This is a genomic window from Aeromonas sp. Y311-2 (assembly GCF_027706025.1).
GTDB classification, from domain to species: Bacteria; Pseudomonadota; Gammaproteobacteria; order Enterobacterales; family Aeromonadaceae; genus Aeromonas; species Aeromonas veronii.
Genome location: NZ_JAPDCL010000015.1, coordinates 1 through 54,935 on the forward strand (window position 1 = coordinate 1; position 54,935 = coordinate 54,935).

64 protein-coding genes and 1 pseudogene (1 of these 65 running past the window's edge) are annotated in these 54,935 nt (G+C 54.3%); 49 read left to right on the forward strand and 16 right to left on the reverse strand.

Features of this window, described 5'->3' with window-relative positions; all coding sequences use genetic code 11:
- The 3 genes from OKC42_RS14340 to OKC42_RS14350 form a co-directional block, all read left to right on the forward strand.
- Nucleotides 1-482, forward strand: a 482-nt coding sequence (locus OKC42_RS14340) for a hypothetical protein (protein WP_270820129.1), incomplete at its 5' end; no start/stop codon positions are given.
- Between the two features lie 16 nt (nt 483-498).
- Complete coding sequence (locus OKC42_RS14345) at nt 499-1,083, forward strand: hypothetical protein (RefSeq protein WP_107961336.1); 585 nt, start codon at nt 499-501, stop codon at nt 1,081-1,083.
- A gap of 8 nt (nt 1,084-1,091) precedes the next feature.
- The gene (locus OKC42_RS14350) at nt 1,092-1,232 is read left to right on the forward strand and encodes a hypothetical protein (RefSeq protein ID WP_162504483.1); all 141 of its coding nucleotides are present in this window, start codon (nt 1,092-1,094) and stop codon (nt 1,230-1,232) included.
- 958 nt (nt 1,233-2,190) lie between these two features.
- On the opposite strand, the gene OKC42_RS14355 is transcribed toward OKC42_RS14350, so the two are convergent.
- Entirely contained in the window at nt 2,191-2,316 is a 126-nt protein-coding gene (locus OKC42_RS14355) for a hypothetical protein (protein WP_270820132.1), read from the reverse strand.
- 938 nt (nt 2,317-3,254) lie between these two features.
- Between OKC42_RS14355 and OKC42_RS14360 the strand changes: the two genes are divergently transcribed.
- Together OKC42_RS14360 and OKC42_RS14365 are read left to right on the forward strand one after the other, a co-directional pair.
- Nucleotides 3,255-4,982 (forward strand): ribonucleoside-diphosphate reductase subunit alpha, encoded by a 1,728-nt coding sequence (locus OKC42_RS14360; protein WP_270820133.1) that lies wholly within the window; start codon nt 3,255-3,257, stop codon nt 4,980-4,982.
- A 10-nt stretch (nt 4,983-4,992) separates the two neighbouring features.
- Nucleotides 4,993-5,964, forward strand: a complete 972-nt coding sequence (locus OKC42_RS14365) for a ribonucleotide-diphosphate reductase subunit beta (RefSeq protein WP_270820134.1) — start codon at nt 4,993-4,995, stop codon at nt 5,962-5,964.
- 33 nt (nt 5,965-5,997) lie between these two features.
- On the opposite strand, the gene OKC42_RS14370 is transcribed toward OKC42_RS14365, so the two are convergent.
- Both OKC42_RS14370 and OKC42_RS14375 read right to left on the reverse strand, forming a co-directional pair.
- The gene (locus OKC42_RS14370) at nt 5,998-6,498 is read right to left on the reverse strand and encodes a GNAT family N-acetyltransferase (protein WP_270820135.1); all 501 of its coding nucleotides are present in this window, start codon (nt 6,496-6,498) and stop codon (nt 5,998-6,000) included.
- Entirely contained in the window at nt 6,449-6,784 is a 336-nt protein-coding gene (locus OKC42_RS14375; protein WP_270820136.1) for a type II toxin-antitoxin system TacA family antitoxin, read from the reverse strand. Before OKC42_RS14375 ends, OKC42_RS14370 begins: the two co-directional genes overlap by 50 nt.
- A gap of 416 nt (nt 6,785-7,200) precedes the next feature.
- On the opposite strand from OKC42_RS14375, the gene OKC42_RS14380 reads away from it, so the two are divergent.
- The 9 genes from OKC42_RS14380 (at nt 7,201) to OKC42_RS14420 (ending at nt 13,305) form a co-directional block, all read left to right on the forward strand.
- A complete protein-coding gene (locus OKC42_RS14380) occupies nt 7,201-8,037 on the forward strand; it encodes a thymidylate synthase (protein ID WP_270820138.1) in 837 nt (278 codons plus the stop codon).
- Entirely contained in the window at nt 8,034-8,522 is a 489-nt protein-coding gene (locus tag OKC42_RS14385; protein ID WP_270820139.1) for a dihydrofolate reductase, read from the forward strand. The genes OKC42_RS14380 and OKC42_RS14385 overlap by 4 nt, the downstream gene beginning before the upstream one ends.
- A gap of 2 nt (nt 8,523-8,524) precedes the next feature.
- On the forward strand, nt 8,525-9,208 hold the full coding sequence (locus OKC42_RS14390) for a nucleoside triphosphate pyrophosphohydrolase family protein (protein WP_213390084.1): 684 nt from the start codon (nt 8,525-8,527) through the stop codon (nt 9,206-9,208).
- Complete coding sequence (locus OKC42_RS14395; protein WP_107961346.1) at nt 9,205-9,777, forward strand: AAA family ATPase; 573 nt, start codon at nt 9,205-9,207, stop codon at nt 9,775-9,777. The genes OKC42_RS14390 and OKC42_RS14395 overlap by 4 nt, the downstream gene beginning before the upstream one ends.
- A 91-nt stretch (nt 9,778-9,868) precedes the next feature.
- Entirely contained in the window at nt 9,869-10,459 is a 591-nt protein-coding gene (locus OKC42_RS14400; RefSeq protein ID WP_202211963.1) for a hypothetical protein, read from the forward strand.
- On the forward strand, nt 10,459-10,890 hold the full coding sequence (locus OKC42_RS14405) for a hypothetical protein (protein WP_107961348.1): 432 nt from the start codon (nt 10,459-10,461) through the stop codon (nt 10,888-10,890). The genes OKC42_RS14400 and OKC42_RS14405 overlap by 1 nt, the downstream gene beginning before the upstream one ends.
- The gene (locus OKC42_RS14410) at nt 10,887-11,489 is read left to right on the forward strand and encodes a 3'-5' exonuclease (RefSeq protein ID WP_107961349.1); all 603 of its coding nucleotides are present in this window, start codon (nt 10,887-10,889) and stop codon (nt 11,487-11,489) included. Before OKC42_RS14405 ends, OKC42_RS14410 begins: the two co-directional genes overlap by 4 nt.
- Nucleotides 11,490-11,555: 66 nt before the next feature.
- Nucleotides 11,556-12,158: a hypothetical protein gene (locus tag OKC42_RS14415; protein ID WP_270820140.1), complete on the forward strand. Its 603-nt coding sequence runs from the start codon at nt 11,556-11,558 to the stop codon at nt 12,156-12,158.
- 241 nt (nt 12,159-12,399) lie between these two features.
- Entirely contained in the window at nt 12,400-13,305 is a 906-nt protein-coding gene (locus OKC42_RS14420) for a DNA adenine methylase (protein WP_270820141.1), read from the forward strand.
- Here OKC42_RS14420 and OKC42_RS14425 read toward each other — a convergent pair.
- Together OKC42_RS14425 and OKC42_RS22695 are read right to left on the reverse strand one after the other, a co-directional pair.
- On the reverse strand, nt 13,302-14,036 hold the full coding sequence (locus OKC42_RS14425; RefSeq protein ID WP_270820143.1) for a hypothetical protein: 735 nt from the start codon (nt 14,034-14,036) through the stop codon (nt 13,302-13,304). The genes OKC42_RS14420 and OKC42_RS14425 overlap by 4 nt on opposite strands.
- The gene (locus OKC42_RS22695; RefSeq protein WP_333563375.1) at nt 14,029-14,481 is read right to left on the reverse strand and encodes a helix-turn-helix domain-containing protein; all 453 of its coding nucleotides are present in this window, start codon (nt 14,479-14,481) and stop codon (nt 14,029-14,031) included. Before OKC42_RS22695 ends, OKC42_RS14425 begins: the two co-directional genes overlap by 8 nt.
- On the opposite strand from OKC42_RS22695, the gene OKC42_RS14435 reads away from it, so the two are divergent.
- Nucleotides 14,480-15,385, forward strand: a complete 906-nt coding sequence (locus OKC42_RS14435) for a hypothetical protein (protein WP_107961352.1) — start codon at nt 14,480-14,482, stop codon at nt 15,383-15,385. The genes OKC42_RS22695 and OKC42_RS14435 overlap by 2 nt on opposite strands.
- Nucleotides 15,386-16,573: 1,188 nt before the next feature.
- Nucleotides 16,574-16,804, forward strand: coding sequence for a hypothetical protein (locus tag OKC42_RS14440; RefSeq protein ID WP_107961353.1), 231 nt, complete (start codon nt 16,574-16,576; stop codon nt 16,802-16,804).
- Nucleotides 16,805-17,931: 1,127 nt separating this feature from the next.
- Here the strand turns inward: OKC42_RS14440 and OKC42_RS14445 are convergent.
- Nucleotides 17,932-18,732, reverse strand: a complete 801-nt coding sequence (locus tag OKC42_RS14445) for a RepB family plasmid replication initiator protein (protein ID WP_107961229.1) — start codon at nt 18,730-18,732, stop codon at nt 17,932-17,934.
- A gap of 842 nt (nt 18,733-19,574) precedes the next feature.
- Here OKC42_RS14445 and OKC42_RS14450 point away from each other — a divergent pair.
- The 8 genes from OKC42_RS14450 to OKC42_RS14485 all read left to right on the forward strand — a co-directional run bounded on the left by OKC42_RS14450 (nt 19,575) and on the right by OKC42_RS14485 (nt 25,378).
- A complete protein-coding gene (locus OKC42_RS14450; RefSeq protein WP_202211958.1) occupies nt 19,575-20,357 on the forward strand; it encodes a helix-turn-helix transcriptional regulator in 783 nt (260 codons plus the stop codon).
- Nucleotides 20,358-20,476: 119 nt separating this feature from the next.
- Nucleotides 20,477-20,734: a hypothetical protein gene (locus tag OKC42_RS14455; RefSeq protein WP_202211957.1), complete on the forward strand. Its 258-nt coding sequence runs from the start codon at nt 20,477-20,479 to the stop codon at nt 20,732-20,734.
- A complete protein-coding gene (locus OKC42_RS14460; RefSeq protein ID WP_107961232.1) occupies nt 20,734-20,979 on the forward strand; it encodes a hypothetical protein in 246 nt (81 codons plus the stop codon). Before OKC42_RS14455 ends, OKC42_RS14460 begins: the two co-directional genes overlap by 1 nt.
- Nucleotides 20,980-21,800: 821 nt before the next feature.
- A complete protein-coding gene (locus OKC42_RS14465) occupies nt 21,801-22,241 on the forward strand; it encodes a hypothetical protein (protein WP_270820147.1) in 441 nt (146 codons plus the stop codon).
- Nucleotides 22,242-22,620: 379 nt separating this feature from the next.
- Nucleotides 22,621-22,944, forward strand: a complete 324-nt coding sequence (locus OKC42_RS14470) for a hypothetical protein (protein ID WP_107961234.1) — start codon at nt 22,621-22,623, stop codon at nt 22,942-22,944.
- Between the two features lie 42 nt (nt 22,945-22,986).
- Nucleotides 22,987-23,298, forward strand: coding sequence for a DUF5983 family protein (locus OKC42_RS14475; protein ID WP_107961235.1), 312 nt, complete (start codon nt 22,987-22,989; stop codon nt 23,296-23,298).
- Nucleotides 23,299-24,401: 1,103 nt separating this feature from the next.
- The gene (locus tag OKC42_RS14480) at nt 24,402-25,100 is read left to right on the forward strand and encodes a hypothetical protein (protein ID WP_107961238.1); all 699 of its coding nucleotides are present in this window, start codon (nt 24,402-24,404) and stop codon (nt 25,098-25,100) included.
- Between the two features lie 56 nt (nt 25,101-25,156).
- The gene (locus OKC42_RS14485; protein WP_107961239.1) at nt 25,157-25,378 is read left to right on the forward strand and encodes a hypothetical protein; all 222 of its coding nucleotides are present in this window, start codon (nt 25,157-25,159) and stop codon (nt 25,376-25,378) included.
- A 235-nt stretch (nt 25,379-25,613) separates the two neighbouring features.
- Here OKC42_RS14485 and OKC42_RS14490 read toward each other — a convergent pair whose 3' ends face one another.
- Both OKC42_RS14490 and OKC42_RS14495 read right to left on the reverse strand, forming a co-directional pair.
- The gene (locus OKC42_RS14490) at nt 25,614-25,910 is read right to left on the reverse strand and encodes a hypothetical protein (RefSeq protein ID WP_202211954.1); all 297 of its coding nucleotides are present in this window, start codon (nt 25,908-25,910) and stop codon (nt 25,614-25,616) included.
- Between the two features lie 98 nt (nt 25,911-26,008).
- The gene (locus OKC42_RS14495; RefSeq protein WP_202211953.1) at nt 26,009-26,824 is read right to left on the reverse strand and encodes a hypothetical protein; all 816 of its coding nucleotides are present in this window, start codon (nt 26,822-26,824) and stop codon (nt 26,009-26,011) included.
- 258 nt (nt 26,825-27,082) lie between these two features.
- Here OKC42_RS14495 and OKC42_RS14500 point away from each other — a divergent pair, with 258 nt between their 5' ends.
- Complete coding sequence (locus OKC42_RS14500) at nt 27,083-27,895, forward strand: hypothetical protein (protein WP_139495349.1); 813 nt, start codon at nt 27,083-27,085, stop codon at nt 27,893-27,895.
- A 164-nt stretch (nt 27,896-28,059) separates the two neighbouring features.
- Complete coding sequence (locus OKC42_RS14505) at nt 28,060-29,574, forward strand: Fic family protein (RefSeq protein ID WP_139495348.1); 1,515 nt, start codon at nt 28,060-28,062, stop codon at nt 29,572-29,574.
- A 335-nt stretch (nt 29,575-29,909) separates the two neighbouring features.
- Here OKC42_RS14505 and OKC42_RS14510 read toward each other — a convergent pair whose 3' ends face one another.
- Nucleotides 29,910-30,536, reverse strand: coding sequence for a tyrosine-type recombinase/integrase (locus OKC42_RS14510; RefSeq protein ID WP_139495347.1), 627 nt, complete (start codon nt 30,534-30,536; stop codon nt 29,910-29,912).
- Between the two features lie 270 nt (nt 30,537-30,806).
- The gene (locus OKC42_RS14515) at nt 30,807-31,076 is read right to left on the reverse strand and encodes a hypothetical protein (RefSeq protein ID WP_139495346.1); all 270 of its coding nucleotides are present in this window, start codon (nt 31,074-31,076) and stop codon (nt 30,807-30,809) included.
- Between the two features lie 168 nt (nt 31,077-31,244).
- Here OKC42_RS14515 and OKC42_RS22700 point away from each other — a divergent pair.
- Nucleotides 31,245-31,403, forward strand: a pseudogene (locus OKC42_RS22700) (ATP-binding protein); the annotation flags it as partial.
- A gap of 480 nt (nt 31,404-31,883) precedes the next feature.
- Here the strand turns inward: OKC42_RS22700 and OKC42_RS14525 are convergent.
- The 6 genes from OKC42_RS14525 to OKC42_RS14550 form a co-directional block, all read right to left on the reverse strand.
- Nucleotides 31,884-32,578 (reverse strand): IS1 family transposase gene (locus OKC42_RS14525; RefSeq protein ID WP_443111669.1). Its coding sequence is split into 2 segments (ribosomal slippage): nt 31,884-32,335 and nt 32,335-32,578, totalling 696 coding nucleotides; the frame shifts between segments, so codons are not numbered across the junction.
- Between the two features lie 36 nt (nt 32,579-32,614).
- Nucleotides 32,615-32,809, reverse strand: a complete 195-nt coding sequence (locus tag OKC42_RS14530; protein WP_139495345.1) for a hypothetical protein — start codon at nt 32,807-32,809, stop codon at nt 32,615-32,617.
- Nucleotides 32,810-33,338: 529 nt separating this feature from the next.
- Nucleotides 33,339-33,815, reverse strand: a complete 477-nt coding sequence (locus OKC42_RS14535; RefSeq protein WP_270820148.1) for a hypothetical protein — start codon at nt 33,813-33,815, stop codon at nt 33,339-33,341.
- An 88-nt stretch (nt 33,816-33,903) separates the two neighbouring features.
- Entirely contained in the window at nt 33,904-34,866 is a 963-nt protein-coding gene (locus tag OKC42_RS14540; RefSeq protein ID WP_270820149.1) for a CHAP domain-containing protein, read from the reverse strand.
- Entirely contained in the window at nt 34,863-35,162 is a 300-nt protein-coding gene (locus tag OKC42_RS14545) for a hypothetical protein (RefSeq protein ID WP_107961251.1), read from the reverse strand. Before OKC42_RS14545 ends, OKC42_RS14540 begins: the two co-directional genes overlap by 4 nt.
- Nucleotides 35,163-36,848, reverse strand: a complete 1,686-nt coding sequence (locus OKC42_RS14550) for a DEAD/DEAH box helicase (RefSeq protein WP_139495342.1) — start codon at nt 36,846-36,848, stop codon at nt 35,163-35,165.
- A gap of 101 nt (nt 36,849-36,949) precedes the next feature.
- Here OKC42_RS14550 and OKC42_RS14555 point away from each other — a divergent pair, with 101 nt between their 5' ends.
- From OKC42_RS14555 to OKC42_RS14660, 22 genes are all read left to right on the forward strand, one after another.
- The gene (locus tag OKC42_RS14555; protein ID WP_270818120.1) at nt 36,950-37,714 is read left to right on the forward strand and encodes a ParB/RepB/Spo0J family partition protein; all 765 of its coding nucleotides are present in this window, start codon (nt 36,950-36,952) and stop codon (nt 37,712-37,714) included.
- A complete protein-coding gene (locus tag OKC42_RS14560) occupies nt 37,707-38,372 on the forward strand; it encodes a ParB/Srx family N-terminal domain-containing protein (protein ID WP_107961254.1) in 666 nt (221 codons plus the stop codon). The genes OKC42_RS14555 and OKC42_RS14560 overlap by 8 nt, the downstream gene beginning before the upstream one ends.
- Entirely contained in the window at nt 38,365-38,862 is a 498-nt protein-coding gene (locus tag OKC42_RS14565) for a hypothetical protein (protein ID WP_270820151.1), read from the forward strand. The genes OKC42_RS14560 and OKC42_RS14565 overlap by 8 nt, the downstream gene beginning before the upstream one ends.
- The gene (locus tag OKC42_RS14570; protein WP_204524150.1) at nt 38,831-39,505 is read left to right on the forward strand and encodes an ATP-binding cassette domain-containing protein; all 675 of its coding nucleotides are present in this window, start codon (nt 38,831-38,833) and stop codon (nt 39,503-39,505) included. The genes OKC42_RS14565 and OKC42_RS14570 overlap by 32 nt, the downstream gene beginning before the upstream one ends.
- Nucleotides 39,506-39,507: 2 nt before the next feature.
- Nucleotides 39,508-39,957 carry a hypothetical protein gene (locus OKC42_RS14575; protein WP_139495341.1) on the forward strand — a complete coding sequence of 150 codons (450 nt, stop codon included), beginning with the start codon at nt 39,508-39,510 and terminating at the stop codon, nt 39,955-39,957.
- Nucleotides 39,957-40,415, forward strand: a complete 459-nt coding sequence (locus tag OKC42_RS14580; RefSeq protein WP_107961257.1) for a 3TM-type holin — start codon at nt 39,957-39,959, stop codon at nt 40,413-40,415. The genes OKC42_RS14575 and OKC42_RS14580 overlap by 1 nt, the downstream gene beginning before the upstream one ends.
- Nucleotides 40,412-41,281, forward strand: coding sequence for a hypothetical protein (locus tag OKC42_RS14585; RefSeq protein WP_107961258.1), 870 nt, complete (start codon nt 40,412-40,414; stop codon nt 41,279-41,281). Before OKC42_RS14580 ends, OKC42_RS14585 begins: the two co-directional genes overlap by 4 nt.
- The gene (locus OKC42_RS14590) at nt 41,278-41,577 is read left to right on the forward strand and encodes a hypothetical protein (protein ID WP_107961259.1); all 300 of its coding nucleotides are present in this window, start codon (nt 41,278-41,280) and stop codon (nt 41,575-41,577) included. Before OKC42_RS14585 ends, OKC42_RS14590 begins: the two co-directional genes overlap by 4 nt.
- Before the next feature lie 671 nt (nt 41,578-42,248).
- Nucleotides 42,249-42,845 (forward strand): hypothetical protein, encoded by a 597-nt coding sequence (locus OKC42_RS14595; RefSeq protein ID WP_107961260.1) that lies wholly within the window; start codon nt 42,249-42,251, stop codon nt 42,843-42,845.
- Nucleotides 42,845-44,083, forward strand: a complete 1,239-nt coding sequence (locus OKC42_RS14600; RefSeq protein WP_204524149.1) for a terminase large subunit domain-containing protein — start codon at nt 42,845-42,847, stop codon at nt 44,081-44,083. The genes OKC42_RS14595 and OKC42_RS14600 overlap by 1 nt, the downstream gene beginning before the upstream one ends.
- A gap of 56 nt (nt 44,084-44,139) precedes the next feature.
- A complete protein-coding gene (locus OKC42_RS14605) occupies nt 44,140-45,687 on the forward strand; it encodes a hypothetical protein (protein WP_139495340.1) in 1,548 nt (515 codons plus the stop codon).
- Between the two features lie 47 nt (nt 45,688-45,734).
- Nucleotides 45,735-46,589: a DUF6651 domain-containing protein gene (locus OKC42_RS14610; protein ID WP_213390125.1), complete on the forward strand. Its 855-nt coding sequence runs from the start codon at nt 45,735-45,737 to the stop codon at nt 46,587-46,589.
- A gap of 67 nt (nt 46,590-46,656) precedes the next feature.
- Nucleotides 46,657-47,556, forward strand: a complete 900-nt coding sequence (locus tag OKC42_RS14615) for a major capsid protein (protein ID WP_213390124.1) — start codon at nt 46,657-46,659, stop codon at nt 47,554-47,556.
- Between the two features lie 50 nt (nt 47,557-47,606).
- Complete coding sequence (locus tag OKC42_RS14620; RefSeq protein WP_107961264.1) at nt 47,607-48,080, forward strand: hypothetical protein; 474 nt, start codon at nt 47,607-47,609, stop codon at nt 48,078-48,080.
- A 4-nt stretch (nt 48,081-48,084) separates the two neighbouring features.
- Entirely contained in the window at nt 48,085-48,858 is a 774-nt protein-coding gene (locus OKC42_RS14625) for a hypothetical protein (protein ID WP_270820153.1), read from the forward strand.
- Complete coding sequence (locus OKC42_RS14630; protein WP_270820155.1) at nt 48,851-49,552, forward strand: hypothetical protein; 702 nt, start codon at nt 48,851-48,853, stop codon at nt 49,550-49,552. Before OKC42_RS14625 ends, OKC42_RS14630 begins: the two co-directional genes overlap by 8 nt.
- Nucleotides 49,553-49,554: 2 nt before the next feature.
- The gene (locus tag OKC42_RS14635; RefSeq protein ID WP_107961267.1) at nt 49,555-49,902 is read left to right on the forward strand and encodes a hypothetical protein; all 348 of its coding nucleotides are present in this window, start codon (nt 49,555-49,557) and stop codon (nt 49,900-49,902) included.
- Complete coding sequence (locus tag OKC42_RS14640; RefSeq protein WP_107961268.1) at nt 49,892-50,419, forward strand: hypothetical protein; 528 nt, start codon at nt 49,892-49,894, stop codon at nt 50,417-50,419. Before OKC42_RS14635 ends, OKC42_RS14640 begins: the two co-directional genes overlap by 11 nt.
- Nucleotides 50,419-50,799: a minor capsid protein gene (locus tag OKC42_RS14645; protein WP_270820157.1), complete on the forward strand. Its 381-nt coding sequence runs from the start codon at nt 50,419-50,421 to the stop codon at nt 50,797-50,799. Before OKC42_RS14640 ends, OKC42_RS14645 begins: the two co-directional genes overlap by 1 nt.
- A 10-nt stretch (nt 50,800-50,809) precedes the next feature.
- Nucleotides 50,810-51,337 carry a hypothetical protein gene (locus OKC42_RS14650; RefSeq protein WP_107961270.1) on the forward strand — a complete coding sequence of 176 codons (528 nt, stop codon included), beginning with the start codon at nt 50,810-50,812 and terminating at the stop codon, nt 51,335-51,337.
- Between the two features lie 84 nt (nt 51,338-51,421).
- Nucleotides 51,422-51,745 (forward strand): hypothetical protein, encoded by a 324-nt coding sequence (locus OKC42_RS14655; protein WP_107961271.1) that lies wholly within the window; start codon nt 51,422-51,424, stop codon nt 51,743-51,745.
- A gap of 324 nt (nt 51,746-52,069) precedes the next feature.
- Nucleotides 52,070-54,935, forward strand: the 5' portion of a protein-coding gene (locus OKC42_RS14660; RefSeq protein WP_270820159.1) for a tape measure protein. Its footprint extends 770 nt past the window's final position; only the first 2,866 of its 3,636 coding nucleotides appear in the window; its start codon is at nt 52,070-52,072; the stop codon falls past the right edge of the window.

The following is a 54,935-nucleotide window of genomic DNA, read 5'->3' on the forward strand; positions in this document are numbered from 1 at the left end:
GGGGCGGGGGCGGAAGAAAAACCCCTGCAGCGAGTTCAGTAAAGATCGGGCATGACGTTCTGCAAATCCTCGCCGAGCGCATCAGCTCCCATGAGTCTTACCCGAATTTCCAGAGAGAGGTCTGCTCTATCTCCGCCAGCGGCATGTATGTCGTGAAGGGGCGATTCAAGGGCGGCGAGTTCCGGAACATGGCTTTCATCGGTGGCGAGCAGTTCCATGTTTACAGCGTCTACGCCGGAAAGTCTGACCTCATCTTCGTGATGAAGCCGAAATCCCCGAGCGGTGAGTTCCAGTTCCTCGAACTGCCAGGTAAGTCTGTGGCCAAGATGGCCAACCTGGATGAGGCGTTTAAGAAGGCCTTTGGCAGCTCGGTTGCGGACTTTATGGAGAAAAGCGGCGGCGAGCTGGCAGAAGAGGAGGCTCGCATCGAAGAAGAGCGCGTGGCCGATAGCTACGGTAGCCGCTGGGGCGCATTCGCCTGATTAATGAGAGGTAACAATGTCTAATCTGTTGAAAATCGCGGCGATAGACCCTTCGCTCCGCAACTTTGGCCTTGCCCGCGGCACCATTGACATGTCTGACGAGACGCTGCCGGTAGTGGTCGAGCATATCACCCTGGTAAGCACCGAGACCGACAAATCAGCTCGCAAGGTTGTTCGCAGAAACAGCGAGGATCTAGCCCGGGCCCGCAAGTTGTTCCGTGGCGCACGAGAGTACATCAAGGACGCATCGATCGTGTTTGTAGAGGTGCCGGTCGGTTCTCAAAGCGCTCGGGCAATGGCCTCTTACGGTGTCTGCATCGGCCTGCTTGCCGCGCTCTCAGACAAACCCCTCATCGAGGTCACTCCGACAGAAGTCAAGTTGGCAGCAGTTGGATCAAAGACAGCCTCCAAGCAGGAGATGATCAGCTGGGCAGCTGATCTGTATCCCCACCTCAACTGGATAAAGAGCAGAGGCAAGTCGGAGCTGGCCGACAAGAACGAGCACATTGCCGATGCGATTGGCGCCATACACGCTGGCATCCTGACCGATGAGTTTGCTCGCCTGGTTGCCGCCGTTCGTCTTCGCCAGTCAGTCGCTTAGGAGGTCTCATGATTTGTCCTGTTTGCAGTGAGCGTCTTGAAGGTGATGGCTACACAACCCCGCTTCACTGCCCCAATACAGATCCGGAAGGCCTTGAGCCGGACGCCAACCCGCTTTATTGCAAAGAAGAGTTCCTGCAGGAGGAGTAAAGAGCATGCGTACCCTTAAAAAGTTGCTTCTGGCCTCGCTTCTGCTGGCATCATCTTTCGCGCATGGGGCTGTTGTTATCGCTCGTCCGGTTATCATTTCACGACCGCCGGTTGTCTCTCGACCTGCTGTGGTCAGTGCGCCAAAGCCTGCTGTTGTGAAGCCTGCTACTGTACCGGCAAGCTCCAAGCAGAGGCCGATCGTCACACCTATCCTGACCCCGCCTGTCATCACCCCTCGCTCGCCTCTGAGCATGGATGACTGTGAGAAAAAGGCCGTTTGGTGCTGATAATTCATGGGCTCCTAGTCGGAGCCCTGTTTATTCAGTATTTGGCTTTATAAATAATGACTCGTTGACCGATTAGGCACATTGCGCAATAATTTACCAAATGGCGCGCGCCATATCGGTCCATTGACCCTCCTCTTGCGTGTCATACTTCTATCATCCATTAAGGATTCGCCCTAAATGAAAGCTGCTGTTAAAGCAAAAGGCCGCCATGTCAGGCAAACTCCGCCTCCTCATTTCGACTTCGACCTCGAGACTATGAAGTCCCGAGTTGAGAGCGCGAAGACCAACTTTGTCCGTATCCCTGGATCGGTAAAAAGTGCTGATGACTTTGTCCAGTGGTTGAATGCACAATAGGTGCCATTCAACCACTGGAGGCACCCTAAACGAAAAAATTCCCCTATCCCGCTGGCCCGATTACAGTCTCTATAGAGACCAGTACAATTGCAGATTTGCAGGCAGAAAGCTCCGCCGTCCAACAAGCGGTCGGTGCCTTTCGCTCCACACTCATCGCCGATGGGTTTGCAGGTTTGCAAGGTAGAAACAAGCCGTCTTGGGTATTACCCCGTCGTATCAAAGACAAACAAGCTAAGAAGCAGTTTGCAAAGTCCTTCAACCTGCATCACTACCATATTGGCGTTCCCAGTTATTCATCATCAAATGACGGACTCGTGTCAGATTGCTATCTGCACTACCAATTGCTCACCACCGCTCAGGGGGTTGAAGTAAGGATCGTTGGCATTGGCACCCACACGCCCTTCACTCCAGCTCAGCAGTCGAGATTGGTGACGCCGTAACATCAGACCTCCCTGGTGGGTTAATCCAGGGAGATCTTTCCCTTCTTGCACAGCGTCTTCTCAGTTCGTCATTTCTACGCTTCGATATTCAGCTTCCCTGCGCTCTATTTGCGCTCCCCGAGCTTTGCGCTTGTCATCGCATACGCAGCGTCCCCCGAACGCTCAAAACGCATTTAAACGCGCTACAGAGAATCCCCTTAGAATCCGGAAAAATCGCACGGTAAGGAAATGACCCTTTAAGTCACAAGACTGTGGACAGGTCTCTGTCCACAGGGTCAATGGAGTACCATGTTTATTTCTATGGCATTGTTTTAAGGCGAGATTTTTAGTGCGATGACTAGCACTGCCAAGGCCAAAATAAAGATCGTCGCCACCACGAGGGTTATTGGACTTGCAGTAAGAACGGTAGAAATGATGGAGTTAATCGAAGCCATTTGTGACCTCCAGTCGTAAAGTTTGAATGAACCTGCGCCAACATAGGAGCGGCTGGATGGAGGCAATAAAACACAAAGGCTCTTGCAATTAATCGCATAAAACTATTACACTGCTATTGCTACATAACTGTAATAGTTCCTTCCAGCGCACTCGCCAATGGCGAGGGTAAGGGAGGGCTATTTCTATTCCACTCCTTTACGGGATCTTACCACGGATAAACGAGTTTTTTTGACATCCGCATTGAAAAGTTTTTATTCAGTCTTTGTGAATAATGCGATGTTCGTGGTTGCCTAGAGTGAAGTAATGCCAACCTCGATCGTCTTGATCACCCGCCAGCCTTCTCTCCGGCGCTCTAATGCGTTGGCTCCACTCCCTTTCTGAATTCTGAGGCGGTCCCTCACAGAGCTACTCGTTTTGGTGAAAAAATGATGCCTTCGGGATTCAACTTTCACTGAATATTGGCTAACCTTTTACGCCTTAAGTAAACACTTACTGAAAGGTGATTCATGGGAGTCAAAATCAACCTAGAGCGCGATGCTCTATTCTCCGACCAAGCTCTTGCTCTTGCCCGTTATTACGTCCGCAACGGCGAGACCTCTCCTCAGCAGGCTTTCGCTCGTGCCGCCGAGTGCTACAGCAAGGGCGATGAGGCTTTTGCACAGCGCATTTACGACTACGTGAGCCGGCAGTGGTTCATGTTCGCCTCCCCTGTGCTCAGCAACTCCTTTGCGCCTGGACAGAAGCCTGACTCTCTGCCGATCAGCTGCTTCTTGACCTATGTCCCCGACACTCGCGCTGGTCTGGTCGAGCACCAGAGCGAGCTTGCGTGGCTTACCCTCATGGGCGGTGGCGTTGGTGGCCACTGGAGCGATGTTCGTGCTGTATCCAAGAAAGCGCCAGGCCCCCTCCCCTTCGTGGGTGTCGCTGACCGAGCGATGCTGGCTTACAAGCAGGGTGAAACGCGCAAGGGCGCTTATGCGGCCTACCTGGACATCTCTCACCCGGATGTTGCCGAGTTCATCAACGTCCGTGTCCCGACCGGCGGGGACATCAACCGGAAGTTCCTGAATATTCACAATGCGCTGAATATCACCGATGACTTTATGAAGGCCGTAATGGCCGGTGCCAGCTGGGATCTGGTCTGCCCCAAGACGAAAGAGGTTCGGGATACCGTTCCTGCCCGTCATTTGTGGGAACGCATTCTGGAGATCCGCGGCCGTACCGGCGAGCCGTACTTGAACTTCATCGACACCGCCAACCGCTTCCTGCATCCCCAGCTTGCCGCCAAGGGCCTCAAGATCCGCGGCTCCAATCTCTGCAACGAGATCCATCTGCCGACCGATGAGAAGCGAACCGCAGTGTGCTGCCTCTCCTCTCTTAACCTCGAGAAATGGGACGAGTTCAAGGACGACCCGTTGTTTATCGAAGACCTGGTGCGCCTGCTGGACAACGTTCTGGACGTCTTCATCGAGCATGCGCCGGACGAGCTCTCTCGCGCTCGCTACAGCGCAGAGCGCAGCCGTGATATTGGTCTGGGCGCGATGGGCTTCCACGGCCTGCTGATGCAGAAGGGTATCCCGTTTGAATCAAGCCTTGCTGTCTCTCTGAACCGCCGAGTGTTCGCGCACATCTGGACGAAAGCCAAAGAGGCGACTCGCAAGCTGGCGGTAGAGCGCGGCCCAGCCCCGGATCTGACTTCCGAGCGGAACGCTCATGTGCTGGCCATCGCCCCCAATGCGAACAGCTCTATCATCTGCGGCTGCACCCCTTCTATCGAGCCGATCAACAGCAACGCCTTTATGCACCGCACCCGTGCCGGCGCTCACATGATCCGAAACCCCTATCTTGAGCTGGAGCTTGAGAAGCTTGGCCACAACACAGATGAGGTGTGGAACAGCATCGTTGCGCACAACGGCTCTGTCGCTCACCTGGAATTCATGGATGAGTACACCCGGGATGTCTTCAAGACTGCCTTCGAGATCGACCAGCACTGGGTCGTTCAGCACGCCGCTGACCGTCAGATCTTCATCTGCCAGGGCCAGAGCGTGAACCTGTTCTTCCCGTCCAAGGCTGACCGTGCCTACGTCAACTCTGTTCACCTCCGCGCCTGGAAGAATGGCCTTAAGGGCCTGTATTACCTGCGAACCAAGTCTGCCGCTACCGCTGACAAGGTTGGCGTTCGAATTACCCGCGTTGAGTTGAACACAGAAGAATGCCTGGCCTGCCACGCATAAGGAGCCCGAGATGTCCGTAACTACTCCAAGCCGCACTTACAAACCGTTCCACTACCCCTGGGCAATGCAGGCAGCTAACCGACACGAGCTGATCCACTGGCACGAGGACGAGCTCGACCTGCAGGCTGACGTTAACCAGTGGCAGGACGGTTCTTTGGCTCCTCACCACAAGAACCACATCACCCAGATCCTGCGTCTGTTCACCCAGACCGACGCGAACGTGGCCAGCAACTACTGCGACTACTTCATCCCGATCTTCAAGAACAACGAGATCCGGTGCATGTTGCTGGCCTTCGCCGCTCGTGAGGGGATCCATCAGCGAGCCTATGCCCTGCTGAACGACACCCTGGGCCTGCCGGAGTCCGAGTTCACCGCGTTCCTCGAGTACGACGAGATGGCGCAGAAGTCGACCTTCATGACCGACAACAAGTCCGACACCCCTCGCGACATCGCTATGGCGCTGGCCAAGTCCGTCGTGAACGAGGGCGTGGCGCTGTTCTCAGCCTTCATCATGCTGCTGACCTATTGCCGATTCGGCTACATGATGGGCATGACCACTGTCGTCGAGTGGTCCATCCGAGACGAGACCGAGCACGTCGAGGGGATCAGTGCCCTGTTCATCGAGTACATCCGCGAGAACCCGGAGATCCTGGACGACCAGTTCAAGTTCGAGGTCTACCAGATGTTCCGTGACGCCGTGGGCCTGGAGGACAAGTTCATCGACCTGGCCTTTGCCCAAGGTGATGCACCCGGGCTGACTGCTCAGGAGACCAAGGACTACGTGCGCTACATCGCGAACCGCCGTCTGCTTGGGATCGGCTTTAAGGAGAACTGGCTGGAGCACGTAGAGAACCCGCTGCCTTGGGTAGCAGAGGTTCTGGGGGATCAGATGTCCAACTTCTTCGAGAAGCGGGTGACCGACTACAGCACGGTCGCGTTCAGCGGGGATTGGGGCTGGGATATTCTGGCGCAGGCTGCATAACAGAAGAGGGGGCTAAGGCCCCCTCTCTTTATGCTATTCCTCCTTGTCACCCAAGCTCAATGCCATGAATACTGTTTTAGAGCCTGGTGATTCCTGTACTGCCTCGAAATTGCACTTCCGATAGAAGTCGACAGCACTGGGGACGGCGTCAACGACAAGGGCGACGGCGCCGGCCGTGATTCGGGCCTCAGAGGCCTTCTTGAATGCGATGGCTACCAATGCTCTGCCGATACCGGTTCTTTCACATTCCTCGGTAACGGCGAGCCTGCCAATTCTGAACACCGGTACATCTTTGTACGGCGTTTTATATTTAAGGACTTCTTTGAGGACTGACCCTTGGCACAAAGTGAAGAACCCCAACACACCATCTTCGTCTACAAGACAGTAAGTGGAGCTAATCCCCAACTCCTGCTCCTGGAGCGCGAACTCGGCAAGAAACCGGTTCATGCGCTCCGAAGAGGATTTGAATTCCATGCTCAAATGTTCAGCGGTCAGCCTTTCGATCTTCGGGTTTTCTGTTTCTTCGGTAGCCATTTAGGATTCCACCATTGATGTTCTCAATAGCGGCCCGCATCTTGGCGTCCAGTTTCGGCGGCTCTGACACAAGAGCTTCAAACCGTTGGTACGCCTCTTGGCCTAGCGTGGTCACTTTGTGGCGACTTATCACATCGTCTGCGACCATTTTGGCTGCGTTCTTTACGAAAGCCGCCATGCTTATGCCTTCGATACAAGCTGCTGTTTCAAACAATTCTTTTAGGGTCGGGTCAAGACGCATCTCAAAGCGCGTCGCTGTGTTTTGTGCTGTTTTCATGATTTCCATTATTTAGCTCCCCTTGGAGCTGCGCGGCGGATGTAACTAAAGTTGCCTGCGCAAGGATAGTTCGAACCATGTTCGAGCTATGAACAACCTCTGCCGTTACGTGAAGATAGGTAGCACGTAAGGGCTCGAGGACAAGGGTTTAGGCACTCTCCTTCTGTTAGGTTATCGGTATTCGCGGCGACTTTATTTCATGGCGTTTTTTCGTGGGCATAAAAGCTCCCTTGTGCTTTAGCGGTTGATTTGCTTAGCCGAGCCGGATCATTGTCCGGACGTATTTGTTATAACGGACCAAATGTCCGTACATTCATGATGTCCCTCACGCCTCTGTTCTGTCAAATGAAATCTTCCTAACACTCCGGTTGCCGACCGCTCAGTAAATACTTACTATAATCCCCTCAATCAACAGGAGCCCTCACATGCTGCAATACCTGGAGCTGGGATCTCAGATACTCGGGGCCGCTCAGCCTCGCGAAAACCGCACTGATACGCCCTCTCGATCAATCTTCGGCAGTCAGATGCGATTCGATCTGTCCGACAACAAGCTGGCCATCGTCACGACCAAAAAGCTGCACTTGAAGAGCGTCATCCATGAGCTGATCTGGATGCTGTCTGGTGACACCAACGTTCGCTATCTGCGCGAGAACGGCATCACTATTTGGGATGAGTGGGCTGATGAAAAAGGCGACCTCGGTCCCCTGTACGGAGCTCAATGGCGTTCCTGGCGTGTTATCGAAGAGATGGGGATGGGCCTGTCTGTTCGCGTCATCGATCAGATTGCCAACCTGATTCACACCCTGCGCACCAACCCTACCGATCGCCGGATGATTGTGAGCGCTTGGAACGTCGGCCGCCTGCATGAAATGCGCCTGGCCCCCTGCCACATGATGTTTCAGTGCTTCTCCGATCTTGACCCGGAGACCGGCGAGCGACTGCTCTCCATGCAGGTTTATCAAAGGTCGGTTGACTACTTCTTGGGCCTTCCTTTCAACCTCCTTTTCTACAGTGTTTTGACCCATATGCTTGCTGCTCAGACAGGGCACAAGGCGCACGAGTTAATCCACATCGGCGGTGATGTTCACATCTATGATAACCACATCGATCAGGTGCGCTTGCAGTTGTCCAGAGAGCCAAAAGAAAACACTGCCCGTCTCGTTCTTGCCGACCGAGACAGCATTGACGACTACGTGTTTGAGGACGTGGAGATCGTTGATTACCACGCTCACCTGCACATCAAAGGAGCCGTCGCGGTATGACCGTTCGCCTGATCGCAGCGATGTCGTCGGAAGGGATTATCGGTATCGGCAATGACCTGCCGTGGTCTCTCAAGGACGATCTCAAGCACTTCAAGGCCCTGACAATGGGGCGGGCTGTCGTTATGGGCTCAAAGACCTTTGACAGCATTGGCCACCCCCTCCCCGGGCGCCACAACATCGTCATCACCCGCACCCCTCGGGCCAATGGCGAAAACCTCACCTTCGTGAAAGAACCTCCGCGCCTTGCGGATGCCGACATCATCGGCGGGGCGCAAATCTACCAACATTACCTGCAAAGTGGCTTGGTAGATGAATTGGTGATTACCTTCGTTGATGCTTGCGTAGCTTCGAAGGGAGGGAGAAAGGTTCATTTTTTCCCAGTTAACTTTTTTTCTTGTTTCGTTCCTTGCTTCATTGAAAGCAAGTTTGAAAGAAACCAAGGAAGCGAGCATTCATTCAAGATAGTTAGATACATTCGGAGATAAGTATGAACAAGCTTACCAACTTTCAAATGACCACCCACTTCAACTCCGTCCTTGGCCAAGGCGTGGCTCAGGCTCCGATCGTCCCGTCTCTTGGTCAGTGCCGTCTTCGCTTGGCGATGATCAAAGAAGAGTCACAGACCGAGCTGTCAAAGGCTTTTGACTCACGAGACCTCCTGCAGATCGCCGACGCCATCGGTGACAGCCTTGTGACTGTCTACGGCGCGGCCAACGACTGCGGCCTGGATGCTGACGCAATCATGGAGCAGGTCTACCTGTCCAATATGAGCAAGCTCTGCGATACCGAGCAGGATGCTGTATTTGCGGTTGAGCAGTACCGACTGGGCAACGGCTTCCACGGCAAAACTACCCCGATCAACGCCATGTATCGCGAGTCTTCCATCCCGGGCAAGTACGTTGTGTTCGACGGCGAGACAGGCAAAACCTTGAAGGGCCCATCCTTCTTTGAGCCGAAGCTGGAGCAGGTTGTTTTCCCTGAAGGTCGTCCGGAGGATCCGTTTGCTCAGCTGCGCACTGTCGCCGAAACCATTGGTGTTCGGGGCGAGACCTTGTGGCAGTTCCAGTCTGTTCTCGACCAGATCGCCGTTGCTATGGCCGCCTCTGATCAAGCCGTGCCGATGCAGCCGAAAGAGGCCGAGGCGGTTGAAGAAGTTGAGGTTGTGGAATGATGCGAGTTGGAATCTGCGGCGCCCACCGTGTTGGCAAGAGCACTCTTGCCAGGCTGTTGGCCGATCGAATGGCTCTGACCATGATCGATGCCGGCGTCTCTAAGGTTTTCGCCGAGATGGGCCTGTCCCCAAGTTCCACGCTCGACGCCAGCTCTCGGCTCTCCGTTCAGGAACGGATCCTGAGAAAGTTCGAGCAGGTTATGTCCGGCGGTGAAAGGGTGATTATCGACCGAACTCCTATCGACATGGTCGCTTATCTACTGGCTGACATGAACCAACAGCACTACCAGGAGGCCCGCGTCAGTGAGCGAGTTATGGATTACATCAAGGAGTGCTTTGAGACGGCTCGCAAGACCCTTGATTTCGTTATCTACGTGCCGCCAGGCATCCCGCTGGAGCATGCTGAAGGGAAGGGCCTCATCGACCAAGGGTACATTCAAGCGACCCACTGGCTGATGAAGAGCGCTTTGGCCGACAGCGGCGTCAGGTACGGTACTATGCCGACCGGCATGATCGACCTTGAAACACGATGTCAGTGGGCCGAATCCGCTATCTGTTTCCACCTATAATTTCGCGCCTAATGATCAGCGGGTATTTACTGAATGCCCGCTGTATCTTCTCTAAAATAGAGTTGTAAAAAGCAACACTCGGAGAATCGCTATGTCTTTAGCCCGTCAGCTGAACCAGTCATCCCCGTCATCATCTTCGGTAGGTGCGTCCGTTCGAGAGCACTTTATCGGGGAGGTTTCCAAGGTACTTTCACAACTTAGCCACGAGCGGAGCGTTGTCCTGGAGAACATGCTCGCCTCCGAGATCTACTGTGCTCAGTTCACAAAGGGGCAGGTGGAGTCTCTGGCAAAGAGCTCGGCATTTTTGATGAGCTCCAGCATCAAGGTCTGGCTCACCGATTCAGATCTCCCCTGCAGTGTGTTTGGGCGTTACTGCGCCATTTTGCGCCTTCGCACCCCTCTGCCGTTCCCCATCTCGTTCGAGAGTCTGGAGCTTTCCGCCTCGAGCCATTACGGAGCCGCAATCCAGAGCCTTGTCAGAGACCGGAGCAATCACATGTTGCCGGCAGACTTCTCGGCAGAGATCAAGGCGCTGACCAATTGCGACATGCGCGGTCTGAACACATTTACCGAATGCCTGGCTCGCTTGGCCAAGTGCGGCCCTGTCTCTAACCAGGTGGCTTTCGATCTGTCCAAAGCCGCAGATCGATTTGTCTCAAATCCGACACAGGTGGATGTCTGATGGTGATTGATCTGCAGGACGAGATAGACCGGAAGGCGCTTGAGACGCTTGAGCTTGTCCTCGACCTCATATCAGAGGGTGGACTGACCCGGGCGCAGGCTGACGCGCTTCTACACGCAGTTCAGACAGGGTTTGGAGGGGTGACGAGTTCCTCCGTAGACATCAACTCCCTGCTTACCGAGGCGAGTCTCTTCGTAGCCGGATCCCCGGATTGGCAGTGTGTCTACGCTCGCCATTACCGCTGCAGAGATGGCCACCTCTATCGCATGACCATATCCGACTGCACCCTCAAATTCAGCAGAACCGATGCCCCGTCCAGCATGGACTTCGTCCTTGAGTTCGGCTCTCAGCAAGACGCTTTCCGCATGGCCAACGTCAAGCATGAGCAGCTCCGCGAGGCTGGGTTCCGCATCGGCAGGAGAAAGAAATGAAGCCCATTGTTATTACCGGCGTCGATATTGAAACCACTGGGTTCCGGCCGGAAGACGGGCACCGGATCACCGAGGTCGGTGCCATCGTTTACAAGGTTGACCCCGCGTCCATGTCTTTTGAGAAGGTGCTTACCTACAGCAAGCTGGTCAACCCTCATCGAACAATCCCTGAAGAGGTTCAGCGCATCACCGGTATCACCCCCGAACTGGTGAGGAAGGCGCCTGGCTGGGAAGAGGTGGCCATCGATGTCGGCAAGATCTTCAAGGCGACCGACATCATGATCGCCCACAACGCTGACTTCGACGCCCCCTTTATCGCTTATGAGCTGCTCCGAGTTGGCCAACCGGTTAACCAGGACATGGAGGTCTTCTGCACCATGCAGTCTGGCCGCTTTGCTACGCCTCTGGGCAAGCCTCCTCGCCTTTCCGAGCTGTGTTGGGCACTGGGCGTCCCGTTCAACTCGGAAGACGCTCACCGGGCCATCTATGACGTCGATCGGATGATGGAAGCACTTATGGTCGGTATCCAGGCCGGCTACTTCGACCTCAGCGCATCTGTAGAGAAGGTCGCCCGCGCCAAAGGGCTTCTCGCCGCTTAAGAGATCAAATTGTCACATCCCGCGGCTCAATGCCGCGGTTTTATCCCATCTGCAAGGAGAACCTCCATGTACTTTGTCTTCTGCGACCTGGACGGTTGCATTACCGATAACAGGGCCCGTGCCGACAAGCTTCCTCCTTTGGGTAGCGAGACGGTCGAGGACTGGGAGCCTTTCAACCAGGCATGCGGGCAGGACTTGCCGGTCCCGTTCATGATCGATCTGATCAATATGCTCAGCTCGATCCCCGCAGTGCGAATGTTCTATCTCACCGCCCGACCGGAGACTGTCCGCGCTCAAACCGTCAACTGGCTTAACCGTTACGACGCCCCGCTTTTGGTACCGCTTCTGATGCGTGATGTTTCTGACCTTCGCCAAAACCATCTCTACAAGGCTGAGGCCATCATGCGACAGCTGTCCGTTGCCCACGATAACCCTCTGGAGGCCGAGTTCACCATGATCGATGATGACCCGGCCATCTGCGCCTACATCAAGGGGGTGTTCCGTAACGCTCGGATCCTGAAGCCTCAGACGTTCTGCGCGGCCGTTCTGCGCCGAGCAGATGTAACCGGCGCCTTTACTCAACCCAAAACCCCCACCTTTGCCGATCTGTACAAAGATGGGGGTTCGTCTTCTAACGAGGAGCTAACAACAGAGAATCAGGTCGCGTGAACACAGAAAGGCGTCTTTATGACGCCTTTATTAATAGTTGGCGGGGTGATGATCGTGATTAATACCAATAGCAATCCAAAAAAAATAGTCATATTTTATGCTTGACAACTTTGGATTGTCTCTGTGGAAATCATTTATTGTTCGTGAATCGTCTACCTAGATGGCAAGTAAAGTGGTTGAGCTTGCATATCACCCCTCTTGAAAATATTATGACCACAAATACCAAGCTGAATATACCCATATGACAACTACCATTCCACATCCGATTCCTTACCAAGGTAGCAAGCGCGCTCTTGCCCCCAAAATATGTACGTTAATCCCGAAAGGAATTGATACTCTCTACGAGCCATTCGCCGGTTCTGCCGCAATAAGCATATATGCCGCGCACCATAATTTGGCGAAACAATTTGTTATTTCTGATAGTTTGCCAGAGCTTATTGAGCTATGGAGGGAGATAATAGAGAATCCGACCAAGACTGCGGGTAGATATGAGGAAATATGGAGGGGGAATGAGGAAAAGTCGCCAACATATTTTAATTCGGTAAGAGACAGGTTTAATTCAGAAAGAGACCCTGTTGATTTGTTGTATCTTATCGTTAGATGTGTCAAAAATGCTGTTAGGTTTAATCGGCATGGGCATTTTACTCAATCCTCTGATAAGCGACGAATGGGGACAAACCCTAAAAAGATGGGGGCGTCGATTCACGCGGTAAGCGCTTTACTCAAAGGCAGAACGACACTTCTTGCAGGTGACTTTACAGACGCTATCAAAACCGCTGGTGTGAATGATTTTGTTTATATGGATCCACCGTATCACGGCACGACATATGGAAGAGATAAGCGCTATTTCACTCAGCTAGAGCGAGAGCGACTTGTTGAGGGGCTTTCAAACCTAAACTCTAGAAACATCCCGTTTTTGCTGTCGTATGATGGAATGACTGGGGATACTGTGTATGGAGATCCGTTACCTGACTCATTGCAGATGAAACGCTTGTTGATTGAGGCGGGGAGGTCATCCCAGGCAACTCTGAATGGGAAAAACTCCACTACTTTCGAAAGCCTATATGTATCGAACAATATAAAAGGCCTGATTGAAAAGGAGTGGAGTGATATGAGCGTCAATATTGAAAAAATGTATGCCGCTTAAATAATTCGACCTAAACTTTGTTTTATAAAATCTTGGATTGAGAGCTGATTTCGGTCAGCCTCTTCCTTTATCCTTTGAAAATCATCAACTTCCTTATCGAACCATGAAATGTAAATTCTGCGTTCTCCAACCATTGCGATATGGCTATAACTTTCAGGGAAAGCCCAGAAACAATCCGCACAAATGGCCACGTCTTTTTTTGTTGTAAAGTTTTCACATCTTTCACATGACCAGCTTTTGGCTCTTTGAGCTGACGCATCAAGCAACATGTAGTTATCCACTGTTTCTTCGGCATCATTTCCTGCGATCTCATATGGAATACGATGATCAATTTGCAAGTATCTCGGCTCCAATTTTTCCCCAGTCAACATGGAGCATGAACCATAATACTCAACAAGAGCCTCTTTGAAATGTTTGGGGAAAGCTTTTCTTCCTCCAATCCGCCCAGCAATGACTTGAGACGTGTCAAAACGATACGCAGCTATTTTTCTGCCGGTCTTCCCGCTGTCCACTTTGAATGTTTCAAGGGGAATTCCATTTTCTCTAACATCTCTGATTGCTCTAGGAGGGTGGTCGTAACCATATATATCATTAAGTTCTTCAGTTGTAATAAATCCATACTGAAGGATGTGATTTATTACAGTTCTTGCTCTTTTTGCTTTTATTGAGATGCAGGCATCATAAAATTCCTGAGATATGTTTGCTGGGCGAGGGGGAATCACATCAATCATTTTCTTTTGGCACCAATAGCTCGTAAGGATGGACGCCAAAAACAGAAGCTAGTGCTTCTATTGTGGCGATAGTAACATTCCGCTCCCCTCGCTCAATAGAACCGATATAGGTCCTGTGATAGCAGCACCGTTCCGCTAAAGCCTCTTGGGAAAGCTCAAGCCGTTTTCGATGGAAAAGTACATTTCTTGCGAATATATCCTGCAAGCTCGCGGCTTTTCTGCGTTTATTCGAATGGGGATGCGTCATACCCGTATGATCATCCCTTTGAACCCTATAGGTCGACAGACTATAAGTATCGGGCGGCAACCATTCAAGATGTATCTGAATCCTATCTCTTGTTCTAGGAAGCTGAGGGCTCTCTCGATACAGCCCTCTCTCTATCAGCGAAAATGCACTCAGTCGAACGAGACTGCTTAACGCTAACACTGAACAAGGAGTAAACATGAACGCACTTGATAAGGCTCTCGCCTCTCTTGAACTTGACGATGTTGTGCCCGCTACTGGTGTGACATCTGCTGATGCAGATCTGGACGCTCTGGAAGCGCTGCTTGAAGCCCCTGAAGCGACCGCTGACGCTGTTGATGCTTCCCCTGTAGAAGTCGCTGAGGCGGTCACAGAAGCGCTCTCAGAAGATGTCACTGCTGACGCCCAAATCGACGCTCTCGGTGCAGATCTCGATGACCTAGACGCGCTGCTGGGTTCCGACGTTGCATTCCCAACCTCAACTATCGAAGAGGTCGCCCAAGAGCTGGCCATGGTTGAGACGCGCGAAGAGCTTTATGCCGAAACTGACGCTGACGCTGCCGGCGCAGCAGACCTAGTTGTCGAGACTGAGGCAGCCCCGGCCGAAAGTGAGAAGCCGGCCAAGATAAAGGCCCGCGCTCATGGCGCATCCAAGCCTTCCGCAGCGCTCATTGCTCGACTCGGCAGCGTGGAGGCGGTAGAGGCTCACCTGCACATCGATGCCAGCGACGGAACACTGTCTCGCGCCGACCTGTCCACGCTGATCAAGTCCCGAATGGAAGACCTCGACAGTCTGCCGAAGAAGGTAGGCGAGAAAGCGGTGAACCTCATTGCTCACATTGCCGGAGGCGCCGGTCTGTCCTGCTACACCCGCATCGCCCTGGAGATGCTTCTGGAGTCCGGCGAGCTCACTAGCAAGGCCCTGTATGAGCGTTATAAGGCCCGCCCGTACAGCGAGGGGACCAGTCGCTCTCAATGTGGCCAGCTGATGCAGCTCTTGCCCGCGATGGGTATAGCAGAGCGCCCTGTTCCTGGCTCCCTTGTGCTTATCAAGGACAGCCCGATCGCCGAGTCTCTTCGCTCCCTGATAGGCAAGGCCGCTTAACCAGACGAATAGCCCTGCAGGGGCAGGGCTATGTAGACAATTTGATATGAGGGATGGCGCTTGAAATATCTCATTCGTGCAGGCTACAGGCTTTACCAGGGGCACCTCTACATCGATGGCCGGCTTTGCATCTGCATATGGGCTGTGGCCAGAGATATTGATTGCGCCGTCTATGCGTTGGCCGAAAGGTACAGAGCGCCATGTGTCAGTGTTCGGGTGTCTGATGTCATCCTGGCGGAAGATCAGGACATTTCACGTCATCCCTTCCCAGAGGGGATAGTAGATCCGGATTGCGCAGTGCTGCTTATCGAGTAAAGGCAGCCTGTATTGATGGCAGAAGTATGCCATCTTGCTTAAGTACAACGAGCGTCGTTGTTACCTCCAACCTCGAGATCGAGGTGTTCAGTACGGCCCATCACTGATGGGCCTTTTTTCGTTTACCAGAAAGCTCTGGCTCAGAGCTCGCCACTTCACGCGGTACAAGGTCAAGAGCCTAATCAGTCCGAGACTTGTTATCTCTCATCTTTGCCCTATGCCAGGCAGCATCAACTCATTCGGAACTCTTCTTAACGAAGCGCCATTCGAGCACCCTTTCACGCATGACAAGGCTTTGCGGACGTTTTTACACAAACTTTCTTGCAGTAAACTACTTTTGAAAGCAGAATACTATTACAGGTTATCCCCCACTATGGTGGAGGGTGGCCAAAAAAAAAGCCGCCCGAAGGCGGCAATAAAGTTGTTGTTAAACTAAATACTTCAACACGATGCTGAGAATCGTGAGCAGTGCTATGAACGTGTCGATGGCGTCGATCAAGGTCATAGTGGTCTCCGTTTTCACATTGGAAATTGGAGGCCCGGCAATACTGCTATTGGCGTAGCAGAGGCCGGGCCTCTTGCTACTGCTCTGTCGTTATAGAAGCATCGAGAACAATTCTACATGGCGATTGCGCTTGAGCAAATAAATCAGCGCATTACTCGCACCAATCCTATTCGTTCGCCTACTTTTTATCCACAACTCACACCCCTAAGTCCTGATTAGACAAAAGATCTAGCTCGGGAACCTACTACAAGCGCTCCTGCATCATTCTTTGCGTTCAGCTATTGCTTACTGAACAAGATCGTTTATATTCACGCTCGAAGCGATGCCCATCGCGACTAAAACTAACGTTACAGTTCAGAGTTGAACACATGGATATGTCATTCCCACGGCGCCAGAAGCAAGTAGCGCCCCAACCCAAAACCCGGGCCGATTGGCTCATTCACTTCCGTCGCGCCAAATGCGATGAAACCCTTCGACACATGGCCGAACGGCTTTGGGAATCTCTCTCGACCTCGCCGAACCGGCTAGACATGTGGCTTGCATATGGCGATCGCCAGGATGAGATAGAGCAGAGCCGCTTCGTCCGTCGCTACAGCTAAACACGACAATCTGATCTTTCCCAGGCTCTACAGGGGTATGCACAGACTTGTCCACGCTTTCTGTGGATAAAATCTGACCACACATACCCCTATGGCTTCGTGCATCCTGCGAAAGGTGGACAAACTGATCTCTACCTTGCCCAAAGGTGGACAAACTGATCTCTGTTTGAGAGATCGGGATCAAGGTTTGGCCCCTTTCAGGCGGGAGAGCCGCGCTTTTGTCTCGTCTTGGAGATCAGTTTGTCCACCTTTCAGAGAAACCTCGGTTCAAAACATTCGGCTTTTGAACGTGGTAGAATGGGTCCATTCTCAGCAAATCAGGGTGCTATGTGACAGGGACTCCACACTTTCCTCCGCTTCCGATCAATGGTGTTATTCATGAGTTTCACCACCTTCAGGCCTTCACCATGTCCTTCCACAGCAAGACGGCCAACAGGGTTTTACGGGTGAATGTGCGCTTCAGTAACCACTGTTTCTCTTTCAAGCCTGATCCAGCGGTATCTTACGACCCGGAACTCCTGCTTCTTGATCACGCTAACCGTGAGAGGGTGTTTTGTCCGATTCGGTACCAACTCTCCTTCGATCTCCCGAGTATCGTTCGGAGTCTGAACAACCCCCAATGCAAGGTCTATGAGACGTCGGCAAGGCGCAACTACACCTACAGCTTGAAAATCGAGAACCCGAAAGGGCCGTATCACCTGTTTTTCGAGCTTTCAAGAGACAATACGGCTCGTGGCAAGCAGCAGGATTTGAACCTGTTTATCGAGAGTGCGTACCACGAAGACCCCTCGAAAGGATCGCCGGCTACGATAGGGAAGATAGGATTTCACGTTCTATGCACGAACGTTTACTTGGGCAAAAAGGTGTCAACTAGAAGGTAAAACGAAAACGGGCGCCGAGGCGCCCGCTGGATTTCTCCAATCTTCTGATGCTGGCCTAACCAACATCCTATCCGGCCACCACTTTCGACCCGCCTTGCGCGAGTACAGCTTACGCCGCTGGGGAACGCTATCTCATCCGGTCATTCGTTCCGATGCCTTCAGTATCAGGCATTACTCATTTATTAGCAATAAATTTATCTCTAGAGGGTGCAAGGCCGGCGCCTCTGTAGAGATCAATTTGTCCACCTAAAGCTCGTGGGGCGACCCCGGCTGTGTCGATTGACCTTCAGGGTCAGGAGTCTTTCCTATCGCCTTTTTCCTTTCGGTATCAGTGAACTTGAACTCCAGGTGAGTGATGCTTCTGCCGGTCTTCTTCTCAGTGACCGACACCCGAAGCGGGCTCTTGGTGTTGATCTCTTGAATGGCCACATCCAGGAAGCGCTTGCGGAAGTCAGGCATCCGGTTGTAGCTGGCCGGCAGCTGATACCGCTCTCTGATCCACTCTACAGCCAGGGTGATTGTGCCTTCGCTTCTGTTGCCCCTGAACTGGCAAAGCGTCTCGTACAGGCGCATAACCAGAGGGTTGGTGATCGAGTTGACCTCGATGATGTCGTAAACCGTAAAGTTCCGGCGCAAACCGGCCATCAGGGGCATCAGCTCTTGGTTGATGCTGATCTCGTAAACCCCGATGCTCGGGCGAACGCTGCGCTTAACCAGCCACGGGTATGCGTCATAGCCCTTGTCGTCGCCGTCATCGAACTCAGGCCTGTAGATCGTCACCTCTTTGCCTCTGAACCGGCTCAGTGCTGCACGAATGTCCTGGCTGGCCGCGCTCGATGGGAGATCGTAAATCTCCGCATACTCGGCAACAGTGATAGAGAACTTGCCGTCATGAGTGATAGGCTCACCTTCCGGCACGTTCGGCATCTTTGACATGCAGAGGTAGAGGATCCGCTTCTGATCTCGGGTAAGAGAGTAGGCGGCCTCTGTCAGCTGGTTTGATTGTACGACCTTCCGGCCGCGTCTCTTGGTGATGGCTGTTTGCATGATGGTAGACAGATTTTACGGTTGACCACCATTATGCCCATATATCCGCGCCAAGCAACTGCTTAGCCTGTTAATAACCCTGTTTGAATGCTGTGGATAATTTGTTTATATCCTGTTTTTTCAAATTCTTGCCAGAGATCGGTTTGTCCACTATATGAGATCAGTTTGTCTACCGTGCGAGATCGATTTGTCCACTTCGCTCCTCTGGAGGCCGCGCCACGACTGGGCTGGCGGAGCCTAAAAAGATCTTTAAAAAGATCTCTAAAAAGATCTAAAGATAATTAAGAGCCACGATCATCACAGTAAGGATCCGCTCTCGGGTATTGATTTCAGGTTCCGAGGGTTGGCCCTATAATCACTTTTTGTCGCTTCTTCTATTAAATAGAACCAGTAAATAAAATATATATATTTCAAAAGAAGAGCAGCATCCTAAAGTGATGATGCGAACACCTCGGAACCTGTATACCTCCCCACCCCGGACATCATCATGGACAATCTGGCCTGACTGCGCAACGCGGCTTTTTATGTTAAATACCTTAAAGGGCAGTATGTTAATCAACCGCTTACGCAATGCTATGCTCTCAGCACAGTTTCACTGTCGAGCGTTTTAGCGTTTGTATGCGCCCCAGACTTCGCTAGAGCCCGCCGAACAGTGATCCCCTTTCAACGATATGCGTCTCTCGCAGGAGCACAAATTAACGCTCCAGCATTAGCTGTAAACACTTTGCACCGAATGAGGTCGAGGTGTAACTCGGTAATATCGTTGAACAAGTTGCCGAGTGTCATCAAGCTCGCTATCCTGACTGAAATTAATAAGCAGTTACTAAACGCTGGGAATAAACGTGGCTAAACAAGCAGCAAAAGACATCGATCCTGATGTAGCTATGGTTTTGAAGACCATGGGGAACTATCTCGCCGCCAAGCGCAAGAACCTGGGCTTTCGCCAGGTTGACGTTGCGGAGAGCATGAACATGACCGAAACAACCGTCGTTCGCGTAGAGAAGGGCGGCGGACAAATCCGGCTCGTTACCTTCCTGACCTACCTGAAGGAGCTGGGTGAGCTTTCGGTCTTTGCTGATGTGTTTACCAAGATGGATGCCGGCACCCGCCAGCGCGTTCGTCCTGTCTCCAGCGAACCAACAGATCCAAGCACCCCACTCAGCGCATCAGAGTTCTTGGCTCGCGTTCAGAGGGATCCGAATCTCGAGGCGATGGTTACGCCCCGGGCAGCGGTCAGTCTCGCTCGTGCAGGCTATGCGGTGCGCTATGGGCAGCATGAGTCGGTCGATGTGATCTATGCGACATCGATGGATGTGGCTCGTAACAGCGAGCATGTTTACCAGGGTAGCGACGGGGAACGGATAGGCGGTGTGGCCAAGCTTCGCCTTGTCCTGGCAGAGAGCAAATTGTCTGCCAAACAGCTGACCGTCGTTCGACTGGAGCATGCCAGCCTGCAGGGCAGACTCAACGCTCGGTTCCAGGCTGCTAAGACCCCCGTATTTATCGAGGAGATCTTGACCATCCCGGATGGCCAGCACGTACTGACCTTCCTCAAGGATGGTCGCGAGGTCTCTTCCCAGTTCCTATACGACGCCGTCCTCAATGAGTTGAGCGAGGGCGCGTAATGCTTAACGTGCTGCCCATGCCTTCTCGTCCACTCTGTTACCGACTGGACGAGGAGAACTTCCCCCGACCCATATCTCTAACCAGCGCTCTGAAGCTCTCTGTCGATTCAGGAGAGTCTTTGGCGACTTTAGTCAAGGCTACCTACGTCCTCGACCACCGAGCTCGCAGAATGCTGGTCAGCACGGTATTCCTCGGGGTCGATCATGCCGAAGAGGGTGAACCGGTACTCTTTGAGACGATGATCCTGGGCGGCTCTCTGGATATGAGCACATGGCGGTATCACACCTATGAGCAATCGGTAGCCGGGCACGATGAGGTGGTCAATTTGATCTCTCAACACTGCCTACAGCTGCTTCTTCCCCATAAGGAGATGTAATGAAGATCCTGGTCAAAGGCAAAAGCGTGACCCAGCAGATTGAGAAGATGACGTCCGAGGATGAGGTTCAGGCCTTCTTCGAACAGCATCGAGACAAACACCCGCTGGGCGAGGAGTCTCTCGAACAGTTTGAGGAGAGGAACCGCCGATTCCTTTCCGCTCTCTTGAGTGTGTACTTCGGCGAAGACGATGACCCGGTTGAAGACGAACCCGTGGTCGTTCCAAAGATTTTTCAATACAGCTAGGAGGCCTTGTCGCTGCGGCGACCAAAGTGATGACTTTTCAAATACGCAGTAAAAAATACGACACGGACGGGTGTGCAGTGAAAAGCTGTACCGAGGGTTGAACGTGAGAGTTAAGGGAACGGCCAGTCCTCAAAACAGAGCCGTCCCCAGAACTCTCACTAACTCGTTCGAGACCTTATCGGACGGGTTCTAATGATTCAACTCCCCATAGCGAGGATGTTGCGCAACTCGATAGGTAATTAGCGCTGAGTCAACTTTTCTTGCTAAAAACCGAACGCGAAACGCTCATCCTTCACTATGAAGACGATAGAACAGTGTTAAGCAAAACGGGAGCAAACAGTCACCCTTCTCACTGGAAGGGCTCCTTGAATCGAACTGCCAGAACGCACGAAAAGAAATGCGCGGCATTGAAAAGCAGTACGCGGTAGACGCAGATTCAGTAATGAACGGCAGGAGAACAACGCCCTCTGGTAATGAGCAAATTGCTCCTCTTGCGGTATGGGCTCAATAACAAAAATCCCCTGTCGCCTATAGGGTTCAGGCAACCATCAGGGTAATGAGTCTTCCGGTCAGGCTGGCCTACGCAAACCTCCCATTGTGTAGGTATCAGAGATAGGAAAGGTGCTACGTGTGAACGGAGAGCGTGAGTGAAGACCTCTCCTTGCCCGAGCGGGGATAATCGGGTGTTAGTGTGCAAGTGTAAGGTGTGTTCTAAACGCGAGACAATGTAATCGCCCGCTCCGTTTGTTCTTATATCGAATGTCGGGCGCGGTTGACCGGATGAAGGGTCTTCCTAACCCCGGCTGTGTAAGCAGGCGGAATTGATGATTAGCGTGTGTTTTACCCCGGAGATAGGGGCTTTGAATGTGTTAGTCCACTCCAAGACTGGTGTCCCAGTTTACATCATGACAGGGTGGGCAGATGACAAAGAGCCTGTGGTATCTCAAGTGAGCTCTCGTAGTGAATCTGACCAGATTTGGATGCCGACTGACATCCGGTTTGGTTGGTATCACATACTGGCTATGACGAGATCGGCTTTGTTCCAGGATGAGCAGTTTGGCCTTGAATGTGGCGTTCTGAAAATGGACACCATCAAGCTGCTTTCAGCCATGAACGAGCCAGTCTATATCACCTTCTCGCTGAGTGAGGTGAAGGCTCTTGAGAGTATTACGATGCCGGCCTATGGCTTGCATTTCGGGGTCGCAAGTAGTTCGATGCACAACGTTCCTCACTACGAGGCGTTGCCAGCTGACTATCACTGATTGAGCCGTTGGCTTGTGTAGCAAAGGGGCTTTGCGGCCCCTTACTTCACGCCACGGCTCTTTTGCTGTCCGATCACACGTACCATGGGCGCCCGCGGTACATCTGCATGGGCTTACTGGGCGGGCCTATAAGGCTAGGATGCTTGCTACCCTGCACAAGGGGTTAGGCTCTCTGGTCGAGAGTGTGGCGAGGACAAGCCGGCCGTCTCCATATCCTCCCTGTCTCCCCCAAGGCGCCCCGTGGCGCGCCACTCATCCTTTTAGCAGGATTCACCCTTTGGTCTCGTAGGGTGTTAGCGAGTTTCACCTCTGTTTTGCTCTTAATCTAGCGTTGTCTGCTACGACAGACGCGGATTTAAGCAATAACGAGGTTATAATAATGGAAAAACGCATCGCTATCGTCGGTAATCAGGAAGTAGAAGTGACCGTGTGCCCCTCAGCACTCTCACCCCGGGAGCGCAAGATGATGGGTCTCGGCCGTGCCACCAAGCCCTATCGTACTCAGAAAGAAAAAAGCGAGCGCCTGGCTGCAAAAGGACTGACTCAGTCCATGAAGCTGGACGCCTACGAGCTCGCCGTTCGCTTCGGTGTAGAGCAGAAGTCCATCACAGAGAGCGAGTTCCTGCATCAGAACGCCCGTACTCCGGAAAAGCGCGTTGCTCCCGTCAAACATGACACCGACCCGATGTGGTTCATCAAGTAACACCTCTGGGGCAGTCACGCGCTGCCCCCTTTGGAGAACAAAATGGATCTGGAAATCTACAAGACCCTGGTGCTGAGCACCGGCCACCTCACCATGGACACACTTCGCCACCTGGAGTTTCTGACCGAAGGGGACGAGCGGAACAACTTCATCGCCCGGGATTATGGATACCTGGTCATCTGTCGGAGCTGTTGGTTTGAGGAGGGTGACGAGGGGTCCCGAGAGGACTTCCTCCTGCTGCCGGCCGACTTGCAGCATGTGCTGACCGAGGCCAACGCCCTTGGCATCAAGGCCGTCGAATTTGACCAGGACGGCAACTTTTACGACCAGTTCCCCATCTACGAGCACGAGTGAGGTCGTAGCCTGCGGAATAACCAACAACAGTTCCTATCACCATCTGGCCAGCGTAGGCAGTTTTATCGCTGGCCCTTTTTGACATGCCAGCGCCCCATGGTTCCCCGCGGGCGAGTCCCAAGACGGAGGGTCTTCCTGCGTCAGGCTAGGGGTCTTTTCATCTCCGGCTGTGGTGTGTGTATGAGCTGCATACAGTTTTCAGGATCCCCAAGGAAGCCCCTGCAGAATTTTGACGTTCTTAAACGCGATTTAAGCGTTTGATCTATCGAGTCGCTACGATGACTCATCTCACATGCTGGAAAGCGCAATTTAAGCGACTGAGAGCGCTTCCCTCGCGATTCCCATGACGAGCTCTGCTTGAAGTTAGACTTTTCGCTCGGGAAGCATGGTTTTGCTGTTGCTATACCGTGCCTCAGTTGTACGTCCAGCAAGACATCGATAAAGTAGCGTCATCAGCGTCACTGATAGGGACACTGACATTAGCGATTTGATAGCGGGCTCGTGTGTTGAGCCCGTTTTTTTTGCCTGTTGCCCGGCCCTCGGGTTGCCGCGGTACCAAACTGCCGGCCATCTCCCTCCCCTTCGCTCGCCGTTCTCTCCCGTTTCAGCCCCAGCTGGCCAGCCTCCATGCCGGCCCATGGTTCCCCGTGGTGTGACAAATTGATCTCTCCGTGTTCAGCCGTGGCAGACCGCGGGGCTCTCGCATATGGGCTTACCGGTGCCGCCATGGGCTTACTGGTCGGCGCCTTTAGGACTAGGTGGCTTTCTCGATGGTGCGGATGGTGGGTGGGAGCAGCTGGGGAGCGTTGGGGCGCTGAGGGCGACGACGGGGCGGCCTGGACTCGCACGACACGCGATTATCACGAAAAGAATGGGCCTGCAAGATGCGAAAAGCGCGGGAACGCACTCATAAGCGAAAAGATCATGAATTTGTGCTTAAGCTCGCAAATTTTCATGTTTTTCGTTTTTAAGCACTAAAAAAGTAAAGTTTTCTATTGTCACTCGATCAGTAAACACTTATTATCTACTCATCGAAACGCAATACAGCGTGACGATGAAAACTAAAAACTAACTCTAAATTATCGCTAATAAGGAATCCTATCATGACCAAAGAAATCACCACCGCCGCCGCCACTGTAGCCGCTGCCACCGAACAAAAAGCACCGACCACCAACGCCGAGATCCGTCAATATATGACTGGCTCCGCAATGGATTTCCTCGCCATCAAAGAGGAATCCTTGAAAAACGCCCTTGTGAACAATCCAGATCTGGATCTGGAAAAGGCAAGCCGCCGCGCCAAGCTGGGCGCTGTAGGAATGGCCGCCGAAACCCATGCCCGTTGCAACGGCCTGATCTCCGGTATGACTGACAAAGAGATGAAAATCCTTAAGCAGCTGGGCGTAGATGCGTCCCGACTGGCACGGGATCCCAAAGCTGGCGGGTTCAGCCGTGAACACAAATTACAGATTGCAACCTTGGTTGCTTGCATCGCACAGAACAAGCGTCCTGACTCGATCGATCTCACAAAAGCAAATGACGCACTGAAAACACTGGATCCGACAGCCGCCACCAAGCGGACAGGGCATAACACCATCGCCCACCTGATCGACACCATGAAAGTAAAAGAGCGTTTCACCGCCGGTTACTGGGCTGCCGAGTGCAACGGCCCGACCCAAGCAAGCTATATCATTGGTCTGCTGGTCAAGCTGGGGATGGCCACCGAGCGCGGGAGTAAAGAGGCGCGGGAATGTCTGATTAAAGCAGATCACCCCGTCGTCATGGCCTTGAAAGCCATCGCCTAACTACTCACAAGGGGCGCCCAGTGCGCCCCCATATAAACGCTTTGGGAGCCTTTACCATGTTTGAATCTATCACTATTTCACTGATGAAAAATGATGGCGCTTTTGCCCTGTCTATCCGCTGCCACCTGACAGGCCGCCAGTTGAACCTCGCCACCTATAACGAAAGCGCAATGCGCCCAGTAGTAGAGCAAGCCCACACCATGCAAAAACAAGGTGCCCTGTTTGATGCAATACAGGGGGCGATCATCGCAGCAATCGCACAACAAGCCGCCGCTTAAATCACGATCACAAAGGGGGCGATCATCGCCCCCTGCTTATGACTCAAAGACGACCGACCCCGAGATCGAAAGTCCTAGAAAAAATCGAGTTGCCCCAATCCCCACCCTACAAAATCAGCCCTACCGTCCGGCACCCTTATACTAGCCCGCGCCGCGCACCTGATAACGACCCTTATATTAAGACCCCTGACGGGTAAACGGGTCGAGGGGTCAGAGGGTGACGGGGTAGAGGGTGTTAGTCGTCAGGGTCGCCGTAAGGGTTAACGTCGGGCGCCCGTCCAGACTCGTCAAAGTCGCCTTCGCCGTCTTCGTCAAAGATGAAGCTGTCCAGCTCCTCCTCTTCCGCCTGACGGTTCAGCTCGAACTCTTCGTCCTCATCGTCGTAGTCGTCATCATCGTCATCAAAGCCACCGCCAACGCCGCCCGCGCCATTGCCCTCATCGAAGAGGCGAGGGTTGTTGGTCTCGAACATGAACCGATCGAACTCCTCCGCCTCTTGAGAACCCTGGTTATGGTTGTCGTGCTCACTCATGATGCCCTCTCCTGTTCAGGCCAGTGCCGATTGCACAGAAGGGTATTGAACACGACTACAGAGGGAATTGTGAAGTCTTACACGATAACCTGCTGCCATCATGCTTCGACAGAAGCCTTTTTTCGCTCCTTCTGCCGAAAGCTCTTGATGTATTCGGCCGTCACTACGCAATCAGCCTCCAGGTCCATCACGCTGTTCATGATGTCTGCCATCGCTACGTCAGAAGGCACGTAACCGTCTGGCAGGTGCCCGCCTCGCTCTTTGTAGCTGTTTGCCAGCCTGGCCAGGAACGCTCTGATAAAGTCTGCCTTGGATGCCTTAGCCGAGCTCGTCCCTGCCGCTGTCATCGGGTCAGATGCCGCCGTGTAGCCCTCCCTGGAGTCGCGACTGATCTCCTTCATGAACTCTGGCAGTGATGGCCAATATTTCAGGTCAAAGCTCGCGATGCGCTGAAACTCTTTCTCTATGTAGCCTTTGAAGTAGCCGTTTCGAGTGTGGTGTGCGGCCTGAATGATGACGTCCGTAACGCTGTAGTGGGTGTCGCTTCTGAAGCCTGACTTGTTGTGGAGCTCCTCCCTCTCTTCCATAAGCGCCGCGATTTCTTTGGCTTTATCAGCGATGGCCTGATTGGTGCGAATCAACCTTGCCCTGTCTTCCCTGGCTACCTTCAGGCTTTCGCAGCTCCAGAACGCCTCGCTAGAGAGAAGTGCGCTCAGAACCGTGCGTACCGCCTCTGCCGTTGGCAGGGTTTCGCACAGGTGTTTATACACAGAGCTCATGTGGACGTGGTACTTGAGCAGCCTGTTGGCTACCGCATTCTCGCTTTTCAGAATGTGGTGCTCTTCGTTGTAGGCGATTTCGCTTTTGAGGAAGTCTTCGCAAAATTTGACCGGGTCTTCACTGCCTTTGAACATGGTTCACCTCTTTATCCCTGATTGGTGTTGTTATGGTACTGACGCCAAAAGTCCGGTCGGTATCTATCCGCTGATTTTGTTTCGGCCAGATAGATACCTGCGAAAAACCGGCGTCAGCCCTCGATTTTTTCAGTCAATGCTTACTAAATTCATTGCGATGCCTGTTGAGCAAAAATAGAATCTCGCTGTCAAAGATAGTGCAGAGCGAGAATGCCCCGATATTGTCGCTCTGTCGAATTACGAGTCGTAAGGAACCCTATGAACGAGCCAAAACACCCACTGGAAACTCTTCGTGAAGCACTCGATCTGGTCATCGAGACCCACAATCAGGACACTGCGGATTTCAACCGTCTTGTTGCGGACAACGAGGCGTTGGAGACAGAGCTGGCAAGGCTTAGAGCTGAGTTGGCTGAGAAAGAGAGCCTTCTTTTGCACGTTCACAACGACCGAAAGGCGCTTCTGGAAAAGCACAACGAGTCGGTCAAAATTGCCAATGCAGAAATCGTTCGGCTGACTGAAATTTCAGACCGCGTTGCCCGGGGGTACGACGAACTGGCCTCTCGACATCGCAAGCTGGAGACCGAGCATGGGTCCCTTCTTGTAGAGGTGAAGCAACTGCGTGAGCTCGACCCCAAAGGCATGAAGAAGCGTCTGGACGGCGTGAGGGAGCGCAACGAGGAGCTCAAGAAGGAGAACGCCAGACTGACCGAGAACAACAGGCTCCTGAATCACCGGAACGAAGAGCTGCGCAAGAAGATGGACAGCGCCAACAAGCCGATTTGGGCTCTGGGGTCAGAGAAGATTGTCCCCTATCACGATCAGGTAGTGGTTGCTTCGGAGGGCGGCAATCGGATGGCCCTGGTCAGCCCGATGTGGTGGGAGCACGAGCGCGGCATGAGACTTCTGTGCGCCTATGATCCAGAGCGGGACACCATCCTGCTGTGCGACCCGCGAGACGATAACTCCAACATGTTCACCCCGAGCAAGGCGGCAGAGAATGCCCTGCTGAACCTGATGCGCAAGTCGAAAGAGGAGCAGCTGAAGGCGCTCGAAAAGCGCAAAGCAGCCTGATATTGAGACAAAGGCCGGCATTAGTTGGCCTTTTGTTTCAGTTTTGACGTTTTTTGAGACTAATCACCCTCCCTCCTGTATAAACTCTCTCAATAATCCGGCCTTTTGCGAACAGAATCCGCATTTCGGCCGCGTCCGTTTCAATTTCACCTGGCGGAGTATTCATGCTGAGAAAGCCTCCCAAGTTCGGAAAAGGCGAGTTCATCGAGTCAATGGCGCTGGCCGTCAGTGCTGGGCGAGAACACGCGAGCGCATACGTTGACCACATGCAGCCTTGCGACGAGAAGGGGAGATACCTCTCCTATCACGACTTCTACTTTCGCATCAAAAAGCCGATCGACCCCAGACTGGCATGGCAGTTTAAGAAGATGGCCAGAACCACCCAGTCGTTCTTCGTGATGAATGTCGGTGAGGATATGGACAAGGCAACCCTGTACCTGACCCCCACCATCCACCGGATCACTTCACTGGTCGATAAGACGGCCACCACGGCCGCTATGAACTGGATGAAGAAGGACGTTCAGGAGTCGAAGTATGTCGAGTTTATGCTGGACGAGCTGATCGCAGAGGAAGCTATCAGCAGCAGTCAGCTGGAGGGCGCGGCAACGACAACTATCGTGGCTAAGGACATGATCCGGCAAAAGAGGGCGCCGAGAACCCCGGATGAGAGAATGGTGATCGGCAACTTTGAAATGATGAGGTTCGCCCTGGTCAACAAGGACAAGCCTCTCACAATCGAGCTGATCTTGGACATGCACAGATGCGGTGTCGCGGGCATCGAGGATGGGAAGTACACACCTGGCGCATTCCGAACCGGTGACAATGTGGAGGTTGTTGATGGCGATGACAATGTCGTTCACACCCCGCCTCCGGCAGCCGGGATACTCACCAGACTGCAGCGCCTTTGCGACTGGGCCAACGAACATCACGATGAGGCGAACGGGCCGACCTTTCTACACCCGCTGCTCAAAGCGATCGTGCTCCACTTCAACATCGGGTTTGAGCACCCCTTCAATGACGGGAATGGTCGGGTAGCTCGGTCTCTCTTTTACTGGTTCATGTTCAAGAGCGGTTACGAGGCTTTCCAGTACATCGCGATCAGTACACTGCTCAAGGAGGCGCCGAAGGCATATGGTGTCTCATACGTCCATACCGAGACCGACGACATGGATCTCACCTACTTCGTCGAGTACCAGTGCAGCGTCATCGAGAGAGCAATAAAACGGTTCACCGAGGCCTACGAGCGTGGCCTGACCGAGGTCCAAGACTCGGAGTCATTTGCTGGAAGCCTTGTTCGTGAGAAGCGGGAGAAGGAGGCTACGGTCGTGGCTTCCATGATCGAGAAGTACCGGAAAACTGGGGTGACGGTGAAAGAGGTCGCTGAGAAGCTTGGTGTGTCATACAACACAGCGGCGAAGGCGATTAAGAGCCTCGAGAACAAGGGCATCATGCGTCTGGAAGGGGAAGGCCGGCTTGCCCATTACCGGATCATCTCCTCGCACTACTCCGAATACTCATCGTCCAATGCAGACCCATTATCCAGGGAAGGCACCGACATAAGCGACATCGACGTGGCGGGGATAAAGAGGGTGTGGACGAAGCACATAGGCGTTGACGAACAAGGCCAAATCACGGACGAAACGGTGCAGGATCCCAAAAAAAAGAGCGCCCCTAAATGAGCGCTCGCCATGTCGTAGATAGTGCCAGTCGTCGTTGCCGTAAAACGAACCAGGGTGCCTCTGTGATCCTAAAAATGACCCGGATAACCGGGTCTCAGCTTTACGGGTAGTCACAGAAGCGACTGAGGCTAGGATATTTCAGTGAATGCTGACAGTCAATGTTGTTAGGCGGTAAATTTGTTGCGCTTAGGCGGCAAAAAGGCAAAAAAAACCCGCCGTGGGGATGACAGAGGCGGGCATCGCTGGAATCCCTATCGGTGGAAAGTGATAGGATGCTTTTTTTAAGCTGGGGCGATGATATGTAAGTAATTGCTGAAAATCAACTGTTGGCAGCATTAAAGAATGCCCTTTGTCGCATCTGCCATCATGACCGGGTCGCTCTCGATGTAGATCTGCGTCGTCGCCAGTGAGGAGTGTCCCATCAAGCGCTGTATCGTCCGCAAATCGACCCTGTTCCGCACCAGGGTGGTCGCAAAGAAGCGCCGGCCGGAGTAGGTACAGGCTTTGCTGATGCTCGCCCTCACCTGCAGCAGCTCGTTCGCCAGGTTCCCCAGACTGTTCGCTGTGAACGGGCCGCCACGCTGGGATAAGATCAGCGGAGCCTCCGGCCGGTAGTGGCGTGGGTTCTCCTTCCTGAACTGGATGTACCGCAGCATGTGCTCCGTCACCAGGTCGTTGTTCAGCGGCAACATCCGAACCTTCCCGCGCTTGGTGTAGGCCTTGAGCAGGGTGAGCTCCGGTAGCAGGGCCTCCGCCTTGAAGTCGTAAACGTCGGACAGGGTGAGGCTCGATGCCTCCTTGGGACGAAGGCCCAGGCCGAACAGCATGGCCAGCAGAGCCTTGTTCCTAAGCGCGTGAGGGTAGCCCTCGCAACGCTGCAGGGCGATGTTGAACTGCTTACGAGTGGGTACAGGCGCCCGACCCTGTTTACCAGGGGTGCCCGGCTTCCGGCCTACCGACATAATGACTCCAGCAACGAAGAAAGCTTCCTTGGAAGCAAGTTTAGTTGTCTCACAGAAAGCGATTAGAGCGTTTCCCACAGCGCAGACGTATCGTCACAGCGCTCGATACTCTCGGAGCGCTTCTGCAGCGCGTCAGAGCGTGATTTTCGACGTCCCCAGAGCATGTTTTCGCTCGCTTTCGTCAGACAAAAATACGACACATGGCGAGCCTCGGTCGAGAAGTTTCCGCCTGGACGGTGAGGCAATAAAAAAGGGGCCGCGGCCCCTCACTCATTCCTTCAGCGGTTTCCTGTCCCAATCCAGACCCTTTTCGAAGCTGTCGATTGCCTCTTTGCTAAGAGTCGCCTCGCCTTTCCTGATCCGGGCTGCAGCTGTGCCACAGATCTCTCGTTGAGTCTGGTCGAGCCTGTCGTGCGCTCTAGCCTCGTTGATGCAGGTCGTGAACAGCCAGTCCCCTTGCGCTACAAGCTCTTCCTTGCTTGGCCTCATTGCGTTGCCGATTATTAGCAGCGCGATGATCCCTATAGCGATGTACTTCAATATTTTCACCATCCCTCCCAGAAACGGTTACAGAAAAAGCAATTCTCTCATTTTTGGCGTATTTACGCATAGACACGGCTCTCGGACAGCCTCTCACTCTTCGCCTTCAACTGGCTTTTCCTGGCAGAACCAGTCGCCGACAGCTTATGACATGATCACCGGCGACCGGCATGGCTGGCCGGTCAGTACGAACTGCCGCTGCCGGATCCCCAAAACGCGGAGAGCCTGCCCGATGTACCGGATCTGCAGGATGTGATTGGCCAGTCTCAGGCCAAGCGAGCGCTAGAGATCGCCGCCGCCGACAGCCACAACCTGCTTATTTTAGGCAACCATTAGACCCCAGAATCAAAGAATTTGGGCGACCAAGCTCTGGAAGGCAAAAATGGTGGGAAATTCAGGGCTGGGACGACATAATCGCTGCTGTCAGAATGCCTCATAAAAGGGAGATTTATGTATACACTTTATGCCATCGGAATTTTCTTTGGGCTGCTAATTCTTAGCCTTACGCTTGCGAGTATCAGCCACCACATTAAAGCCATTAGCCCCATCTGGTATGTCGCGTACATACTAAATAAACTTTCTGCCACTGCAATCCCAATCTGTATATTAATAGACCTTTTCAATCTAATATTTTGAGACCGCCATGTTATACAGTGCGAATGACTTGAACCGCATCCAAAAAAGCAACAGGCATTAAAATTGGACAGGATCAAATAAATTCTATCCTCACTCTGCAAAGCCCCGAACAAACAGAGCAATTTATTGAGGATCTTCAAAAAGTTGTTTTTATTGGGGTAATGCCTCCAATCAGCTGAAATGGTGCCTTTCTATAAAGGCACCAATCACTTTCTTGTGGAGCTCAACGGAACGAGAGAAGCAGATGGTCTTGCGAGCCAATCGCTTGATGCGCGTTCTGAGCGTCAGGTTGTTACGCTCGATACGCTGGGTGAATATCTTCCCGGTCAGATGCATCTCGCTCGGCACCTCTCTGGCATAGCTTCCCCAGTCATCACTCGTGATAAAGCCTATCTGGAACGGAGAAAGCAGGCTCAGCAACCGACGGCATGTCTCATCGTTGCGTGGGCCAAAGGTATATGCCACGACTCGTTTTATTTTGGTATCAAAGGCATACCAAAGCCAATGTCGATGCTGTTTATTGCCGACATAGGCCCATTGCTCATCAAGTTCACAGATAAGCGCCACGTCATCGAGCACCACCCTTTCGGAGATTACTTGCCTTGGGGTGAGTTTTTTAGGGCGCGTATGACGGTGTTGATGCCAATCTTGAGGACGCGAGCTGTATCACGAACACCTGAGCCGCTGAACGCCATATCAACAATCTTGTCTTTGACGCCAGGCTTGCGGGCTTCATAGGTGTAGGTGAGCTGAAACACGTGCGGACAGACGGGGCAACGATAGCGAACATGGCCGGCAGGGGTCTTCCCATGGCGATATACGTGGTCAGAGTTGCAACGAGGACAGTGAACGGTGATGGATGCCATGAAGCTATGAGTCTCAAAGCCACCCATCATATCAGCTCAACCGATCGGAGGCGTCACCCGAGCGTCATAGGCGACGTACAGCCCGTCGGCTGTCGAGTTCAGGTAGAGCGCGACGTGAAACATGAGCCGGGTGATCGCGTATGTGTAGCCGTTCTCGAGGACGCCGTAGTGCATCGTGTTGTTCTGCCCGATGAAGTTCTTGAAGGAGAGCGGCAGGTTCTGTTCGGTCATTGTCAGTCCAGGTGAAATTTTTGTGGATCCTATGGGATGCGAGGCAGAGGGTAAACACCCCTACAGGCTATTTGAGCTCGTATGTGAAATCGCGAGATCTGACGGCCAATCACCGCCGCCGAGCTGAAAATCTCGCGAGGTGTAACAACGTTGAAAGTTACATGATCTTGTATCATGACGAGCTCGGACGCTCTAATTTAACCCTTTAAAAACATGCTCTTACCTCAATTCATGTAACAATATAAAATTGTTACATGAATTAGTTTCAGGGTGTTGATGAAGGGAGGGGGTGGTGTGGTATGATGTCTGTCAGTAAGTGCTTACTGCCTGTAATGACTGCGGGGGAGGTTTGCAATATTGCGAGTCAGCCTCACACATATCACCTTGGTCGAGAGAGCGCACATTGAGCTTTCTTCCCCCGCAGTGTCCAGGTTGATTACGCCTTACGACGGCTGCCTACCGCTGAATTTCTTGCCATTATTCCCGTGATTTTACGGAACAAAAAAGGCCGCATTTTGCGGCCTTTTCTTTATGATTTTTCCATCTCTTTTTTCATTTTTTCCAAGCTGTTTTGTATCGATTCATGCGCTTCGTTTTGGTACTTTTCCTCGAACTTTAACTGCTTGCCAAATGCGTTTTCAAGTCCAACAAATTGCGTTGCAATGACGGTCGTTTCGCCTGAATTTTCCGTGACTGTGAAGTCGATAATGTCTCGCTTGGATGCCGATGAGTTCACCCCTTGAAGTGTCAGGCTCATGATCCGTTTCAGGTCGGTGATTGGCTTGGAAAAAGTGAGTTTAAACTGGCCCTCATCCTCGAGATCGAACCCCGCCTTAGTCAGTCTCCCTACCAGCTCGGACTTAACCTTGTCGGATGAGGCCTTGATCTGCACCTCCGGCCTGGATACGGTCTGACCCTGCTCCTGACCTCCCTGCTGGCCGTTCGCTGCACATCCTGTCACGCCGAGCGCTACCGCGACGGCCAAGAACAATACTCGGACTTTCATTTTCGTTTGGGACTCCACTTATGAGATGGAGCAGAATCTACAACAAGAAAAGAGGGCGATCTATATCGCCCCCTTCTCTTACCTCAAATTACCAAAATCTCAAGAACCCCAAGCACTTCGCCTTGCTCCGCACTCTCCTGGCCACCTCGTAGCCCTCCCTGGAGCCTTCGCTGTTGGTGTTGCCTTCGATGGTGTAGAGCTTGTCGCCATCCACCCTCTCAATGATGCCGGTGTGCCCCAGGCCCTTTCCGTAATCCATGATGAAGACGTCCCCGGGTTGAGGGTCGGTAACTCGGCACGATACCGGCGCATCCCGCCACATCTTCAGCACACCGCCCGTCTTGGGGATCTTCCCGATCAGTCCGGCCTGCTTGAACACCCAGTACACAAACGCCGCGCACCAGGCTGCAGGGAACCCGATACCGACGGCCGCCAGATACCCCTGAACGTGAGGACCCCAGTTTGAACCTTTGGGGATTTCTTGTTTGCCAACTTCCTTTGATGCTACTTGCAAAACAACATTCTTAACTTCGTTCATTTGAACCTCCATTGGTTTTAATGAAGGCACATATCTACGAATGACCGAAACCAGCTCTGAAAGTTGATTTCTGTCTGCGATGTTATACAACTTCAAACCAAGCTTTGAAGCAATGAAGCAAGGAAACTTTTTATCAAGCTCTGTCGCTTCCATCGTTATCCCAAAGGATGCTTTGAACGAACCTGACCCGTCCAGGCCGATCACTGATGCGGCGACAGACTGGGCTAGGCTCTTCTCATGACCAGAGGCTCTGGCGAACCCTGGGACGCTCCTGATCAGCGTCTTGGTGAGGTCGGTATTGCGCGGATCGACATGCACGATGACGCCCGTCTGCTCAAAGCCGGGCCAGAACGAGAATTTGCCACCCTTGAAGTGCTCCATTGCCAGGTTGCCGATGTCGCCTTTATGGGTTCGCATCGACATCCCCTTGGCACTAAGAGCGTCCAGAACCCTCACCAGAACCGGCTCAAGCCCGGGCGGAACGGCGCCCCCAACAACAGCGAACCAACTCATAACTTCGACAGATCCGCTTCGCCAGACAGCAGTTTTGCCAGCACCTCCGGCGGGAGAGAGGAGACCAGCTGCTTCGCCTTGTCCTCGTTCTGGCGCTGACGCTCCTCCTCAATCTTCCGCTTGCGGACCATCGACTCAACGGCCGTCTTGACCACATCGGTATTGGAGAGGGTTATGTCTATGAGGTATCCCAAGAGCTCGGCCTGTGTGGTGTCGAACTTGCGGCAGGCGTCACGCAACTTCCGGTGCTGGGCCGGACTGACCTCAAGCGTGACTCGTTTGATCTCTGTACTCACTTACCCTCCTACTCGTTGAAAGCCGTAATCGGCGATATTCCAGTCCTGATCCATCGGGAGCAGGTTCTCTTTAAAACCCTCGGTGCCGGTGATGATGGCCCTTCGCTGCAGGGCATGCTCTTGAAGGTGCTGGTTATGCTCGTCCATAAAATCGAGCACGAAGCAGATGTTGGGGCCTGTCTTTTTGGCCCGCAGGCCTCGTCCTATGCGCTGCCGGTTTGCCACCTCGGCCTTGCCTCCGCCGGCCAGCACAATGCACCCAACAGAGGGCACATCCACGCCAACATCGAGAATATTTGTCCCAATGAGGACCTGAATCTCGCCGGTTCCAAGCTTGGACAGCGCCCTTTTGCGGCCCTCAGCATCGTCATCGCCGTTGATGAACTCCGCCCTCATACCGACCTTGCCCAGCAGCTCATTGATCCGGTCGCCGTGGTTTCTTCTCTGGACAAGAACCATTGATGTCAGGCCGTATCTGCTCATTCGGATACACTCAGCCACGATGCGCTTGTTTCGCCAGTCGTGATTGACGATCCCAACGTCGTAGGCTCTCTGATAGGCCGTGCTGCGGAAGAGCTTCGGAGGCTTCTGTGTGCGGCTGATCTGGAAGATTGGCGTGGCCAGGATCCCCAGATCGATAAGCTGCTTCTCGCTCACCCGTATACCGACCCCGCCGGATACCGCCATGAGCCTCATGTTTGACTCGGCATCGTCTCTCATAAACGGGGTGGCAGTCAGGGCGAGCCGGTAGTTGGCATTCGTGCAGGACTGCATCAAATCGAAGTAGCTGTTGCCGCCTGCCTCGTGGGCTTCTTCTGCGATCACGAACTCAAAGCTCTTCAAGAGCTCCAACGTCTCAGCCCTGTTCTTGGCCTGTGTCTCAAGCTTGCGCTCGATATGAGCGGCCAGATCAGCGTCAGACATGCGCTTCTTGGCCAGCTCTCGCTTGAGTTGAGCAATGGCCTTGGTTCGCTCGTCATTGGGCGCTTTCTTGCGAGCAAGCCTGGCAGTGAGGTTCTGGATCTCCTTCTTCTCGCGCTCGGCCTGCGCAACCAGATGCCTCTCTATCAGCTCGTCAGCGGTGTAGTTGACGAGCCTGCTTGCGAGCGTCTGCACCATGCCGCAGACGAGCGGGCGATCTGCTTGCCAGATCGAATCTCCAACAATCCCGACCTCTTGATCGCCAAATGACTCGCGGCAGGCATCGGCGAACTGGTACATCAGGGCCGATCGGGTGGTAAGGAACAGGGTCTTTCTCTTGATGCGGGCGTAAGCGAGCCGGGCAACACGCGACTTTCCGGCGCCGGTAGCCAGCTGGGCCGTCATCATCCCGAACTTCTCCAGTTTCCGGACGGTCTCCATCTGGTATGCGTATCGAGGGTCAAACCCGAATGCGTCAACGACCGGAGTCTCGGGCCCAAGAGGCTCAGGCAAAGGGCGAGTCACATGCTGAACAAGGTAGCCGGCCTCTCTCAGCTTCCGTCTGACGACATAGCAAAAGCCTGCGGGGAAGCTGTTTGTCTTGAATGAGAAGAACGTTGAGCGGCCATCCCAACCTGGGCGCTTTGTCATGTGCTCAAACCCCTCCACCGAGTAGCTCAGGATGTCCGAGACGAGCAGTCTCAGCTCCTTCGGAGGGTCGATCAGTTTCGCGTTAACCGCGTTGGACACCATTTTTACGATCATCGGATTGCCTAGCTCTTATACTTTGCTTAACCTATCAGTAAGTGTTTACTGACCGAAGAGGTCGGATAAATGTTCATTAAACACGCACTGAGATTATCACAATGAGCAAGGAAAAACTGAAGTTTACCTTCGAAGACCCGCGGCATCTCGTTAAGAACAAATGGAACCCTAACAAGATGTCACCGGAGGAAGAAGCCAAGCTCCGCAACAGTCTGCAGAAGCATGGCCATGTCCGTCCAATTCTGGTTCGTACCCTGGAGGACGGCACTCTGGAGATTGTGGGCGGCGAGCACCGCGTTGAGGTCTCCATCGACCTTGGCATGACCGAGGTGCCGGTTATCAACCTTGGCCAGATCAGCGATGAAGACGCCAAGCGAGCGCTGATGATCGACAACTCCCGCTATGGCCATGACGATGCTGGCCTGCTGAGCGAGCTGCTGACCGGTCTGGGTTCGGCCGACGAGCTGGCCGAGTGGATGAACATGGGCGTTGATGAGCTTGGCGCACTGCTTGGCGCATCGGAATCACCCGAAGAAGCCGATCTGCTCGGCGCCCTGGATGATCTGGACGCCATGGACGAAGAGCCTCTGGCCGCGCCGGTTCGTGAGATCCAGACCCATCAGGCGATGAAGTACAAGGTGCCTGTCGAGGACTCCGAGTTCGTGAAGGACACGATCGAGCGGATCATCAAGGAGCAAGGCATCACCGACTCTGACTCCGCCATTCGAGCGGGAGAAGCGTTGCTCTGGTTATGCCGGAACTACGAAGAGAGCTTTGGCGGTAAAGAGCCGGCCCGCACCGAGATGCTGACCGACGCCGAGCTGGATCTGCTGGCCGATTTCGGCATGGAGGATCTCAATGGCTGATAAGAAGACCAAGGAGCTCGAGGAGTGGGACATCTCCAGGCTCATCCCCTATGAGAAGAACGCCAAGAAGCACCCGAAGGAGCAGATTGCCAAAATCGCTCGCTCTATCGAGAAGCACGGCCTGATCAACCCGCCGAACGTTGAGCCGGATGGCACTTTGATCACCGGTCACGGCCGGACGCTTGCCCTGATCGAGCTGGGCTGGAAGAAGCTGCCTGTTTTCGTGCGCTACGACCTGACAAAGGCTGAGGCCGCTGCCGCTCGTCTGGCCGACAACAAGGTCAGCGAGGGGGATTTCGATACCAACATCCTGCAGGAAGAGCTGCGTTGGCTGGCTGAAGAGTCGATCGACCTCTGCGACCTAGGCTTTGACGACCGCGAGCTCAATTTCCTGATGGAAGACCTTGGCGAGATGAGCACTGACCTGCTTGTCGAATACCCGGGTATTTCCGAAGAGATGCCGGATGTTTCCGGCGAGGAAGAGCACGTTGAGGATCTCACAGAGTCTCGCGTTCCGCTGGCCAAGGTATTTGGAGTGAAGGACGTCTCTGCGTCACAAGCTCGGATCTTGACCCGATTCTTGGCTCTGGTCTCTCACGGAGAGTCTGGCGTAAGTGGCCTCGTCCGTCATGCAGAGGAGACCCTGTTCAATGCCTAGATGCCTCCATCGAGAGCGAGGCCTTGATTTCCAGCATGTTGTCGCCCTGGGCGCCTCTCCTGACTATTTCCAGCTTGGGGATATGCGGGTGATGAACGTGTCCAGGGTGGACAACAAGACAGGCCGGCAGCCAGCTGTCGGCGATGTCTTTATCGATGGCCAGCTGATAACCCAAGAGGCGTTTGCAGAGCGCTTCGAGGTCATAGATCCGCTCTCTCACATCGAGGGGGTCGAAGACCTTATCGAGAATGTTGAGTTCGCCAGGGCGGGCTCGGCCACTATCTGCATCCTGAACCTTAAAGATGGAATCCATATCGTCGGACACATTAACCCACCGGTCGGTGACTTTTTGACAAGCGAGGAAGGGGAGCAGCTGGCCTATGCCGATGCTGTGAAGAACCTCGCCGGTTTGGAAAGCCACCGTATCGCGAGGCGGTTCGCCGCCCAGGAGTTCGACAGTGACCCAGAAGATCTACAACCACACCGTTGATGTTCGCTTCCAGACGAGCGTAAAGCGGTCAAAGCGAGTGCTTGAGGTAGCTGAGGCCTTCGGCCTTGGTGTTTCAGAACAAGAGTTCGTGGTCTACGACAACCTCAAGTTCCAGACCCGACAGGGCGACTGCATCTACATCACGGGCCAGTCCGGTTCCGGAAAGTCGATCATGCTGCGCGAGCTCGCCCGCCAGTATCGCGATGACTACGGGCTCAAGGTGGCAACCCTGAATGATGTTGAGCTGGAGGATGTCCCTCTGATCGACCAGATCGGCAAGTCTACGGAGGAGGCCTGCAAGATCCTGTCAAAAGCAGGGCTCAACGATGCCTATCTGTTCATTCGCCGTCCTTCGGAGCTGTCTGACGGCCAGCGATACCGCCTCATCATCGCCAAGCTGCTCGATGCCGGTGTCGATGTCATCGCGGCGGACGAGTTCGGGGCGATCCTGGACCGAACCACTGCCCGGGTGGTGGCCTATTCGGTTCGTGCGATGTGCGAGAAAGCCGGCATCACCCTCATCGTGGCGACCACTCACAAGGATCTCATGTGGGATCTCCGGCCGACCATGACCATCGACAAGCGGTTCGCCGACGAGATCTCAATCCGAGTTGCTGATCGAGAAACCATGGCGAGGTACTGACCGTGAAACACCCCTATTACCCAATCGAGCTGTTCCGCTCGGGGTTCTATTTCTTCACAGGTCCGTATCAGCGCGTCCTTGATTTCCTGGCTCCAAGGCTGAAAGAGAGGGACTGGGAGATCACGCGAGACGACCTGCAGGACTGCGGCGGCTACTGCATGAGTTTCACGACACCCAACGGCGTCGCGAACCTGATCTGGGTCCCAGACGTCGAGGATGAGTTCGTTCTCTTCCATGAGGCTCTGCACTGCTCATTCAACATCCTGAGACGAGTAGGCGTCCCCGCCGACGCGGACAGTCAGGAGGCTATTGCCTATCTGCAGGAAGAGGTCGTGAAGGGCTGCCGAAAGGTGGCCAAGACCTTCAAGTACAAAGACCCGATCAAGGCAGAACGTGGCGATGGACAGAGTGTTGTTGCAAGCGCTCACCGTATCAGTAAAGGAGGTTTTTGATGATCCCATTGGTATCCAGTGTTCTTGAGACGGTGAGCAACGTGGTCTCTGGGACTGTCGGCAAGTTTATTGAGGACAAAGACAAGGCGAAGGAGCTGGAGACGGCCCTGACGGCCCAGCTGACCACATCGGTCGTAGAGCTGCTTGGCCGCGAGGTTGATGCTCAGAAGTCTGTGATTGTGGCGGAAGCCCAAGGCGAGTCATGGCTGCAGCGAAACTGGCGTCCGATCATCATGATGGCCCTTTCAACCATGGTCTGCATCTACTGGATGGGATGGACACATCAGGACATGGATCAGGAGGTCGTACTCAAGATCCTGGACATCGTCCAAATCGGTCTTGGCGGCTACATCGGTGGCCGGACCGCCGAGAAACTGGCTGACAAGGGGGTCGAGATTTTCCGCGCCCGGGCTGCAGCCATTTCTGCCGGCTCCTACCAAGAGGGCGGCAAGCGATGAGCGAGACCATTATCACCCGCCATCCGGAGTGTGAGAGCAGGCTGTTCAGCCTGCTTGAGCACATGGTTGTCGAGGTTGGCTCGAAGGAGGATTGGGACAAGCTCCATCACCTGCACTACAAGGCCGAGAACCTCCCTCCAGCGCCTCGATTCTGGCGATGCCGTCTGACCACGACCAACGACATTGTCGCTGTGGTGGTCACTTCATCCGTCGCCCTGTTGCTTGGCCCGCGCCACGACATGTTGCCGAAGCTCAAGCCTGGCGCGGATACAACTCTGACCAATAAGCATCGCCCTGCCTGGCTGAATGCAAACATGCGTCGGATCGGGCGCATCGTGACATCGACCATGTACCGCGGGACCGGTGTTTCCTACCGGATGATGAACCTTGTCTGCCGAATGGAGGGTAAGCGTTATGTCGAGATCGTGAGCTCGATGGCCAAATACAACCCGTTCGACACAAAGGCCGGGTTCGTCAGGGCGCCTTTGCGTAGGGCCGCGGCCTACGAGGTCGGTCTGAAGTTTATGGCCGAAACATTCGAATGCCATCCGGCCGATCGCGAGGCGGTGTACCAGGAGCTCATTTCACAGCCGAAGCCCGTTTACCAAGCGTTGCGGAAGCAGATGATCGATTTCTACTACCGGCACAGCTCTCGCGAAAAGACCGGCCAGAACCTCGGCAAGACGGCTGACGACCTGATGACAATGAGCGATCACGACCTTGTTCGGGAGCTGCAGCAGCTCATCTTCGGGTACACCGTTTATGCCCTCTATGAGAACCCTGATTGGGGCCGGCCGATGCCCGCCTCGCTTCCTCTCCTGGCATTTGACCGACAACCTGTAAATCAACCACTGGAGCTCTCATGATCCTCACCATGCGAATGTTCCTCCTGATCGAGGTAATCAAAAAACGAAACCCTGACGGATCGCTTGTTGATCTTGACCAGCTCATCGAGCGAGCCGGTTATGAGGTGACGAAGCAGGCCATCCAGCACACCCTCCGGTTCATGATCGAGAAGGGGGTCATCGAAAAGGCTGGCAGAGAGTGCCGGCGTGGAAGAAGCCGGGTTGTGTATCGGATAACCAAACTCGGCTATCAGATGACAACAGTCACCGGAGAGGGAGGGGCGAAGCTCGCGGAAAGCTGCGCAGAATTGATTTAGAGCGATTCAGACGCGCTGGGGCATCTGACACTAGCAGAAAGACTCTGGATTCGCTGTAAATCGATTCTATTGCGTCTGGAAATGTGTCGATGCGATACGTTCAAGATAGAAATCAGGGCCAGCGAAAGCTGGCCTTGTTTTTCCATTCCTCGCTAACACCAAATCAGTAAATATTGACTTTTCGAGCGTTTTGATGTATTCGCGCGCGCGCACGCGCGTCTATGTTTTTATTTTTTTAAGAAAAAAGTTCTTATAAATAGTAGAAGCAACAAAAAGTGATGATAGTTCAGTATAGCCTATCCGGAATTTTGAAAACCAAAAACTGCAAGTTAGTATAGCTTATCTCCCAAGTCTCGGAACCTACGCGCTCGCTTCGCTCGCGCAAGGCCTGCGCCTTCGGCTTGGCCCGCGGAGAAGAGATCACCCCGGGGTTTGCTTTTCACTCACCTGCGGAACCTCTTCTGCCTCCCCTGCCTGTTCTGTCCTTCAAAAACTCAAAAGTGATTAGACCTCGGTAATGCTTGCCTGCTTGATCAGTAAGTGTTTACTTATTATGGAGGTTCGATCTAAACTGGCGCCGGAGATCTTAGGACTCCCTGTTCAGCTCGGGGCGAGCCCCTCTTTTGAGGACTCCTCGCTCGCCCCAATTTTTCCTATTCAGGATGGAGCAAATGGCCGATCCCAAGCGCAGGCTCACTCCCGGGGAGTGGGCGAAAGCAGAATCACTCTACGAGTCCGGCGAGTTTAACCTTGAGCAGATCGCCGAGGAGTTTGGCGTTCACCCGATCACCGTTCAGCGCCACATGAAGGCCAACGGCATCGAGAAGGGCTCCAAAGCAGCCGAGATCAAAGAAAAAGTCACCGAGAAGATGAAGGACGCGGCTGAAGAAGACGCATCCATCATCGCCCAGCGCATTCGCGAGACCAAAGAAGAGCACTACCGGCTTAACCAGGCGATCGATAAGCGGATCGTCCGAGAGATGGTCGGTGTCGAGTCAGAAGGTCGCTCTATCGCAACGTCCCTCGGCGTCTTCAAGGCGCTGAAAACTGCTGCCGAGACTCTGAAGCTGACCCGAGAGAACCGGTACACGGTGCTTGGCATTATCGACAACGACACCCTGGACGACGAACTGCCGACCCTCGAGGTTAGAGACATGCTTGAGGAAGAGATCGAGTCGATCCGCGAGCAGCAGCGCCTCCAGGCTGAAGAGATGGGCCTCACAACGGACGAAGGTTACGATGACGACGCCCTGGAGGGTGCCGAGTAGTGAGCTTCTCGATGGCCTTCCATCCGGCTCAGGGCAAGGTGGCCCGTTCGAGGGCTCGCTTTCGCGTGGTTGTAGCCGGTCGCCGGTTTGGAAAGACGCACCTTTGCCGCGGCCTCATGATCCGGGAGGCCGCTCGCAAGCCCAAGCAGCGTATTTGGTATATCGCGCCGTCCTTCCGCATGGCGAAACAGATCATGTGGCGGGATCTTGTGGCGGTCATTCCAAAGTCCTGGCTGGCCAGAAAGCCCAACGAGACGGAGCTTACGCTGTTCCTGCGGAACGGCACCGAGATCAGCTGTAAGGGGGCGGATAACCCAGACTCGCTGCGTGGCGTTGGTCTGGATTTCGTCGTTCTGGACGAGTACCAGGATATGCGGCCGGAGGTGTGGGAGGAGTGTATCCGCCCAACATTGGCAAGCACAAACGGGCGAGCCGTTTTTATCGGTACGCCAAAATCCTTCAACCTCCTCTATGACGCCTATATCAAGGGGCAGGATGAAACCTTGCCGATGTGGGAGAGCTGGCAGTTCCCAACTATCACCTCCCCCTTCATCCCTGCATACGAGATCGACCAGGCTCGAAAAGACATGGACCCTCGAACCTTCCGGCAGGAGTTCGAGGCTTCTTTCGAGAGTGTGTCCGGTCGCGTTTACTATCCGTTCGACCGGCGAACCCACGTTCGGAACGACGTCAAGTTCGACCCGAAACTGCCAATTTGGGTCGGCATGGACTTCAACATTGACCCGATGTCTATGGTTGTCATGCAGCCACAGACCAATGGGCAGATCTGGATCGTGGATGAGATCGTGCAGTTCTCTTCCAACGTTGACGAGGCCGCAAGTGAGCTGGCCCGCCGATATTGGAGGCACATGGATCAGATCACTATCTACCCCGACCCTGCCGGCAAGGCCAGACAGCATGCCCGAGGAGAGTCCTCTCTGGATATCCTTCGCGATCACGGGTTCAAGAGGATCAAGTTCCGGCGCAAGCACCCGGCTATCGATGACCGAGTGAACGCCGTCAACAGGAAGCTGCTGAGTGCGGAAGGCCATATCGGTATGTTTGTCGCCCCGCATTGTCACCAAACGATTATCTCCTTTGAGCAGACCATGTATCAGGAGGGATCGCGTGAGATCAACAAGGCCATGTCCGTCGAGCACGTTACCGACGCGCTTGGTTACTGCATCGAGATGGAGTTCCCTGTACGGAAAATCTTCATTGCTGGGGTTTCATTGTGATTGCATGGTCAGTAAATACTTACTAAAATGGCGCCGTAATGTAGGAGAAGGTACAGTTGGACAAGAAAATTCTCTTCGAAATGCTTCAACGCCGGCACCCTGAATACTCAGGGATGCTTGAGCATTGGGATTTTTTGAAGGCTACCTATGAGGGTGGCAGGGATTGGTTTGCCAAAAACATCTTCCCCTACATGAAAGAAGGCCAGGGCGAGTTCCAAGATCGCGTGAAGCGGGCTTACCGTTTCAACCACTCTCGAGAAGTGGTCGATCTTGTGAACAAGTACACCTTCAAGGGTGAAATCCGCAGACGAGAGCAGGATGCGCCTGAGTGCATCCGTAAGTTCTGGGGTGCCTCCACTCGAAAACGCGCCAGTATCGACACCTACATGCGATACATCTCCAAGCTGGCCAGCGTGTACGGCCGGATTTGGGTGGTGGTCGATAGTGTGGTTGAGAGACAGGGTGAGTCACTGGCCGAGACCAAGTCTCAGGTTTATTCATACGAAGTGCCTCCCCAGGATGTACTGGATCTCGCAGTGGATGAAGACGGCGATCTTCGCTGGATTCTGATCCGCGAGCGTGTGCGTGACGATTCTGACCCGTTCGTCAGTTCGGGCGATGTCAGCTATCGGTATCGACTGTGGACAAGAGAGGAATGGTTCCTTTTCTCCGTTCATTTCATCGACAAGGGGAAAGGGTTCGAGCTCGGTAACGTCGAGTTCACTATCCAGACTGACGTTCACGGGCTTGGCGTAGTGCCGGTTATCTGGGTTGACCATATGATCAGCGAGGGCATTTACACCGCCCCTAGCCTGATCGGTGATATTGCCTACCTAGACCGAGCCTGCGCCAACTACTTGAGCAACCTGGACGCGATTATCCAGGATCAGACCTTCTCCCAGCTGGCTATTCCCGCGCAGAGCCTTCTGCCCGGGGACGATGGCCACAACAAGGTTCTGGAAGCCGGCACCAAGCGCATCTTCACCTTTGATGGAGCGGAAGGCGGCAAGCCTTTCTTCCTGTCCCCTGATCCAAAGCAGGCGGAGCTGATCATTACCAGCATCAAGCAGATCATCAACGAGATCTACCACTCGGTAGGTGTCGCTGGTGAGCGCACGAAGCAGGACAACAGCTCTGGGATCGATAACAGCTCAGGCGTGGCCAAGGCCTACGATTTTGAGCGCGTTAACTCCCTGCTTGTGAACAAAGCCGCCTCGCTTGAGCTCGCAGAATTGCAGATGCTCAAGTTGGTCTGTAAATGGTCTGGCGACCAGCACGAAGTCGCCATGTCAGGGCCGGAGCGACTTGTTCATTACCCGCGCAATTTCGACACCAGAACTCTCTATGACGAACTGGATATTTCAGGTCGCATCGAGATGCTAACCGCCCCCATCGAGTTGAAGCGCTACCAGCTTAAGCAGGTGGTCTCCAAGCTGTATCCGTACATCTCTGATAAGGATCGCAAGGAGATTGAGTCCGCTATCGACGAGATGGACGACGCGGTTGCTTCAATGCTGTCTGGATTTGACGCAACCAACAAACCAACCAAGGAAGATAGCAACCAAGGAAACGAGGAAGTTATCAACCAAGGTTCAAAGCAGTAAAGACCGGCCGAGAGACAGGCCAAAGATAGCCAAGAGAGAGGCTTACCATGAAATTTCGTAACCAATTCCTGAAGTACATGACTCCAGCCGGCGAAGACGGTGCTGCATCCGGTGGCTCTACCGGTGCGGACGGCGCAGATGCCAACGTTGACCACAACAAGGGCAACGACGGCAACGGCAAGCCCTCTGATCGCGAGGCGCAGTTGCTCAAGGAGTCCATGAGCCGCAAGGAAAAGATCGGTCAGTTGGAGGCTCGACTGGCGGAGTTTGAGGGTATCGACCCCAAGGTTTTCCGCGAGATGCAGGAGCGCCTGCAAAAGCTGGATCAGCAGGAGCGTGAGCAAGCTAACGCTCGACTGATCGAGCAGGGTCGTTTCGATGAAGCCCTCAAGGCTATGCGCGATGAGCACGAAGGTGTCTTGGCGCAGATTCGCACCCAATCCGGTGCGGAGCTGCAGTCCGTGGCAAAGGAGCGCGATGAGCTCCGCAACCAAGTCACATCGTTCCAAAAGCAGATCGAAGACCTGACCATCGGTGCGGCCTTTAGCAACTCCTCTTTCATCCGTGAGGAGCTTGTCCAGGCCATGAATCCCGAGCGTAGCCGCCGCCTGTATGGCGACCACTTCGACATCGTGGATGGCAAGGTTGTTGGTTACGACAAGCCGCGTGGCCAAGAGGGTCGAGCCCCTCTGGTCGATAAGGACGGCCAACCCGTCTCGTTCGATGAGGCGTTCAAGCGTGTTTTGTCCGCTCAGAGCGACTATGAAAGCCTGATCCGCTCCAACGTTAAGTCTGGCGCCGGTTCTGGTACTCGCACCGACAAGGCTGCTGATCCCACCAAGGCTATCGGCCAGGGTGTCAGCCGCATTGAGGCTGCTCTGAATAAGCAAAGCGCCAAGTAACGCTTTTTATCGGCGAGGCGTGATCAGTAAATGTTTACTGTTGTTCACTCGTAAGGAGAAATGAAACATGCCATTGCTGCGTGAAGAGGCCGCGAAGCTGTCCCAAGAAGACATGCTGCGCGGCGTGATTGAAGAGTTCATCAACAAGGATGACCTGTTCGGCATTCTGCCGTTCGCCCCTACCACCGGTAAGGCGCTTGTTTACCATCGCGAGAAAACTCTGGCGACCGGTGACTGGCTTGATCCGAACGATGAAGTGAAGGAAGGCGCGTCCACCTTCGACGAAGTGACCACCCAGCTCCGCATTCTGATCGGCGACGTCGATGTGGATAAATTCCTGGATGGCACCATGTCCAATGTGAACAGCCAGAAGGCCATCCAGATCGCGTCCAAGCTGAAGGGTATGCGGACTCAGTTCCAAGATGCCCTGATCAACGGCACCCAGGCCAAGAAGCAATTCGACGGCCTGAACGCTCTGGTGAACGCCAAGCAGATCATCGATGCGAAGGGCTACGACATGGGCTTCTCCATGTTCGACGAGCTGACCGATGCTGTGAAGCTGGGTGCTGACTGCCTGATGATGCGCTCCGAGCACGTTCGTGCCTACAAGGCCATGCTGCGCCTGATGGGCGGCAACAACGGCGGCATGATCCAGCTGCCGAACTTCGATCGCCCGATCCTGGCCCACGACGGTGTGCCGATTCTGGTGAACGACTTCATCCAGAAGAAGGACGGCAAGGCCGACATCTTCGCCTTCCACCTGGATGAGAACAGCGGTCTGCACGGCCTGTTCGCGTCGAACCACCCGGCCGGCTTCGCCATCGAAGATCTGGGCACCGTCCAGAACAAAGATGCGACCCGTACCCGTATCAAGATGTACGTGGGCATGGCGCTGAAGGCTACTCACGCACTGGCCAAACTGTCCAACGTCAAGCTGCCTGGCGCTGCTCCGGCAACTGGCGGTTGATAGTGACAAACAGGGGGCTTCGGCCCCCTGAGCCATGCAGGAGATTCACCATGAAGACCCATTTCAAAGTCAAGCTGACCGGCCCCTACGCTGGGTTCTCTGGCCTGTTGTTCGGTCGGTTTGCATTCGAAAACGGCGTTTCTGTTACCAAGCTCCACTTCCTCGAGGCTCAGCTGCTCGCTTCGGAGGCCCGCGGCCTGTCGATGCTCGATGAAAGCGGCAAAGAAGAGGGTCCTGTCTACCCGGGTGCCATGCCTCTTGCAGAGTTGGAGCCAGGAGAGATGGTCGTGACGCTGCGTGACGAGACCGAGAGCGCAGATCGGATCGAAGTGACCGTTGTGACCGCTATCGGCGAAGAACAGCGGGAGGTGATCGACCTCACTGACATTCCCGATCGAGCTGGCCTTGAGGCTATCGCAGACAAAGAGGGCATGTCCGGCCTCCGAGTCATTGCGGATCGCCTTGGTGTCCGCGCCAAGAGCATTCCGGTGCTGATCGACAAGATCCTTGAGAAGCGAGGCTGATCGCATGTTCAAGACGATTCAGGCAAATACCGAGCTGACGCTGACTATTCCGTTCGAGATCGACGGCGAGCCTGTTGCTGACGTCCATTCTGTCGAGTGGAGTGTCTTCAATGAGTTTGGTCAGGCGTCGGAAACAGGCATGGCTGCACCGGAGGCGGGCGCCAATTCCATCTCCGTGGTTATCCCTGCAAAGGCGAACGTTGCTGAGCGCGGGCGCCCATACACCACGTATGAGTTGGCCTACACCCTCGTCACCAAGTCAGGTCGTCTCGAATCAAGTCTCGTATTTCAGGTTGAGAGCGCTGATGCGTTTGTCGAGCCGAACAATACCCTCGTCTCGCCGCTTCGTGCGTTGTCGATTCTGCGAGAGATCCCCAACCTCGCCAGCTTTGCAGCCGCGACCAGAGAGGATCAGAAGGTGGCCCTGCTTTGCGCTCACAACGCCATTGCTTCCTTGCCTCTGAACCCCAAGGCGTTCCCATTTGTAAGAGAGAACGAGCCATTCACATCGATCTCCCAACTGACCAAGGAAATGTGGGAGCAGCTCGATCGGCGAGTTGTTTCGGACTTCCAGGCCGCTCAGGTGATCGAGGCGAACAATCTCTTGGGCGCCACCGAGTTCAAGACCTTGCGAGAAGCAGGAGTGCTCTCTTACACGGTCGGAGAGGTTAAGCAGTTCCTCAGTTCCAATCGCCCGCTTGAGCTTGGCCTGTGTCGGGACGCGATGCGCCGTATCGGGCGTTATCTGGATACCGTCAGGAGACTCGGTCGTGCTTGACCAGAAGGCTGCTGCCCAGCTCGTTATCCAACCGGTCGTGTCTGCTTGCCACGAAATCGTCGGCATGGTCTCAAGCGAGATGAGCAACGGCTCTTCTCTCTCAAAGGCCGCGATTTCCAGGCTGCAGGTTCGCATCGTTCCGGTGGCGTCCAGGGCGGCCAGAGACTTCGCAGAATTGCTCGATCACCAGCTGCAGAGCGTGATCAAGTCTGAGAGTCATCGAGCAGAGCGAGAGCTGTCTGTGGCGCAGTCAGAATCGATGCTAGAGCGCTCCCCGTCTGTCTCTGCGATGCAAGAGAGAGTCGAAGCTGAGTTGAGAGCTTATGGTGTCGAGGGCGTCAGGATCCTGAACGCTATGAGCTCCCAGGCTATGGTAAACGCATCAGCGGGGCACCGAGCTCAGGCAGCGATGTCTCTGGCCAGAACCAGCGTAAACGGCCGGTTCTCGCGCTGGGCGAGCGGCAAGGTCGGGAATGGCCACTCTATCGTGCATCGTCTTTACCTCTGCACTGCAGAGTTGCTGATGATGGCAGGCGTGTCGGCTTATCTGGCCAAGGCCTCCAGTCTTGGCGTGATCCGCTTTCGGATTGATAACCCGGGCAAGCGCGGCGATGGAGAGTCCTTCTCCCCTTCTTCTGTCCCGTATCGATACCTGCACCCGCAAAGCGGGGCGAAAGTGATTGCGGTGAGGTGAGCATGTTCATCCCAGTCAGAAAAGACGGCCTCCTGTTCAAGAGGGCCGGACAAAACGCATATAACGAGCCCGTTTACAGCGCCAAGGGCGTGAAGTTCGGATGGGGCCCTATCTATATGCGCCAGGCCCTCGAGCGGACGGAGGTCCGAGCCGACAAGTCTGCGTCAAAGAGCAGGGCGGAAACCGACACTATCGATTACCGGATGGTCATCGAAAAGTCGGTGACTCCCCAGCGGGGCGACCTGATCACCCTGAGCACTGGCGAGCGCATGAAGGTCGTCCTGGTTCACCGAAGAGTGGACATCATGGGCAGACTCCACCACTGGGAGGTGGACTGCGTTGCAGAGTAACAGCCGATCGCTTCTGCAGGTTCGCAGAGACATCGCCAGGGTAAAGGTAAACCTGAAGAACACGGCGGAGCGGTCCAGCCATGCCGCGCTTCGTGTCCTTCGTTCTGAATCCCGCAAGATCGCGCATCTGGCGGCAATGTATGCGCCGTTCAAGACCGGCCTTTTGGACGGATCTACAGGGGCAACGCCGTCATTCGAGATCATTGAACGGGCCGGCGCCCGCGGCCGGAAGGAGATAGCAGTCGAACTCAACTTGCGGAAATGGAAGCTGGTCGGCACCCGTCGGGTGTCGCTGGCAAGGTATGCGGAGGTCATCCACTCCGGCATCACCAGGAACGGAAGCCAATGGAAGCTCGGAAAGAAGTCGATCGAGAAGGCGGTAAGGCTTGGCCTGTCGCCAAACCCGACGACAAGCGGCAAGTATGTCGGTCGCTTGTTCCTTTCTCGCGCTGCAAACCAGAGGCGAGGGGCTATCGAGTTCCACCTGAAGAGGGCAATTAGAGAGGCGCTTACCTGATGGATGTACTCACCGCACTTGCTGGTTACTTGGAGCAAAAGGGCGTGGGCAAAGTTGGGGACTCCATCTTTGTCAGCGAAATGCCAAGCGGAAAGAAGGGCGTTCTGCTCTTCACCACTGGCGAGGGGTTGATGCGTCACACCGACATTAGCCGCTACTTCCGAGGAACGGTGTTTGTCGCCGCTCGGAGCTCCAGTTATCTCGATGCCGGCGAGTTGGCCAAAAAGGTCTTCGATGTCATGGATTTCGAAGGGTTGGAGCTTGAAGGCATGAGAGTGCTCGTCTGCCAGCCGGAGGCGCTTCCTATGCCGTTCGGCAGGGACGAGAGTGGTTTTACCGAGTGGCTGTCGAGCTACGAATTGGCATTAACCATAGAATGAGGAGGATTCAATGCCAGATACCAAAAACATTCGCCTTGGCACTTGCAAGGTGTTTTACGACAACGTGGATCTCGGCCTGACCATCGGCGGCGTGGAGATGGAGGTCACTACCTCTACCCACGAGACCAAGGTTGACCAGTTCGGCGACTCCGTCGTTGAAGAGATCATCACCGGTCGCAACGTCAAAGTCACCGTCCCCATGGCGGAGACCAACCTGGACAACATGGTTCGCATCATGCCAGGTGCCAAGCTTGTGACTGACAAAACTGTGCCGACCAAGAAGCGAGTCGATGTGACCGTTCCTTCCGGCATGAGCCTGTACTCAGCCGCAAAAGAGCTGCGCCTGCACCCTGTCGCACTGCCTGACACCGATAAGTCAGAAGATGTGATCATCAAGCGAGCCGGCACCTCTGGCGCTCTGAAGTTCGCCTACAAGAACGATCAGGAGCGCATCTACAACGTTGAGTTCAAGGGATACCCAGATCCCGAAACTCGCTTGCTGGTGAGCTTCGGCGACCCGGATGCGAGCGCGAAATAGTTCGTCAACAATGATCAGTAAATATTGACTGATATATGGTAGTATGGCCCTGTTTTGTTACAGGGCCTTTTTATAGGAGATGCCATGAAGCTACTGAACCTGGATGACCTGATCCCGACCGAGCGCTTTGTTCGAATCAAGGGTGTTGATTACTCCATTGCCGAACAGTCTCTCGGCAACCTGATCGATGCGATCAAGCGTGAAAAGAACGTTGACCGTCAAGATCAGGCCGCCTTCTTCGAGCACATGCTGGACTCAGCCGCTGCGCTGATCCCGGATGCCCCTCGGGAGATTGTTCGCACCCTCAGCCCCCGCCAGCTGACCGCTGTTGTTGAGTTCGCGTCCGCACGGGACGAGATGCTGCCGGACGCTGACGAGGCTGCTCAGGCCTCCGAAGAGGGAAAGTAACTCCCCGCGAACTGGAGGGGGTCGATTTCCCCTTTTTGTTCTCTCGTTTTTGTCATTTTTACTCGCTAACCCCCGACTACGTGCTGGCCATGCCGGCACGGATGTTCTTCACGATGGAGCGTCAGATCGTTCGGATCATGGCGGAGGGGGACTTGAGAGCCCTGGCAGTCGGCGCCTCGTCAGTGAGCGGGGAGACGGCTCAGAGAGTTCATCAGGTGCTTATCGCTGAACAAGGAGAAGTGTACGTCCTAGCTCGTTCCTCGCTGGTCGCAGCAGAGGAAGGGGCTATCGACAAGCTCAAGGCTTTGTTTTAGCGGAGGACTGATGTCTGTAGCCGGAGATGTAAGGGTCGGCCTCGTTCTTGAAGGGGCCGACGAGTTCAAGGTTCAGGTGGTTCGCGCCGCGGACTCCCTGGACCGCATTGCCAACAAGATGGATGACTATGCTCGCTCGACCGAGAAGGCCAGACGAGCAAACTCCATTGTTTCCACCAGTATTCGGGAAATGGCTCTCAACATGGAGCTGGCCCGACTCACCATTGCCAACCTGTCCGCTGGGTTGACCGCCCTGCCCCGAGCTCTGCTCGAACAGGCCTCCTTTTTCGACAAGACAACCCTGCTCCTAGCTGGCCTTAACGTAGAGACCGCCACTTTTGCCGAGGCGCAAAAACAGGCTGCGGTCGAAGTTAAGAACCTGATGAGCGCCGCCGCGTCATCGCCGTACAAGATGAACGCCTTGGTTGACGCCTACACCAAGCTCAAGGCCGCAGATCTGGCCAGCCCCGACGGCTTCCTTGCCGGCCTGATGAACACCGCGGGTAAATTCGGTAAGAGCTCGGAAGAACTGAAGCGGGCCTCCGTTGCCATCCAGCAGATGGCCGGTAAGGGCGTCATCTCGATGGAAGAGCTGCGCCAACAATTCGGCGAAGCGGTCCCCGATGCGATGGGCATGATGGCCCGTGCTGCCAGTGTGTCTATGGGCGATCTGGTCAAGCAGGTCTCCACGGGCACCGTAGAGGCCAAGCAGGCGCTTGAGCTGCTTTCCCGAGAGATGTACCTGTCATCAGCTGGCGCTGCAGTAGAGATGACAAAAACATGGGACGGCGCCCTTAACCGGATTTCCACCTCCCTGACGGAGCTGGCGGTGATCACTGGAGATACCGGCTTCTATGACAACGCCGTTGGCTTGGCCAATGCGTTCAACTCTTTCCTCAAATCCGACGAGGTGGTTGCTGACGCAAACCGGCTTGGCCTGGTGCTTACCGACCTGTCGAACATGATGGCCGCTGTCGCGGCGTTCATCTATGACCACGCGAAAGAGCTGACGATGATCATCGGCGCCATGTTTGGCGCATCCTGGGCAAACAAGATCATCTCCGGGGTCGGCGCACTCACTGAGGCCTACAAGGCCGAGTCGGCTAAGTGGCCTGAATCCACAAGGGTGGTGCAGAACCAAATGCTGGAGCTCCAGCGCGATTTCCAGCGCCGCGGCCTTGCTCTGGAAGCCGACTACCTCGCATCACGCTCAGCGGCCCAAGACAGGGCAATCCTGAACGCCATGGACGCGAACAAGCGTCAGTACGACCTCGATCGTGCCGCACTGCAGGAGCGACTCCAGACCTTGCAAGCCGGCCAGTCTCGACTGTCCGCGATGACCAACTCCGTGGCCAACATGTTCGGGGGCTGGACGAACGTGATCGTCGCGGCCATCGGTGTGGCGCTCTACGCCCTTGATGAGTTCTACCTGAAGCAGCGCCGCATTGCCGATCAGGTTATCGAAACCGGCGGCCTAGTCGCCTCATTTGAAGATCTGCAGTACGCCAGCAAGCAGATGGCAGAGGACAAGACTCTGCTCCAGGAGCGAAAACAAGGGCTCGAGGAGTCGAGACAGGCCGTGGCCGCCTTGACCGAGGCTTACAAGCTGACAAACGAGCAGGTTCGGATCCTGAACAGCGGCACAAGTGCCGAAAAAATGGGTCTGGCTCAAAAGCTGGGGCTGAACTCCGTACAGTCCGGCAAGCTCTTCAGCACCTTTGACGATGTGAAGCGGGCGGACTCCGAGATCAAGGCGATGGAGAGCCGGATCAAGAGAGCAAACGAGGCCATCTCTTCCGCCAAGGAGCATGTCAGCGAGACTTTCCGCAACCAGGGATCTGGTGTTGTTGCGAACATCATGGCCGCCCCGCTCCGCCAGGTATCGATGGAGTATGAGAAGGCGGCGAAGAAGGCAGAAGCGGCGGCGAAGCAGGAGTCGGCGAAGTACAAGGACGATGCAAAAGCGGCAAATGATGCCTATCAGAAGGTGCTGACCGAGAAGTTGGCCCCGGCTCGCCAGAAGGCAATCGCCTCGATGAATAGCATCTTCGAGGGTGAGTCGAAGGCCATCGCTGCTCAGATGGAAAAGCTCAAGTCAGAGAAGCCGGCAGATGGCAGTAACGAGAGCCTTGTCCTTGAGAGAGACAAGCAGCTTGCCATTCTGGAAGGCCGCCTTGAGCGCGTGAACAAGGACTGGGACACCTTCAAAGAGGCCATTTCGGTCTCCCATGAGGGGCTGGACAGGCTTGCAAGCCAGATGGCCAAGACAGGCAAGATCGACCCGTCGGTCTCCTACATGCAGTCATCCAAGATCTTCACTGCTGGCAAGCAGGAAGAGATCAAGATGCAGAAGGTAGCCCTCGGATTGCTGGACGAGCAGGCAATCAAAGGCAAGGAGCTGGCCAAGCTAGAGGCTGCTATCGCGGCCGGCAAGTACAAGTCCCTGAAGAGCGCGACCATCGAGCAGATGAAGATCGACGCCATGGCGAGGGACATGGCCAACACCGAGTTTCAGGAGATCAAGGAAAGGGCTCGCTTGCGCCGGACAACGGTCGATCGCTTGGATGACCTGTCCATCTCTATCTCGAAGAAGATGGGCTCTGCAAAGGGGCGTAGCGACAACCCCCTTCTGGAATGGCAGCGAGCTGCTGAGCAGACCAACGAAGCGATCAAGGAGATCGAGGCGAACCTCAAAAAGGCCTCCGGCGTCCTGCCGGATGACGCGGCAAAGATCGCCGAGATCATGCAAAAGCAGCGTATGGCTGATCAGTACAACATCGCCGCCAAGATGAACGAGTCAATCCGTGAGACCAACGAGGCGATGATGCCGAACATGGCGAGAACAAGAGCGGAATTTGACCGGCAGATCGCCCAGC

Excerpts from the sequence above, each read along its gene's own strand:
- OKC42_RS14555 (WP_270818120.1), top strand. The coding sequence starts at position 36,950 with ATGAGCAAGGAAAAACTGAAGTTTACCTTCGAAGACCCGCGGCATCTC.
- OKC42_RS14395 (WP_107961346.1), top strand. The coding sequence starts at position 9,205 with ATGATGCGAGTTGGAATCTGCGGCGCCCACCGTGTTGGCAAGAGCACT.
- OKC42_RS14585 (WP_107961258.1), top strand. The coding sequence starts at position 40,412 with ATGAGCGAGACCATTATCACCCGCCATCCGGAGTGTGAGAGCAGGCTG.
- OKC42_RS14355 (WP_270820132.1), bottom strand. The coding sequence starts at position 2,316 with ATGTTACGGCGTCACCAATCTCGACTGCTGAGCTGGAGTGAAGGGCGT.
- OKC42_RS14440 (WP_107961353.1), top strand. The coding sequence starts at position 16,574 with ATGGATATGTCATTCCCACGGCGCCAGAAGCAAGTAGCGCCCCAACCC.
- OKC42_RS14470 (WP_107961234.1), top strand. The coding sequence starts at position 22,621 with ATGGAAAAACGCATCGCTATCGTCGGTAATCAGGAAGTAGAAGTGACC.
- OKC42_RS14485 (WP_107961239.1), top strand. The coding sequence starts at position 25,157 with ATGTTTGAATCTATCACTATTTCACTGATGAAAAATGATGGCGCTTTT.
- OKC42_RS14590 (WP_107961259.1), top strand. The coding sequence starts at position 41,278 with ATGATCCTCACCATGCGAATGTTCCTCCTGATCGAGGTAATCAAAAAA.
- OKC42_RS14420 (WP_270820141.1), top strand. The coding sequence starts at position 12,400 with ATGACAACTACCATTCCACATCCGATTCCTTACCAAGGTAGCAAGCGC.
- OKC42_RS14510 (WP_139495347.1), bottom strand. The coding sequence starts at position 30,536 with ATGTCGGTAGGCCGGAAGCCGGGCACCCCTGGTAAACAGGGTCGGGCG.
- OKC42_RS14370 (WP_270820135.1), bottom strand. The coding sequence starts at position 6,498 with ATGGCTACCGAAGAAACAGAAAACCCGAAGATCGAAAGGCTGACCGCT.
- OKC42_RS14390 (WP_213390084.1), top strand. The coding sequence starts at position 8,525 with ATGAACAAGCTTACCAACTTTCAAATGACCACCCACTTCAACTCCGTC.
- OKC42_RS14425 (WP_270820143.1), bottom strand. The coding sequence starts at position 14,036 with ATGATTGATGTGATTCCCCCTCGCCCAGCAAACATATCTCAGGAATTT.
- OKC42_RS14535 (WP_270820148.1), bottom strand. The coding sequence starts at position 33,815 with ATGAAAGTCCGAGTATTGTTCTTGGCCGTCGCGGTAGCGCTCGGCGTG.
- OKC42_RS14655 (WP_107961271.1), top strand. The coding sequence starts at position 51,422 with ATGAAGCTACTGAACCTGGATGACCTGATCCCGACCGAGCGCTTTGTT.
- OKC42_RS14580 (WP_107961257.1), top strand. The coding sequence starts at position 39,957 with ATGATCCCATTGGTATCCAGTGTTCTTGAGACGGTGAGCAACGTGGTC.
- OKC42_RS14380 (WP_270820138.1), top strand. The coding sequence starts at position 7,201 with ATGCTGCAATACCTGGAGCTGGGATCTCAGATACTCGGGGCCGCTCAG.
- OKC42_RS14475 (WP_107961235.1), top strand. The coding sequence starts at position 22,987 with ATGGATCTGGAAATCTACAAGACCCTGGTGCTGAGCACCGGCCACCTC.
- OKC42_RS14565 (WP_270820151.1), top strand. The coding sequence starts at position 38,365 with ATGCCTAGATGCCTCCATCGAGAGCGAGGCCTTGATTTCCAGCATGTT.
- OKC42_RS14365 (WP_270820134.1), top strand. The coding sequence starts at position 4,993 with ATGTCCGTAACTACTCCAAGCCGCACTTACAAACCGTTCCACTACCCC.
- OKC42_RS14505 (WP_139495348.1), top strand. The coding sequence starts at position 28,060 with ATGCTGAGAAAGCCTCCCAAGTTCGGAAAAGGCGAGTTCATCGAGTCA.
- OKC42_RS14500 (WP_139495349.1), top strand. The coding sequence starts at position 27,083 with ATGAACGAGCCAAAACACCCACTGGAAACTCTTCGTGAAGCACTCGAT.
- OKC42_RS14445 (WP_107961229.1), bottom strand. The coding sequence starts at position 18,732 with ATGCAAACAGCCATCACCAAGAGACGCGGCCGGAAGGTCGTACAATCA.
- OKC42_RS14550 (WP_139495342.1), bottom strand. The coding sequence starts at position 36,848 with ATGATCGTAAAAATGGTGTCCAACGCGGTTAACGCGAAACTGATCGAC.
- OKC42_RS14615 (WP_213390124.1), top strand. The coding sequence starts at position 46,657 with ATGCCATTGCTGCGTGAAGAGGCCGCGAAGCTGTCCCAAGAAGACATG.
- OKC42_RS14345 (WP_107961336.1), top strand. The coding sequence starts at position 499 with ATGTCTAATCTGTTGAAAATCGCGGCGATAGACCCTTCGCTCCGCAAC.
- OKC42_RS14460 (WP_107961232.1), top strand. The coding sequence starts at position 20,734 with ATGAAGATCCTGGTCAAAGGCAAAAGCGTGACCCAGCAGATTGAGAAG.
- OKC42_RS14405 (WP_107961348.1), top strand. The coding sequence starts at position 10,459 with ATGGTGATTGATCTGCAGGACGAGATAGACCGGAAGGCGCTTGAGACG.
- OKC42_RS14480 (WP_107961238.1), top strand. The coding sequence starts at position 24,402 with ATGACCAAAGAAATCACCACCGCCGCCGCCACTGTAGCCGCTGCCACC.
- OKC42_RS14400 (WP_202211963.1), top strand. The coding sequence starts at position 9,869 with ATGTCTTTAGCCCGTCAGCTGAACCAGTCATCCCCGTCATCATCTTCG.
- OKC42_RS14610 (WP_213390125.1), top strand. The coding sequence starts at position 45,735 with ATGAAATTTCGTAACCAATTCCTGAAGTACATGACTCCAGCCGGCGAA.
- OKC42_RS14560 (WP_107961254.1), top strand. The coding sequence starts at position 37,707 with ATGGCTGATAAGAAGACCAAGGAGCTCGAGGAGTGGGACATCTCCAGG.
- OKC42_RS14410 (WP_107961349.1), top strand. The coding sequence starts at position 10,887 with ATGAAGCCCATTGTTATTACCGGCGTCGATATTGAAACCACTGGGTTC.
- OKC42_RS14415 (WP_270820140.1), top strand. The coding sequence starts at position 11,556 with ATGTACTTTGTCTTCTGCGACCTGGACGGTTGCATTACCGATAACAGG.
- OKC42_RS14645 (WP_270820157.1), top strand. The coding sequence starts at position 50,419 with ATGGATGTACTCACCGCACTTGCTGGTTACTTGGAGCAAAAGGGCGTG.
- OKC42_RS14350 (WP_162504483.1), top strand. The coding sequence starts at position 1,092 with ATGATTTGTCCTGTTTGCAGTGAGCGTCTTGAAGGTGATGGCTACACA.
- OKC42_RS22695 (WP_333563375.1), bottom strand. The coding sequence starts at position 14,481 with ATGTTTACTCCTTGTTCAGTGTTAGCGTTAAGCAGTCTCGTTCGACTG.
- OKC42_RS14625 (WP_270820153.1), top strand. The coding sequence starts at position 48,085 with ATGTTCAAGACGATTCAGGCAAATACCGAGCTGACGCTGACTATTCCG.
- OKC42_RS14650 (WP_107961270.1), top strand. The coding sequence starts at position 50,810 with ATGCCAGATACCAAAAACATTCGCCTTGGCACTTGCAAGGTGTTTTAC.
- OKC42_RS14595 (WP_107961260.1), top strand. The coding sequence starts at position 42,249 with ATGGCCGATCCCAAGCGCAGGCTCACTCCCGGGGAGTGGGCGAAAGCA.
- OKC42_RS14375 (WP_270820136.1), bottom strand. The coding sequence starts at position 6,784 with ATGGAAATCATGAAAACAGCACAAAACACAGCGACGCGCTTTGAGATG.
- OKC42_RS14495 (WP_202211953.1), bottom strand. The coding sequence starts at position 26,824 with ATGTTCAAAGGCAGTGAAGACCCGGTCAAATTTTGCGAAGACTTCCTC.
- OKC42_RS14620 (WP_107961264.1), top strand. The coding sequence starts at position 47,607 with ATGAAGACCCATTTCAAAGTCAAGCTGACCGGCCCCTACGCTGGGTTC.
- OKC42_RS14360 (WP_270820133.1), top strand. The coding sequence starts at position 3,255 with ATGGGAGTCAAAATCAACCTAGAGCGCGATGCTCTATTCTCCGACCAA.
- OKC42_RS14435 (WP_107961352.1), top strand. The coding sequence starts at position 14,480 with ATGAACGCACTTGATAAGGCTCTCGCCTCTCTTGAACTTGACGATGTT.
- OKC42_RS14385 (WP_270820139.1), top strand. The coding sequence starts at position 8,034 with ATGACCGTTCGCCTGATCGCAGCGATGTCGTCGGAAGGGATTATCGGT.
- OKC42_RS14635 (WP_107961267.1), top strand. The coding sequence starts at position 49,555 with ATGTTCATCCCAGTCAGAAAAGACGGCCTCCTGTTCAAGAGGGCCGGA.
- OKC42_RS14490 (WP_202211954.1), bottom strand. The coding sequence starts at position 25,910 with ATGAGTGAGCACGACAACCATAACCAGGGTTCTCAAGAGGCGGAGGAG.
- OKC42_RS14530 (WP_139495345.1), bottom strand. The coding sequence starts at position 32,809 with ATGACCGAACAGAACCTGCCGCTCTCCTTCAAGAACTTCATCGGGCAG.
- OKC42_RS14540 (WP_270820149.1), bottom strand. The coding sequence starts at position 34,866 with ATGAGTTGGTTCGCTGTTGTTGGGGGCGCCGTTCCGCCCGGGCTTGAG.